Below are 56,065 nucleotides of genomic sequence, written 5' to 3' on the forward strand. Positions count from 1 at the left end.
GAACAGGCCCTCCTGCACCACCGACACCAGCAGACGCCCCTCGGTGTCGTAGATACGGCCGCGGGCCAGACCGCGGCCACCCGTCGCGATCGGCGACTCCTGGTCGTACAGGAACCACTCATCGGCACGGAAAGGACGGTGGAACCACATGGCGTGGTCGAGCGAGGCCATGTCGAAGCCGCGCGGACCCCACAGGGGTTCGACCGGCAGCCGGACCGCGTCGAGCAGCGTCATGTCGCTCGCGTACGTGAGCGCGCAGGTGTGCACCAGCGGATCGTCGCCGAGAGGACCGACGGCGCGCATCCACACGGCGCTGCGCGGCTCGGCCGACCGGACCTCCTCGGGGGTCCAGCGCAGCGGGTCCGCGTACCGGATGTCGAAGGGCTGCCGGCGGGCCATCGTCTCCAACGCCTCCGGAAGAGCGCCGAGATGACCCCGGATCTCGTCGGCGAGCGTCGGCAGCGACTCGGGATCCGGCACCTTGCGGGCCGGCGGCAACTGATGCTCGAAGGCCCCTTCCTCGGGCCGGTGAAAGGAGGCGGTGAGATTGAAGATCGTGCGACCCTGCTGCACGGCCGTGACCCGGCGCGTGGTGAACGAGCGGCCGTCACGGACCCGTTCGACCTGGTACACGATCGGCACGCCCGGACGCCCCGGGCGCAGGAAGTACGCGTGCAGGGAGTGCACGGGCCGGTCGCCCTCCGTGGTCCGGCCCGCGGCCACCAGGGCCTGCCCCGCGACCTGCCCGCCGAAGACCCGCTGGAGGGACTCGTTCGGGCTGCGCCCACGGAAGATGTTGACCTCGATCTGCTCCAGGTCGAGCAGGTCGACGAGCCGTTCCGCAGGATTCGTCATGCGTGGACCCTTCTCGTACGGGCGCCGGGCCGGAGCCGGCGGGTGGAGCGGATGGCGGCGGCCGGGCGGGAGCGCCCGGCCGGTCGGACGGCTACAGCTGGCCCACGTCCGTGACACGGACGACGGCGCGGCCCTCCGTGTCGGAGGCGGCGAGGTCGACCTCGGCGCTGATGCCCCAGTCGTGGTCCCCGTTCGGGTCCGCGAAGGTCTGGCGCACCTTCCACAGGCCGTGCTCCGGATCCTCCTCGATCATCAGCAGCTTCGGACCGCGCGCGTCCGGCCCGGTGCCCAGATCCTCGTACTCGTCCCAGTACGCGTCCATGGCCTCGCCCCACGCGTCCGCGTCCCAGCCCGCGTCGCCGTCCATGGCGCCGAGCTCGTCCACGTTGTCCAGCGCCGCCAGTTCGACACGGCGGAACATCGCGTTGCGGACGAGGACACGGAAGGCGCGCGCGTTCGCCGTGACCGGCTTGACCTGGTCGGCCTTCTCCTGAGCCTCCTCGGCGGTCATCACCTCCGGGTTGGCGAGCTGCTCCCACTCGTCGAGCAGACTGGAGTCGACCTGGCGCACCATCTCGCCGAGCCAGGCGATCAGGTCCTCCAGATCCTCCGACTTCAGGTCGTCCGGCACCGTGTGGTCGAGCGTCTTGTACGCGCTCGCCAGGTAGCGCAGCACGATGCCCTCGGTCCGCGCGAGCTCGTAGAACGAGACGAACTCGGTGAACGACATCGCCCGTTCGTACATGTCGCGGATCACGGACTTCGGCGACAGCGGGTGGTCGCCGACCCACGGGTGGCTCTGGCGGTACGTGTTGTACGCGTGGAAGAGCAGCTCCTCCATCGGCTTCGGGTACGAGACGTCCTGGAGGCGCTCCATGCGCTCCTCGTACTCGACCCCGTCCGCCTTCATCAGCGCGACGGCCTCACCGCGCGCCTTGTTCTGCTGGGCGTGCAGGATCTGCCGCGGGTCGTCCAGCGTGGACTCGACCACGGACACCATGTCCAGCGCGTACGACGGCGACTCCTTGTCGAGCAGGTCGAACGCGGCGAGCGCGAACGTGGACAGCGGCTGGTTCAGCGCGAAGTCCTGCTGCAGGTCGACGGTCAGCCGCACGATCCGGCCCGACGCGTCCGGCTCGTCGAGCTTCTCCACGATGCCGCCGTCCAGCAGCGAGCGGTAGATCGCGATCGCGCGCCGGATGTGCCGCAACTGCGCCTTGCGCGGCTCGTGGTTGTCCTCCAGGAGCTTGCGCATCGCCTCGAACGCGTTGCCCGGGCGGGCGATGACCGAGAGCAGCATCGTGTGCGTGACACGGAAGCGCGAGGTGAGCGGCTCAGGATCGGACGCGATGAGCTTCTCGAAGGTGCTCTCCGTCCACCCGACGAAGCCCTCGGGCGCCTTCTTGCGGACCACCTTGCGGCGCTTCTTCGGATCGTCGCCCGCCTTGGCGAGCGCCTTCTCGTTCTCGATGACGTGCTCGGGCGCCTGCGCCACCACGAAACCGGCGGTGTCGAAGCCGGCCCGGCCGGCCCTTCCTGCGATCTGGTGGAACTCACGGGCGCGCAGCGTACGCACCCGGTTGCCGTCGTACTTGGTGAGAGCGGTGAAGAGCACCGTGCGGATCGGCACGTTGACCCCCACGCCCAGGGTGTCGGTGCCGCAGATGACCTTCAGCAGACCCGCCTGCGCCAGCTTCTCGACCAGACGCCGGTACTTGGGCAGCATGCCCGCGTGGTGCACGCCGATCCCGTGCCGCACGTAACGCGAGAGGTTCTGGCCGAACTTGGTGGTGAAGCGGAAGTTGCCGATCAGCTCGGCGATCTTGTCCTTCTCCTCGCGCGTGCACATGTTGATGCTCATCAGCGCCTGCGCCCGCTCCACGGCCTGCGCCTGCGTGAAGTGCACGATGTAGACCGGAGCCTGCCGCGTGTCGAGGAGCTCCGTGAGCGTCTCCGTGAGCGGCGTCAGCCGGTACTCGTAGGAGAGCGGGACCGGGCGGGTCGCCGAGCGGACCACCGACGTGGGCCGGCCCGTGCGCCGCGTCAGGTCCTTCTCGAACATGGCGACGTCGCCGAGCGTCGCCGACATCAGGATGAACTGAGCCTGCGGCAGCTCGAGCAGCGGGATCTGCCAGGCCCAGCCGCGGTCGCCCTCCGCGTAGAAGTGGAACTCGTCCATGACGACCTGGCCGATGTCGGCCCGCGCCCCGTCGCGCAGCGCGATGGACGCGAGGACCTCGGCGGTGCAGCAGATCACCGGCGCGTCCGCGTTCACGGACGCGTCGCCCGTCAGCATGCCGACGTTCTCCGTACCGAAGAGCTTGCACAGCTCGAAGAACTTCTCGGAGACGAGCGCCTTGATGGGCGCCGTGTAGAAGGTGACCTCGTCGCGGGCGAGCGCGGCGAAGTGCGCACCGGCGGCGATCATGCTCTTGCCGGAACCGGTGGGCGTCGAGACGATCACGTTCGCCCCCGACACCGCCTCGATCAGAGCCTCCTCCTGGTGGGGATAGAGGGTGAGACCACGCTCCTCGGCCCACGACTCGAAGGCGTCGTAGAGGGCGTCCGGGTCGGCGGTCTGCGGGAGCTGATCGATAAGGGTCACGCCCCCATCTTGCCTGCCTTCCCACCCGATCAGGCAATCGGATGTCCGGCCGAAGATCACGAACGCTACGCTGAGTCGCCGACGGGGCCTCGGTACCCCCACGGGGCCGCAGGGACGCCCGCAGGGACGACAGGCCGTCGGCACAAGGGACTTGCCGGTGCCGCACGAGCGGCCGGCGCGACAGGAACAGGGGCGGAACACCACCATGATGGGACCGGCACACTCGCTGTCAGGAGCGGCGGCCTGGCTGGGGGTGGGCGCGGCGACGGCCGCCGCCGGACACCCGATGCCCTGGCCCGTCCTCCTCGTCGGAGCACTCATCTGCGCCGGCGCCGCACTCGCCCCGGACCTGGACCACAAGGCGGCCACCATCTCGCGGGCCTTCGGACCGATCTCCCGAGGACTGTGCGAGATCGTCGACAAGCTCTCCTACGCCGTCTACAAGGGCACCCGCATGAAGGGCGACCCGCGCCGCTCCGGCGGGCACCGCACACTCACCCACACCTGGGTCTGGGCCGTCCTGATCGGCGGCGGCACCTCGGTCGCCGCGATCACCGGTGGCCGCTGGACCGTCCTCGCGATCCTCTTCATCCACATGGTGCTGGCCATCGAGGGCCTGCTCTGGCGGGCCGCCCGCGGCTCCAGCAGCGACGTCCTGGTGTGGCTGCTCGCCGGGACCAGCGCCTGGATACTCGCCGGGATACTCGACCAGCCGGGCAACGGCTCGCACTGGCTGTTCACCGACCCCGGGCAGGAGTACCTCTGGCTGGGACTGCCGATCGTGCTCGGCGCCCTGACGCACTGCATCGGGGACGCGCTGACCGTCTCCGGCTGCCCGGTGCTGTGGCCCATCCCGATCGGCCGCAAGCGCTGGTACCCGATCGGCCCGCCGAAGGCCATGCGCTTCCGGGCCGGCAGCTGGGTCGAGCTGAAGGTGCTCATGCCCGCGTTCATGCTGCTCGGCGGAGTGGGCTGCGCGGCCGCGCTCAACGTGATCTGAGCCCGGCCGCACCACCCCCTCCGGCACGCTCACCCGTGCCAGGACCGCCACAGGGCCGCGTACGCGCCGTCGGCCGCCACCAGCTCGTCGTGGCTGCCGAGCTCCCGGATGCGGCCCTCCTCGACCACGGCGATCACATCCGCGTCGTGCGCGGTGTGCAGCCGGTGGGCGATCGCCACGACCGTGCGCCCGTCGAGGACGCGGCCCAGCGAGCGCTCCAGATCGCGGGCCGCCCGCGGGTCCAGGAGCGAGGTCGCCTCGTCCAGGACCAGCGTGTGCGGATCGGCGAGCACGAGGCGGGCCAGCGCGATCTGCTGGGCCTGCGCCGGGGTCAGCGCCGTGCCGCCCGAGCCGACCTCCGTGTCGAGACCGCCGGCCAGCCCACGGGCCCAGCCGTCCGCGTCGACCGCGCCGAGCGCCGCCCACAGTTCGGCGTCCTCGGCGCCCGTGCGGGCGAGACGGAGGTTGTCGCGCAGGGACCCCACGAAGACGTGGTGCTCCTGATTGACCAGGGCCACGTGCGAGCGGACCCGCTCGGCCTCCATCCGGGACAGCTCGGCCCCGCCCAGTGTGATCCGGCCCGTGCGCGGCGCGTAGATGCCGGCCAGCAGCCGTCCGAGCGTCGACTTGCCCGCACCGGACGGGCCGACCAGGGCCAGCCGCGTGCCCGGCTCGACCTCCAGCGAGACCCGGCGCAGTACGTCGACGCCCTCGCGGTACCCGAAGTGCACCTCGTCCGCCTGTACGTGCCGTCCGTCCGGCCGCACCCCGGGATCGCCCGCGTCCGGCTCGATGTCCCGCACGCCGACCAGCCGCGCCAGCGAGACCTGGGCGACCTGCAGCTCGTCGTACCAGCGCAGGATCAGGCCGAGCGGTTCCACGAGCATCTGCGCGATCAGCGCGCCCGTGGTCAGCTGGCCCACGTCGATCCAGCCCTGGAGGACGAACACGCCGCCGATGAGCAGGACGGAGAGCAGCACGAGCGTGTGCACGGTGTTGATCACGGGGAAGAGCACCGAGCGCAGGTACAGCGTGTAGCGCTCCCACGCCGTCCACTGCCGGATCCGCACGTCGGACTGCTCGACGCGGCGCGCGCCCAGGCGGTGGGCCTCGACGGTGCGTCCCGCGTCCACGGTCTCCGCGAGGGCGGCGGCGACCGCCGCGTACCCGGCGGCCTCCGAGCGGTACGCCGAGGGCGCCCGCTTGAAGTACCAGCGGCAGCCGATCACCAGAAGAGGCACCGCGACCAGGACCGCGGGCGCCAGGGGCGGCGCGGTCACGGTGAGACCGCCGATGAGCAGCACCACCCACACCACACCGATCGACAGCTGCGGCACGGCCTCCCGCATCGCGTTCGCCAGCCGGTCGATGTCCGTCGTGATCCGGGACAGCAGGTCACCCGTGCCGGCCCGCTCCAGAACCCCCGGCGGCAGCCCGACCGACCGCACGAGGAAGTCCTCGCGCAGGTCGGCCAGCATCCGCTCGCCGAGCATCGCCCCGCGCAGCCGCACCTGCCGGACGAACACCGCCTGGATCGCCAGCGCGATCACGAACAGGCCGACGGTGCGCTCCAGGTGCAGCTCGCGCAGCGCGGCGCCCGAACCCTCGGAGACGTCCTGGATCACGCCGCCCAGCAGATAGGGGCCGACCATGGACGCGACGACCGCGACCGCGTTCACCCCGATCAGGAGCAGGAACGCCCGGCGGTGGCGCCGGTACAGCTCGAGCACGTAGGCGCGCACCGTCGAGGGGGCGCCGATCGGCAGGGTGGCCGCCGTGGTGGGGGCCGCCGGGTCGTAGGCCGGACGCGCTACGCCGATCATGCCGTCTCCTCGATGTCGATCTCGATGCCCGACCGGGGATCGGGTCCTTGCTCGGTGCCGGTGCCGGTGCCGGTGCCGGTGCCGGTGCCGATTCCGGAGGCCGTCGCGGCCGCCTCCTCGTCGGTCTCCCGGGTGACGACCGCGCGGTACCGGGGCTCGGTGCGGACCAGTTCGCGGTGCTCGCCCACGGCCACGACCTCGCCCTCGTGGACGAACGCCACGCGGTCGGCGCGGTCCAGGAGCAGCGGCGACGAGGTCAGGACGACCGTGGTCCGGCCGCGCCGCACCGCGCGCAGGCTCTCCGCGACACGGGCCTCGGTGTGCGAGTCGACGGCGGACGTCGGCTCGTCGAGGACCAGCGCCTCCGGGTCGGCGACCAGGGAGCGGGCGAGCGCGAGCCGCTGCCGCTGGCCGCCGGACAGGGAGCGGCCCCGCTCCGTGATCCGGGCGTTCATGGGGTCGTCGTCCAGTGAGGCCTGGGCGAGGGCGTCCAGGACGTCGCCGCACTGTGCGGCGGCGAGCGCAGCTTCGGGGGCGACGGCGCCGGACGACGGCACGTCGAGCAGTTCGGCGAGCGTGCCGGACAGGAGCACCGGGTCCTTGTCCTGGACCAGGACCGCGGTGCGGGCCGCGTCCAGGGGCAGCTCGTCGAGCGGCACACCGCCGAGCAGCACGGACGGCGGCGCGGCGGCCTTGGAGCGGTCCTCGCCGGGCCCGCCGTTCTCAATGGGCCCGCCGTCCTCGAAGGGCCTGCCGACCTCGCGGGGCTCGCTGTCCTCGCGGGGCTCGCTGTCCTCGCGGGGCCTGCCGTCCTCGTCGCCGGCGTCCGGCGGGTGGCCGCCGAGCCGGTCGGCCAGCCGGCCCGCCAGGTCCGGGTCGCCGCACACCACGGCGGTGAGCAGCCCGGCCGGAGCGAGCAGACCGGTCACGGGGTCGTACAGGTCGCCTCCGGGCAGGTCGTCTCCGGACACCGACCGCTCGCGCGGCCCGCCGTTCTCGGGCTCGGTCACCCGGCGCAGAGCCAGTACCTTCGCCGCCCGCTGGGCCGACGGCCGGGAGAAGGAGTACGCCATGGCGATCTCCTCGAAGTGCCGCAGCGGGTAGTTCAGGATCATCACCGCGCTGTACACCGTCACCAGTTCACCGACGGTGATCCGGCCCTCGCGGGCCAGCTGGACGCCGTACCAGACGACCACGATGAGCAGCAGGCCCGGAAGGAGGACCTGGATCGCGGAGATCAGCGACCACATGCGGGCGCTGCGCACGGCGGCGCGGCGGACCTCCTGGGAGGCACGGCGGTAACGGTCGAGGAAGAGCTCCTCGCCGCCGATGCCGCGCAGGACGCGCAGTCCGGCGACGGTGTCCGAGGCGAGTTCGGTGGCCTTGCCCGCCTGTTCGCGCTGGTGGTCCGCGCGCCGGGTGGCGCGGGGCAGCAGCGGCAGGACCGCGAGCGCGAGGACCGGCATGCCGATCGCGACGACACCGCCGAGCGCGGGCTGGTACACGGCGAGGCCGACGCAGACCAGGACGACGGTGAGGGCGGCGGCCGCGAAGCGGGACAGGGCCTCGACGAACCAGCCGATCTTCTCGACGTCACCGGTGGACACCGCGACGACCTCGCCCGCGGCGACCCGTCGGGTGAGGGCGGCGCCGAGCGCGGCGGTGCGGCGGGCGAGCAGCTGCTGCACGCGGGCGGCGGCGGTGATCCAGTTCGTCACGGCGGTCCGGTGGAGCATGGTGTCGCCGACCGCGATGGCGACGCCGAGCACCGCGATCAGGCCCGCGGCGGAGGCGAGCCCGGCGCCCGAGCCGTCCACGACGGCCTGGACGGCCAGTCCGACGCCGAACGGGAGCCCGGCGACGGAGGTGAAGTGGAGCATGCCCCAGGCGAGGGACCTGAGCTGGCCGCCCAGCTGGTTCCGGCCGAGCCAGAGCAGGAACCGGGGGCCTGACCGGGCGTCCGGCACGCCCGGATCGGGATACGGAAGGTCGGAGATCTGCATGATGTCCCAGGGCTCGAGGTCGGCACCGAAAGTCGGGAAGCGGGAAGGGGAGGGAAGGGGCGGGTGGGGAAGGGGGAGGGGGAGAAAAAGAGAACGGGATTCTGTGGAACAAACCGTGAAAGGTTCGCGTCCCGGACCGACCGGAGGCAAACGGTTTTACGGTCGCGGGCAAAGATTCGGCCGGGATCCACGGTGCGGAACGGGCCCGGCCCGGACGCATCTGACGTGTGGTGAGACCATGGACCGCATGCGAAGTGCGGGTGCGGGTGCGAAGAAGGCGATGCGAGCGGGCGTCGTGGCTGCGGCGTGCGGCCTCCTGGCGACGACGCTGGCGGCGTGCGGTGCCGACGACCAGGACGGCGGCCGGGGTTCCGGCACGGCGGCGGACGGCGCGGCCGACACCTCGCGCGGTGACGAGGCCCGTACCACCGACCTCAAGCGCATCCCCGACGTCGGCGACCGCTACCAGAAGCGGATACCGGCGGACGCGCGGCAGGTCGTCGCCGTCTACGGTGCGGGCAAGGACTCGGCGGACTCCACGATCGCGCTGTTCACCAAGACCGGCGACACCTGGAAGCAGGAGCGCAGCTGGTCGGGGCACAACGGCAAGAAGGGCTGGACGACGGACCACCACGAGGGCGACAAGCGCAGCCCCGTCGGGGTGTTCACGCTCAGCGACGCGGGCGGTGTGCTCACCGACCCGGGCGCGAAGCTCCCGTACACGCAGTCCGGCGCCTTCCAGGCCCCGCACTACTGGGCGAAGTCGCACTGGCACGACTTCGACTACGTGGTCGCCATCGACTACAACCGGGTGAAGGGCACCTCGCCGAGCGACCCGACGCGGCCCGAGGGGCAGACCAAGGGCGGCAGCATCTGGCTGCACATGGACCACGGCAGCGGCACCTCGGCCTGCGTCAGCCAGTCCAAGTCCGACATGGAGTACCTGCTCAGGAACCTCGACCCGGCCCGGCACCCGGTGGTCGTCATGGGGGACAAGGCGGAACTGAAGGCCTGATCCGGGCAGGCGGGGGCCCGCCGCTCCGATTCCGCGCGCGACACCCCATTGCGCGGGGCAGCGGCGCCCCGTAGAACTCCGCCCATGAGAAGACGCGTCATGTCCATGCTCGCCGGAGTGATCCTCGGTGCGGGCGCACTCGTGGCCGGGGCACCGGCCCAGGCCGGAGCCGCCCAGCCGGCCGCCCCGACCCCGCCCACGGAGTTCGGCACCGACTGGCACGACCCCGTCACCGCGGCGCCGCCCGTCGAGCGTCCGCGCACCCGGTCCTGCGAAGTCACCGTCGCCGAGACCCAGTTCCGCGACTTCACCCCGTACCGGGGCACCTACACACCGCCCGAGGGCTGCGGCGACCGCTGGAGCAAGGTGGTGCTGCGTCTCGACGGCAAGGTCAAGGGCCGCCAGTTCGACCGGCTCGGCTATCTGCACATCGGCGGCGTCGAGGTGCTGCGGACCTCGACCCCGGAGCCCTCGCCCGACGGCATCGCATGGAGCGTCGAGAAGGACGTCACCCGCTACAGCGACACCCTGCGCGACAGCAGCCCTGTAGAGATGCTCATCGGCAACGTCGTGAACGACACCTACACGGGCGTCATCGACGTCAAGGCGACCCTGACCTTCTACCCGGAGACCGCGAAGCCCCGGGCGCGTGCGGCCACGGACGCCGCCCGCACGCCCGACCGCGTCCTCCCGCTCGCCGCCGACGGCACCCTCACCACGCCCCGCAACAGCGAGCGCCTCGTCGCCGAGGTGTACGCGACCGGCTCCGGCGGCGGCTGCGAGGAATACTGGTACATGACCGTGCCCGACAGCGCTCCGTACTCCTGCAAGGCCGCCGAAGGGCCCTACCGCGAGGTGCAGATCAGCGTCGACGGGCAGCTCGCCGGGATCGCCGCCCCGTTCCCGACCGTGTGGACCGGCGGCTGGTCCAACCCGTTCCTCTGGTACGTGATCCCGGGCCCGCGCGCCTTCGACATCAAGCCGATCGAGTACGACCTCACCCCGTTCGCCGGGCTGCTCAACGACGGCCGCCCGCACCAGGTCGAGGTGTCCGTCGTCGGCGTCCCGAAGGGGCAGACCGGCTGGAGCACCCCGGTCAACGTGCTCGTCTGGCAGGACGCCGGCAGTGACCACGTCACCGGCGCCCTCACCGAGCACAAGGCGGGGCAGCTCACCAACTCCCCGGTCTACACGCCCGGTTCGCCCACCACCGAGTACCGCCTGGACACGGAGGGCGGCCACGCCCTCACCGTCAGCGGCTACCTGAACACCTCGCACGGACGCGTCACCACCACCGTCAGCCGCACCCTCGCCGCCACCTCCGCCCACCGCTGGACCGACGGCGAGAACACCGACGCGCTCACCGCGACCTGGACCGACCGCGAGACCGTGCGCACCGGCGACCACACCGCCCGCGCCCAGCGCACCTACACGATGGACGGCACCACGACCCTGGGCGCCGACGACCGGCTGCGCACCGTCATCACACTGGGGGACCGCTCCCGGACGAACACCGGCAGCGGCTGGGTCGTCGCCGACGACACGTACACCGGCGACGCCTCGTACGCCGCGAACGCGCCGCGCGAGCAGCGGCACGCGGTCGGCGTCACCGGCGAGCGCTACCGCGTCAGCGGACCCGGAAAGCACTGCTACGACCGTGAACTGCGCACCGAGCAGGGCACATTGACGGTCGACCGGCACCGCTGCTGACGACGGGTGAGGGGGTGCGGGCACAACTGCCCGCACCCCCTCACCCCACCCTCACGCCTCGCTCGGCTTCTCCGAGTCGACGCCGCCCCGCTCCTCGCGCCAGCCGCCGCGGGTGAAGTCGGGGATCGCCTGCGGCGCGCCCTTCGCCTTGATCGACAGATGACTCAGCGGCACCGGCGACGTCCACGTCGCGGCGTCGTACACGTCGAAGTCCGGTACGAGTCCCAGGCGCATCGTCTGCATCAGGCGGAACACCATGATGTAGTCCATGCCGCCGTGCCCGCCCGGCGGGTTGGCGTGCTCCTTCCACAGCCAGTGGTCCCAGTCGGCGTACTGGCCGAAGTCGCCCCAGGCGTCGTTCGACTGGTCCGGCTCGAGGTAGATCCGGGCCGGGTAGTCCTCGAACACGCCCTTCGTGCCGCCCAGTTGGTTGATACGGGAGTAGGGGTGCGGGGTGCTGACGTCGTGCTCGAGGCGGATCACGCGGCCCTTCGCCGTCTGGACCAGGCTGATCGTGCGGTCCGACTCGATGTACGTCTCCTTCCAGCTCGGGTCGCTCTTCGGCATGTGGGCCTCGCGGTACTCGGCGAGGCCGAGCGAGGGGGTGCCGAAGCTGGAGATGTGCGTGACCCGGTCGCCGCGGTTGATGTCCATGTAGTTCGCGACCGGCCCGAAGCCGTGGTTCGGGTACAGATCGCCGCGCAGCCGGGTGTGCCACAGCCGGCGCCACGGGCCCTCGTAGTAGTCCGGGTCGAACATGAGGCCGCGCAGGTCGTGGTTGTAGGCACCGGCGCCGTGCAGGAGCTGACCGAACTTGCCCGCGTGCGCCATCCGCAGCACCCGCATCTCGTTGCGCCCGTAGCAGCAGTTCTCCAACTGCATGCAGTGTCTGCGGGTGCGCTCCGACAGGTCCACCAGCTCCCACAACTGGTCCAGCTGGAGCGCGATCGGACACTCGACGCCGACGTGCTTGCCGTTCAGCATCGCCGTCTTCGCCATCTCGAAGTGCCAGTCCCACGGCGTCGCCGCGTACACGAAGTCGATGTCCCCGCGCTTGCACAGGTTCTCGAAGTCGTGATCGCCCTTGGCGTACGTCGCGGGCGCGGGCTGACCCGCCGCCGTCACCTTTGCCGCCGCCTTGGCCGTCTTCTCCTTGACCGGGTCGCACAGGGCGACGACCTGGACGCCGGGCATCGCGAGGAAGAGGTCGATCATGCTGCCGCCGCGGTTGCCGAGGCCGATGATGCCGACCCGGACCGTGCTGCGCCGCTCGAACGGCACCCCGATCATCGACTCGCCCTGCCGCGCCGGGGTCGATGCCGTGCTCGCGGCGGCTGCTGAGCCGTCGGCTCCGGTCGGCTCCGCGGCCTGCGCCGTGCCTCCCGAGCCCAGCGCGAGGAGCCCGAGCCCGGCTCCGGCGACACCCGCGGTGCGCAGTACCTCGCGGCGGGACCGTCCGTCGGGCTCGGGGGCGTCCAGGGGGCTGCTCTCGGCGTCGTGCCTCTGGTCGTCGTGCCTCTCGTTGTCGTGCATCGGACCTCCAACAGGGGTGGGTGCGGTGCCGGGGCAAACGCAAGCCACCCTGCTGGGGGTGAGAGCAGAGGCGCAAGAGGTGGAATTGGACGAGGAGTTGGACTTCCTTTACCGGGTCTTTGGACTCGTGTGACCCGGTCGGGAGGACGCCCCGGTCACCGGCCGGCCGCGCCGGGGCGCGTCGCCCGCTCCAGCTCGATCAGTACCGAGTAGTAGGAGCGGCCCGTCGCGTGGTCCATGCCGACCTCGCACATCCGGTTCGCCGAGAGGTGTGCGTCGTAGGGGCGGGAGAGGACCTCCGCGGCCTCCTTCGCGGTCGCGGACTCGGTCAGTTCCCGGTGCAGCATGCCGCGGTCGCCAGCGAACGCGCAGCACCCCGCGTCGTCCGGGACCACCACCTCGTCCGCGCAGGCCTCGGCGAGCGCCCGCAGGCTGCCGACGTCACCGAGGTGCTCCATCGAGCAGGTCGGATGCAGCACCGCCGAGCCCACGGTCCGTTCGACCGTCAGGCGCGGGAGCAGCTCGTCCGCCGCCCACACGAGCGAGTCGACGATGGTCAGCTCCGCGTGCAACTCCCTGTTGTCGTCGGTGAGATACGGCACGACCTCGTGCGCGATGCCGAGCGTGCAGGACGACGCGTCCACGACCAGCGGCAGCCGGCCGCCCGCCGTCCAGCCCCAGGCCGCGTCCACGATCCGGTTCGCCATCAGCGCGTTGCCCTCGTCGTAGCCCTTCGAGTGCCAGATCGTGGCGCAGCAGGTGCCCGCCACGTCGTCCGGGATCCACACCGGGCGGCCCGCGCGCGCGGACACCGCGACGACGGCCTGAGGGAGCGAGACGTCGCCGGGCGAGCCGAAGATCCTGTTCACACACGCCGGGTAGTAGACGGCCGACGCGCCCACGCGCGCGGTGCGCGGCAGGGCGCGCGCGGCGGCGGCCGGGATCTCCGGCAGCCACTCCGGCACCAGATCGGGGCGGACCGCCCTGCGCGCGGCCGTGGTCACGGAGGTCAGGAGCCGGTCGCCGAGCCGGTCACCGATCTTGTCCGCGGCGGCCACGGCGAGCCGCGCGGACGCCTCCACCGCCTTGAAGTTCTTCGCGGCCCGCGCGGCGACCCGCTCCTCCCGCGGCGAGTGCCGCGCGCTGCGGAACTCCTTCATGAAGGCGCCGGTGTCGATGCCGACCGGACACGCCAGCTTGCACGTGGAGTCACCCGCACAGGTGTCTACCGCGTCGTACCCGTACGCGTCGATCAGCGCGTCCTCGACCGGGGAACCGGCGGGCTGGCGCATCATCTCGCGGCGCAGCACGATCCTTTGGCGGGGCGTCGTCGTCAGGTCCTCGCTCGGGCACGTCGGCTCGCAGAAGCCGCACTCGATGCACGGATCCGCGATCGGCTCGACCTTCGGGATCGTCTTCAGGCCGCGCAGATGCGCCTCGGGGTCGCGGTCGAGCACGATGCGCGGGGCGAGGACCCCGTCCGGGTCGATGACCTGCTTGGTGCGCCACATCAACTCGGTGGCTCGGGGACCCCATTCGAGCTCCAGGAACGGCGCGATGTTCCGTCCCGTCGCGTGCTCCGCCTTGAGCGAGCCGTCGAACCGCTCGACCGTCAGGCGGCAGAAGTCGTCCATGAACGCCGCGTAGCGCGCGACGTCGGCCGGCTCGCCCGCGTCGAAGGCCAGCAGGAAGTGGAGATTGCCGTGCGCGGCGTGACCGGCGACGGCGGCGTCGAACCCGTGCCGCGTCTGCAGGTCGAGCAGCGCTTCGCAGGCCTCCGCGAGCCGGGCCGGCGGCACCGCGAAGTCCTCCGTGATCAGCGTCGTGCCCGAGGGACGTGAACCGCCGACCGCCGTCACGAACGCCTTGCGGGCCTTCCAGTACCCGGCGATCGTCTTCGGGTCACGCGTGAACGCGTTCGTCACCGACTCGACCGGCGCCACCAGATCGAGCCCCTCCAGCGCCCGCGCCGCCGCCTCCTCGTAGGCGGCCTGCCCGGCCTCGTCCGGCGCGCGGAACTCCACCAGGAGCGCCGTCGTGTCCTTCGGCAGCCGCGCCCAGTCCTGTGGGACGCCCTGCACACGGACCGAAGCCCGCAGGGTGTTCCCGTCCATCAGCTCCACGGCCAGGGCGCCCGCCTCGTTGAATACGGGCACGGCCGCCGCGGCGGCGGGCAGGGAGGGGAAGAACAGCAGGGCGGTCGATACCCGGCGGTCCAACGGCAGGGTGTCGAAGACGACTTCGGAGATGAACCCGAACGTGCCCTCCGAGCCCACCATCAGGCCGCGCAGGATCTCGACGGGCGTCGACCCGTCCAGGAACGCGTCGAGCCGGTACCCGTTCGTGTTCTTGATCTCGTACTTGGCCCGGATCCTGCGGGTGAGCTCGTCGTCCTCCTCGATCTGCCGCTTGATCGCCAACAGGCCTTCGCACAGGGCGGGCTCGGCGTGCGCGAGCTCCTCGTCGGCCGCCGGGTCGGCCGTGTCCACGACCGTGCCCGTCGGCAGTACGAAGGTGAGGGAGGCGAGCGTCCGGTACGAGTTCCGCGTCGTGCCCGCGGTCATGCCCGACGCGTTGTTCGCCACCACGCCGCCGATCGTGCAGGCGATCGCGCTGGCGGGGTCGGGGCCGAGCACCCGGCCGTGCCGGGCCAGCGCGGCGTTCGCCCGCACGACCGTGGTGCCGGGGCCGATCCGGGCCCGCGAGCCGTCGCCCAGCACCTGCACGCCCGACCAGAACTTGCGGACGTCGACGAGGATGTCCTCGCCCTGGGCCTGCCCGTTCAGCGACGTGCCCGCCGCGCGGAAGACCACCTCGCGGCCCTTGCCGTGCGCGTACGAAAGGACGGCCGACACGTCGTCGATGTCCTCGGCGACCACCACGACCTGCGGCACGAAGCGGTACGGGCTCGCGTCCGAGGCGTAGCGCACCAGGTCGGAGACCTTCGTGAGGACCTTGTCGGCGCCGAGCAGCCGGGTCAGCTCCGAGCGCAGCGGCTCCGGGGTGCCGCCCGCCAGCCGGTCCGGCACCCGGTCGGGCGCGGGCCCCGACGCGCGGGAGCGTGGACGCAGGGCTTCCGGCTTCGGCTCCAGCAGCGGCATGGCCTCTCCCAGGTCGGCGGTCGGGGGCGGGCCGCCGCGCGGCCGACCCGGTCCTCAGCAGTCCCGCTCGCGCGGGGACTCGAACAGCGCGTTCAGCAACGTCGTCAGCTGGGCGCGCTGCTCGGCGTCCAGTGGGGCCAGGATCTCCTCTGCCGCCGCGCGGCGCGCGCTGCGCAGGTCCCGCAGGGCGGCCCGGCCCTGCTCCGTGAGCTCGATCCGGATCACCCGGCGGTTGGTGGGATCGGGGACGCGGCGCACCAGGCCGCCGGCCTCCAGCCCGTCCACGGTGCTGGTCACCGCGCGCGGGACCACCTCGAGGCGCTCGGCCAGATCGGCCATCCGGGGCGGGGCCTCGTAATGCACCAGGGTGCGCAGCAGCCGGGACTGCGCGGGGGTGATCCCGACCGGTTCCAGCTGGCGCTTCTGTATGCGGTGCAGGCGACGGCTCAGGCGCAGCAGCTGCTCGGCGAGGAAGCCGTCGGCGTCCGGAGTGCTCATGCGGGGAACATTATCAGGACCTCGTGCATTGTGAGTATAGGTAACAATGAGCTATGCTCCTCAAGGTTCGAGTCCGAAGGCTCGGACACCTCTCTCCCTAGGAGGCCCATGCGTCGCGACGACATCGACTGGACGCCGCCCCCCGATGCGAAGACATCGGTCCGCCCGCGCCAGATCCGCCGCATCCTGTCCCTCTTCCGTCCCTACCGAGGCCGGCTGGCCGTCGTCGGCCTCCTGGTCGGCGCCGCGTCCCTGGTCACGGTCGCCACCCCCTTCCTGCTCAAGGAGATCCTCGACGTCGCCATCCCGCAGGGCCGCACCGGGCTGCTCAGCCTGCTCGCCCTCGGCATGATCGCCAGCGCCGTCGTCACCAGCGTCTTCGGCGTGCTGCAGACCCTCATCTCCACCACGGTCGGGCAGCGCGTCATGCACGACCTGCGCACCGCCGTGTACGGGCGGTTGCAGAGCATGTCGCTCGCCTTCTTCACCAAGACCCGCACGGGCGAGGTCCAGTCCCGCATCGCCAACGACATCGGCGGCATGCAGGCGACCGTGACCTCCACCGCGACGTCCCTCGTGTCGAACCTGACGAGTGTGATCGCCACCGTCGTGGCCATGATCGCCCTCGACTGGCGGCTGACCGTCGTCTCCCTGCTCCTGCTGCCGGTCTTCGTGTGGATCAGCCGCCGCGTCGGCCGCGAGCGCAAGAGAATCGCCACCGAGCGCCAGAAGCAGATGGCCGAGATGGCCGCCATCGTCACCGAGTCGCTCTCCGTCAGCGGCATCCTGCTCGGCCGCACCATGGGCCGCGCCGACTCCCTGACCACCTCCTTCGCCGACGAGTCGGACCGCCTGGTGGACCTCGAGGTCCGCTCCAGCATGGCCGGCCGCTGGCGCATGGCCGTCATCACGATCGTCATGGCCGCCATGCCCGCGGTCATCTACTGGGCGGCGGGCATCGCCTTTCAGCTCGGCGGCCCGAGCGTCTCCATCGGCACGCTCGTCGCCTTCGTCTCGCTCCAGCAGGGCCTGTTCCGGCCCACCGTGAGCCTGTTGCAGACCGGCGTGCAGATCCAGACCTCGCTCGCCCTGTTCCAGCGCATCTTCGAGTACCTCGACCTGCCCGTCGACATCACCGAGCGCAAGGACGCGGTCCACCTCGACACCGTCAAGGGCGAGGTCCGCTTCGAGGACGTCGAGTTCCGCTACGCCTCCGAGGACGGCCGGCACGGGGCGATCCTCGACGGCATCGACGTCACCGTCCCCGCCGGAGGCAGCCTCGCCGTCGTCGGCCCCACCGGCTCCGGGAAGTCGACTCTCAGCTATCTCGTGCCGCGCCTGTACGACGTCACGGGAGGCCGGGTCACCCTCGACGGGGTGGACGTGCGCGACCTCGACTTCGACACGCTCGCCCGCGCGATCGGCGTCGTCTCCCAGGAGACGTACCTGTTCCACGCCTCGGTCGCGGAGAACCTGCGCTTCGCCAAGCCGGACGCCACCGACGAGGAGCTGCACGCCGCGGCCCGCGCCGCACAGATCCACGACCACATCGCCTCGCTGCCCGACGGGTACGACACGGTGGTCGGCGAGCGCGGCCACCGGTTCTCCGGCGGCGAGAAGCAGCGCCTGGCCATCGCCCGCACCATCCTGCGCGACCCGCCGGTCCTCATCCTGGACGAGGCGACCAGCGCCCTCGACACCCGTACCGAGCACGCGGTGCAGGAGGCGATCGACGCCCTGTCGGCCGACCGCACCACCCTCACCATCGCGCACCGCCTGTCCACCGTCCGGGGCGCCGACCAGATCGTGGTCCTCGATGCCGGGCGCATAGCGGAGCGCGGCACGCATGAGGAGCTGCTGGAGCGCGACGGGCGCTACGCGGCGCTGGTGAGACGGGACGCGGAGCTGGACACGGCGGCGGAGCCCGACCCCGAGGAGCAGGTCGCCGCCGCGTGAGCCGGCGGTCGCGCGCGGGCGTACCGGCACTGACCCACTCGGGGTCGTTGCGGGCATCCGACATGAAGATATGCCAGGAATGCCCCGATCTGCGGGTTACCGTTCCGGCATGCTGAACGAGATTCCGCGACGGAAGACCGTCCGACTCACGCGCAGGGGCCGTATCGCGCTGCTGGCGTCCGGGGCCGTCGTGGCGGCCACCGCCGTCGCGGTTCCGCTGGTGATGTCCGGCGAGGACCAGGGGCGGCCCGAGGCCCTGATGATTCCGGAGGGCTGGCGCTCCGGGCAGATCTACGACGCCGTGGACAAGGCCCTCGGCGTGCCGGTCGGGACGACGAAGAAGGCCGTGCCGCAGGCGGGCCTCAAGCTGCCGGGCGACGCCCGGGGCAATCCGGAGGGCTACCTCTTCCCGGCGACGTATCCCCTGAACGACAAGTCGACACCGCAGTCCGTACTGGCGTACATGGTCGACACGGCCAACCAGAAGTTCAAGGCGAAGCAGCCCACCGCCGGCGCGGATCCGAACGCGATGAACCTGTACCAGACCGTCACCGTCGCCAGCATCATCGAGGCCGAGGCGGACAACCCGGCGGACATGGCGAAGGTCGCCCGCGTCATCTACAACCGGCTCGACCGCGGTATGCCGCTGCAGATGGACTCCGCCCTCAACTACGGGCTCGGCCGCTCCACCCTGAAGACCAGCGAGCAGGACATGAAGTCCGACAGCCCGTACAACACGTACGCGCGCACCGGGCTGCCGCCGTCGCCGATCGGCAATCCGGGGGAGCAGGCCATGAAGGCGGCGATGAATCCGGCGCAGGGCGACTGGGTCTACTTCGTCACGGTGAAGCCGGGCGACACGCGCTTCACGGCGAACTACGAGGAGCAGCGGAAGAACGTCGAGGAGTTCAACAAGCACCAGGCGGGAGCGGACAAGGGGAAGTCGAAGCAGTCTCCGCAACAGTCCGCTCAGTAGTCGGTCCAGCCCCCGCAGCCGCAGCAATCGCAGCAGCCGCAGCAGCAGGGCTGATCCGGGCGGCCGGATCAGGCTGTCCCGGGCCCCCGGGGCGTCCCGCGCCTCAGTCGACCACCACGGCGTCCCGCGCGAGCAGGCGCTGGATGTCCCGTACGGCGGCCCGCCCCGCGCGGTTCGCGCCGATCGTGCTCGCCGACGGGCCGTACCCCACCAGATGTACCCGGGGGTCGAGGGCGGCGCGGGTGCCCTCCATGCGGATCCCGCCGCCCGGCTCGCGCAGTCGCAGCGGCGCGAGATGGTCGACGGCGGCCCGGAACCCGGTGGCCCACAGGATGACGTCGGCCTCGATCTCGCGCCCGTCGTCCCAGGCCACACCGGTCTCGGTGATGCGGTCGAACATGGGCAGCCGGTCCAGGACGCCGTTCGCGCGGGCCTCGCGGATCGCGTCGTTCACGGGGAGCCCGGTCACGGAGACCACGCTGAGCGGGGCGAGCCCCTGGCGGACCCGCTCCTCGACCAGGGCCACCGCGGCCCGGCCCCGGTTCTCGTCGAAGGGGCCCTCGCGGTAGACGGGCGGCCGGCGGGTCACCCAGGTCGTCGACGCCGCGTACGGGGCGATTTCCATCAGGTGCTGGGTGCCCGAGGCGCCGCCCCCGACCACCACGACCCGCTGCCCGGCGAACTCCTCGGGCCCCGGGTACTGCGCGGTGTGCAACTGGCGCCCCCGGAAGGTCTCCTGGCCCGGGTAGCGCGGCCAGAACGGCCGGTCCCAGGTGCCCGTGGCGTTGATGAGCGCGCGCGTGGACCACGTACCGGCGGAGGTCTCGACGAGCAGCCGCCCGCCGTCGCCCTCGCGCACCCGGTGCACGTCGACCGGGCGGCGCACCCGCAGGTCGAAGGCCTGCTCGTACCGGTCGAAGTACTCGGCGATCACCTCCGACGACGGCCGGTCCGGATCGGCGCCGGTCAGCTCCATGCCGGGCAGCGCGTGCATCCCGTGCACCTTGCCGTACGTGAGGGAGGGCCAGCGGAACTGCCACGCGCCGCCCGGATGCGGCGCGTGGTCCAGGACGATGAAGTCCCGCTCCGGTTCCAGACCCGCCCGGCGCAGGTGGTGGGCGGCGGAGAGCCCGGCCTGGCCGGCGCCGATGACCACCACGTCGACCGGCCGCGGATCCGCCGCCGCGGCGCCTTCTCGTACCCCGATTTCGTTCACGTTTCTACTAACTCCGTCGGAGTGCGAGATCTTCCCGGCTCCGACCCGCGCCTCAGCGCCCGCGCGCGACCAGCAACGGAGCCGCGCCACGAGCACCCGCACCCGCACCCACGTCCGCCCCCGCGGTCAGGCCGCGTGCCGCCAGCTCGGGAATGACCCCCTCGCCGAACCAGTACGCCTCCTCCAGATGCGGATACCCCGACAGCACGAAGTGCTCCACGCCGAGCGCGTGGTACTCCTCGATCCGGTCGGCGACCTCCGCGTGGCTGCCGACCAGCGCGGTCCCCGCGCCGCCGCGCACCAGGCCGACCCCGGCCCACAGGTTCGGCGCGATCTCGAGACCCTCGCGCCGGCCGCCGTGCAGGGCGAGCATCCGCTGCTGCCCGACGGACTCGCTGCGCCCGAGCGCGGCCTGCGCGGCGGCGACGGTGTCCGTGTCGAGATCGTCGAGCAGCCGGTCCGCGGTCGCCCACGCCTCGCGCGAGGAGTCGCGCGAGATCGTGTGCAGCCGGATCCCGAACCGGACGGTCCGCCCCTCCCGCTCCGCCAGCGAGCGGATCCAGTCGATCTTCTCCTTCACCTGCTCCGGCGGCTCGCCCCAGGTCAGATAGACATCCGTGTGCCGCGCCGCCACCGGCCCGGCCGCCGCCGACGAACCCCCGAAGAAGATCTCCGGCAGCGGGTCGGGCGGCAGTGCCGTGAACCCGCCGTCGATCCGATAGTGCTCCCCGGCGAAGTCGAAGGGCTCGCCGCCCCACACGCCCCGCACCACGGACAGGAACTCGTCGGTGCGCGCATAGCGCCGGTCGTGGTCGAGATGATCACCGAAGCGGCGCTGCTCGGCCGAGTCCCCGCCCGTGACGACGTTCAGCAACAGCCGCCCCTGCGTGAGCCGTTGGTAGGTCGACGCCATCTGCGCCGCGAGCGTCGGAGAGATCACGCCCGGCCGGAACGCCACCAGGAACTTCAGCCGTGCGGTGTGCTGGGCGAGCGCGACCGTGGTCAGCCAGGCGTCCTCGCACCACGTCCCGGTCGGCGTGAGCACCGCCTCGAACCCGAGATGCTCGGCGGCCTTGGCGATCTGGATCAGATAGTCGAGATCCGGGGTGCGCACCCCGGCGATCGCCCCGCCCGGCGTACGCGGCAGCGCCCCGCCGCTGAAGGCGTGCCGGTCCACGAGGCTGCGGCCGTCGCCGCCGGTCGGCAGGAACCAGTGCAGGTGAACGGTCATGGCTCAGGACTCCTTGCCGTAGGCGCGCGGGGCGGTGGTGGAGGGCGGAAGGTCGCCGTTGAACCGCCGGTCGACGAACGCGCCGAAGTCGACCTTGCGCGGGATGAGCTTCAGCTGGGTGAACGTGTCGGCGATCTTCTGCTCCGAGTCGATCGCGCCCTGGTCGACGGCGACGGTCACGCGGGTGCCGTTCGTCCGCTTCACCGCGTCGAGCGCCACCTCATACGGCAGCCCGGTGTCCTTCGCCCACACCTTCGCCCACGCCTCGGGGTGCTTGAACACCCAATCCTGGGCACGGTGCAGCCGGTCGAGGTAGTCCTTGATCGCCGCCGACTTCTTCTTGTCGCCGAGCGCGTGGGGGGCGGCGACCTGGAAGCCGAGCCCGTTCGAGAGCCCGTTCCCGTCGCTGAGCACCCGCCCCTGCTTCGCCCGCAGCACCTGCGAGGTGTACGGGTCCCACACCGCCCACGCGTCGACCTTCCCGGCGGTGAACGCGGCCAGGGCGTCGGCCGGCTGAAGGTACTTGACCTTGACGTCCTTCAGATCGAGTCCCGCCTTCCGCAGGGTCGCGACCAGGTTGTAGTGCGCCGAGGAGCCCTGCGCCACGGCGACCGAGCGGCCCTTGAGCTGGGCGGGGTCCTTGAGCGCGGAGTCGTTCGGTACGAGCACGGTGTCGCCGGACGCGGTGCCGTGACTGGCCGCCACGACCTTGATCTTCGAGCCGGCGCCGGCGGCGAAGACCGGTGGGGTGTTGCCGACGCCGCCGATGTCGACGGCCTTGGCGTTCACGGCCTCCAGGAGGGGTGGTCCCGAGGTGAAGGTGGACCAGCGGATCTTGTAGTCCAGATCGTCCAGCTCACCGGCGGCCCGCAGCACCGCCTCCGAACCTCCCTTCTGGTCACCGACGTTGAGGGTCAGTGCCCCCTTCCCGTCCGTGCCGCCGCCGGAGCCGACGGTCGACGTACTGGCGGAGGAGGCGCCGGAGCAGGCGGAGAGGGCGAGCGCGAGGGGAGCGAGCACGGCGGGGAGCAGTAGGGGGCGTTTCATGACGGGTTCCGTTCCGGGGTGACGGTGAGGGGGAGGGGAGGGAGAGGGGAAGGTGTGGGTGCGGGTGCGTCAGGCGGCGGAGGCCTCGGGGTCGCCGCTGCCGGGATCCGCGGGAACGGGGGCGTCGTGGTCGTCCACACCGAGCCGGCGCAGCAGTTCGCCGCGCAGTTCCGCGAAGCGCGGATCCGTGACGTCCCGCGGCCGCGCCAGATCGACCCGGGTCTCGTGCGCGATGACGCCGCCGTCCATCACGAGAACGCGGTCGGCGAGGAGCACGGCCTCCTCCACGTCGTGCGTGACGAGCAGGACGGCGCAGCCCCGCCGCTGCCACAGCTCGCCGACCAGTCGCTGCGCCTTGATCCGGGTCAGCGCGTCGAGCGCTCCGAACGGTTCGTCGAGCAGCAGCAGATCGGGCTCGCGGACCAGGGAGCGGGCCAGCGAGGCGCGCTGGGCCTCGCCGCCGGACAGGGTCTTGGGCCAGGCGTCGACCCGGTGCCCGAGCCCGACCTCCTCCAACGCCCGTTCCGCGTCGGCACGTCGAGGCGCTCCGGGCAGCCCGAGCAGGACGTTGCGCCACACTCGCTTCCAGGGCATGAGCCGGGGCGCCTGGAACGCGACGGCCTTGCGGCGCGGGACGAGGACGGTGCCCTCGATGTCCCGGTCAAGCCCCGCGAGGATGCGCAGCAGTGTCGACTTGCCGCAGCCGCTGCGGCCCAGCAGCGCGACGAACTCGCCGGGCCGGACGTCGAGTCGCAGGTTGTCGATCACGGCCCGCCCGTCGAAGGACCGGGTGAGTCCGGCGACCCGCACCGCGACGCCGGCGGAGTCGGGACGGGCGGAGTCGGAGCGGGTGGATTCGGGTCCGGTCAACGGCCGGTGAACGTCGGTCGCCATTGCAGCAGCAGCCTTTCGAGGGTACGGACGACGAAGTCGGCGAGCAGGCCGAGGAACGCGTAGACGACGAGGCACACGACGATGACGTCGGTGCGCAGGAAGTCCCGCGCCTGCACCATCAGGAAGCCGATGCCGGAGTCCGCGTTGACCTGCTCCGCGAAGACCAGCGCGAGCCAGGAGACACCGAGCGAGAAGCGCAGCCCGGTCATGGCGCCGGGCAGCGCCCCCGGCAGCACGACATGCCGTACGAGGCCCCAGCGGCTGAGGCCCAACGACTCGCCCGCCTCGATGAGTTGGGCGTCGACACCGCGGATTCCGGCGTACACGTTCAGGTACAGCGGGAACGAGACGCCCAGGGTGATGATCGCGACCTTCGGGGCCTCGCCGATCCCGAACCAGATGATGAACAGGGGGATCAGACCGACGAACGGCACCGTCCGCAGCATCTGGACGCTGGCGTCGACGAGATCCTCACCGACGCGGAACAGCCCGGACGTCAGAGCCAGTCCGACGCCGACGACGAGCCCGAAGAGCAGCCCGAGCGCCACGCGCTGAAGCGACACCCCCATGGCGTTCGGCAGCGACCCGTCGGCGATCAGATCACCACCGACCCGCGCGATGGTCCCGGGCGAGGCCAGCACCTCCGGCGTCAACACGCCGGTGGAGCTGAGCAGTTGCCACAGCGCGAGAAGAAGGAGCGGACCCGAGCTGCGGCGCAGCCAGCGGGGCACGCGGGTGCGCCGGGTCGAGGCGGCGAGGAGCGGCACGAGCTCGGGTCCGGGAGCACCTGGGGCGGCACTCCCGGCGTCTCCGCCGTCCGACTTGACGGATATATCGCTCGCGACGGGCGTGGGTGGGGCATGGCTGATGCTCATGGCACTCCATGGCAGGCGGAAGGGCGCCACGGCGCGGCGGCGGGCGCGCGTCGGCGAGCACCGCGCACGGCTGTGGCGGATGAGGAAGACGTGAAGTGGCCCCGTGGCGGACCCACGCGACAGACCCCGGCACGGGCGGCCGGCAGGGATCAGGCGGGAATCAGGGCGACGAGGGGGACCGGGGGTGCGAGAAGGGCGTCAGCGGCCGCGTCGACACGCGGCGGAAGCCACCCGCAGCAGGTCGATGTGACCGCGCGTGGTGAGAAGGGCTGAACGCAACATGCAGCAGAACGTAGCCAGTTCGTCGGCGCACGGTCAACGGCGTCTCAGACCGTGGACCCGTGCGATCGTCCCGTGGACGCGCTGCCGTGCCCGGGCGCCCCGAATCGGCCACAATGACCCCATGCCCGAAGCCTTCTCCACGCACGTCCTGCACGTCACCACCGGCGCCACGGAACGGGTCGTCGACCTCACCCGCGACTGCGAGGCGTTCCTCCGCGTGGTCGCCGACGGCCGCGACGGCCTGCTCAACCTCTTCGTCCCGCACGCCACGGCGGGCATCGCCGTGATCGAGACCGGCGCCGGCAGCGACGACGACCTCCTGGCCGCCCTGCACACCCTGCTCCCGGCCGACGACCGCTGGCAGCACCGCCACGGCACCCCCGGCCACGGCCGCGACCACGTCCTCCCGGCCTTCGTCCCGCCCCACGCGACGCTCCCGGTGATCGGAGGGCAGCTGGAGCTCGGGACGTGGCAGTCGGTGTGCCTGGTCGACACGAACAAGGACAACCCCGACCGCCAGGTCCGGTTGAGTTTTCTGGGGTGAGGCGGGGCGGGCGTGAGCGCGCCCCGCGGGCCCGGCCTGAGCCGGACGAGAGGCTCTAGATGCCGCAGGAGGAGGCCGACCAGTAGCGGGAGCTCTGGGTGCCGAGGTGGGCGTGGTCGCTGTGGCCGGGGTAGCCCGGGCCGAGGATCTCGTTGAAGCCGTGGTACCTGGCCTGCTTGACGATCTCGCAGAACGTCGGGGTGCCGACGAGGTCGATGGCGCGGCCGTAGAGATGGTTGCTGCCGGCGGCGCCGCCGACCGCACTGTTGCAGGAGTAGGAGCGGAAGCCGCTGCTCGTGTTCAGGGAGCGGTCGCCGAGGGCGTGCCGCAGGGCCTCCAGTTTCCACATCTGCTGGAGCGCGTTGGCCTTCGCCGCCGCCGCGGAGACGGCGCCGCCGGACCAGTCGGAGTTGCAGCGGTTCATCTCCGCGTACGTGAAGTGGATGGGGGTGCAGTCGCCGTCCTGGAGCGCGTAGATCTTGCTGAAGGTCTGGGTTCCCGCGACGCCGTCGGCGGACAGGCCGTACGCCTGCTGGAACCGGGTGACCGCGGCCTTCGTGGCGGGGCCGAACTGCCCGTCCACCGTGAGGACTCCGCCGTATCCGGGGTGTCCGGCGACGCGGATCTGCAGCTGGCGGACGTCCTCGCCGCTGCTGCCCTCGCTGAGGGTGCGGTTCCAGGTGTAGCAGGTGTCGGCGTGCGCGGTGCCGGCGGTGACCGCCGTACCGAAGGTGGCCAATGATCCGAGCATGACAAGCGTGAGCAGGGCGCGGAGCGGGCGTCTGAGCACGATGCCTCCAGAGGGAGGGAGCCTGGGGTACCGACAGTGGCGGAACGGCGCTACGCGCGTCAATACCGCCCGGGTGGACTCCCGTTGCCGTACCTCTACGATGTGCGGCACACGGCCGGACGGGCCGCCTGAGGGGGAGGGCACCGTTGACTGCACAGACGCGTACACAGGGGAGCGTGCCGGAAGAGGCGCACCGGTTGGATCCGGCGGGCGGCTGTCCGCACGCCGACAACGCCCGGTTGCTCGCCGCCGGTGCCGTCGCCGCGGTGACCCTGCCCGGCGACGTGCCGGCCATGGCCGTGCTCGGTCACGACGCGCTCAAGGAGTTCCTCGCCCACCCCGACGTCGCGAAGGACGCGGTCCACTTCGCCGCGCTGCGGGAGGGCCGGATCCCTGACGGCTGGCCGCTGCGCACCTTCGCCACCGTGCAGGGGATGACCACGGCCGACGGTGCCGACCACCGCCGGCTGCGCTCCCTGGTCGGCCGGGCCTTCACCGCCCGCCGGGTGGCCGGGCTCCGCCCGCGGGTGGAGGAGCTGACGCGCGAACTGCTCGACGGACTCGAGGCCGCGGCGGACGGGGGCGGAGTGGCGGACCTCCGGCGGCACTTCGCCCTGCCGCTCCCCATGGGCGTCATCTGCGAACTGCTCGGCGTCGACGCCGAGCACCAGGACCGCCTGCACCACCTCTCCAGCCAGATCGTCGCCACCGACATCGGCCCCGAGGCCGTCGTGGCGGCCAACCGCGAGATGGTGGAGGTGCTGGGCCGGGTGGCCGCGGCCCGCGCCGCCGATCCCGGCGACGATCTCACCAGCGCGCTGATCGCGGCCCGCGAGGAGGACGGCGACCGGCTCGGCCCCCACGAACTGCTCGGCACGCTGATGCTGATCATCATCGCCGGGCACGAGACGACACTGAACCTGATCACCAACGCGGTACGCGCCCTGTGCACCCACCGCGAACAGCTCGCCCTCGTACGGGACGGGAGCGCGACGTGGGAGGACGTGGTCGAGGAGACGCTGCGCTGGGACAGCCCCGTCAGCTACTTCCCGTTCCGCTACCCGACCCGTGACCTGGAGCTCGGCGGGACGACGATCCCCCGGGGGACCCCGGTCCTCGCCGGGTACTCGGCGGCGGGCCGCGATCCCTCCGCACACGGACCCGACGCCGACCGCTTCGACCTCACCCGCGGCGCGGCCCGGCACCTGTCCCTCGGCCACGGCCCGCACTTCTGCATGGGAGCGCCGCTCGCCCGCATGGAGGCGACCACGGCACTCCGGCAGCTCTTCACCCGGTACCCGGACCTGGACCTGGCCGTACCCGAGCCCGAACTCCCGCGCCACGCCTCGTTCGTGGGGAACAGCGTGCGCAGGCTCCCGGTGCGGCTGCGCCCCTAGGGCGTGTGGGATCCTGCGGGCGGCCGGGAGGAGAGCGTGATGCCCGAGACGGGGACGACGGCGGTGCTGGCGCTGGTGCCGGAGGCGGACGTGCTGCTGGAGGTCGCGGCGTCGGTGGACGAGCGGGTGGTGCGGGCGGGCGTTCCCGCACACGTCGCGCTGCTCTATCCCTGGCTCCCGGCGGGGCGGATCGGTGACGACGGTCTGGAGCGGTTGAGCGGGGTGCTGTCGCCGACGGGGCCCGTCACGGTGGACCTGACCCGGATCGAGCGGGCCGACGGATTCGTCGGCGTCCCGGTGCCGGAACTGGGCCCGATCGCCGGCGCCCTGCGTGCCGCCTACCCGGGACAGGTCCCGTACGGAGGCCGGTTCGGCCCGGATCCGCGGGCCCATCTGACCGTGGCGCTGGGCCCGGAGCCCGGCGTCGCCGACGAGATCGAGCGGCGCGCGGCCCGGCGGCTGCCGATCACCGCGCGGGTCGCCCGGCTGCACGTGGTGGAGCTGACGTCGATGGGCTGGCGGCCGGTCGCCCACATCCCGCTGACCGGCCGCGCCCCGCACCCGTCCTCGTAGGCCTCCCGGACGCCCTGAGCATCCGGGACGGTGGGCCCGTGGCCCGCCCGGTCAGCCGGCCGCGAGTTCCTTCTCGATCGCGGTCACGACCTCCGGCGCGTCCGGCAGCGTCTGCGGCGAGAACCGCGCGACGACCTCACCGGACCGCCCCACGAGGAACTTCTCGAAGTTCCAGCGGATGTCCCCGCTGTGGCCCTCGGCGTCCGCGGCCTCGGTGAGCCGCGCGTACAGGGCGTGCCGCTCGGGGCCGTTGACGTCGACCTTCTCCGTCATCGGGAACGTCACGCCGTACGTGGCGGAACAGAACTCCGCGATCTCGTCGGCGTTGCCCGGCTCCTGCCCCATGAACTGGTTGCACGGCACGCCGAGCACCGTGAAGCCGCGCTTCGCGTACCGCTCCTGGAGCTGCTCGAGAGCGGTGTACTGCGGGGTGAGGCCGCACTTGGACGCGACGTTCACGATGAGGACGGCCTGTCCCGCGTACTGGGACAGCTCGGCGGGACCGCCCAGGAGGCGGTCGATCTCTACTGCGTCGAAAACGGTCATGCCCGGAGCGTACGCCGCACGGCCACCGGCCCGGCGCTCGCCCCGAGGGGCCCGCTCACAGATCCGGGTGCTTCGTCGCCACGTGGTAGTACCCCGAGTGGAACACCAGAGGGGCGCCGCCGCCGGACTCGTACTGCTCCACCTCGCCGAGGAAGACGATGTGGTCGCCGGCCTCCAGGCGCTGGACGGTGCGGCACTGGAAGCGGGCGACGGCGCCGTCCAGCAGGGGAGTGCCGGCGATGCCCGGGGTGGTGGGGATGCCGAGGAACTTGTCCTCGGCCGGGGTGGCGAACTGGCGGGAGAGATGGTGCTGGTCGGCGGCCAGGACGTGGACGGCGAAGTGCGAGGCGTCGGTGAAGTCCGGGAGGCTCGGGGCGTTCTTGCCGGGGCACCACAGGACGAGGGGCGGGTCCAGGGAGACGGAGGTGAAGGAGTTCGCCGTCATGCCGACGGCCCGGCCGTCGGGCGCGCGGGCTGTCACCACTGTCACCCCGGTCGCGTACTGACCGAGCGCGCGGCGCAGTTCGCGGCCGTCGAAGCGGGTGGCGTGCCGGTCGCGCTTCTCGGCGAGGAAGCGGTGCGCTTCGGCCTCCTCGAACCACCAGCGGTAGAGCGTGCGTGGGTCGTCGAAACCCGCGGCGAGGGCGGCGGCGACCGCGGGGATCTCGGCCGCCGCGGACAGCAGTTCGCGGTGGTGCGGGCGCAGGTCGGTCAGGAGGGAGTTGGTCCAGCCGACCGCCCACTGGGCCCAGCCGCGCCAGAAGTTGTCGAAGGTGCGCTGCATCCACTGCGGGGTGAACTCGGCGGTGCCGTGGCGCAGGATGCTGTCGAGGTAGTGGGACGCGGCCTGGGCCGCGTTGTTCGAACCCTGGCCGGTGATCGGGTCGTTGAGGACGACGGCGTCGGCCATGCCGAGGACGTGCCGGCCGGAGGCGAGGCGGGCGACGGGGTGCCGGACGGTCGGGGTGATCCGGCCGCGCAGCACGCCGCCGCTGTCGGTGAGCCGGGCGTGCCGGCAGCGCTCGTACTCGTCGGGGAAGAACCGGTGGAGGATCTCCAGCGAGCGGGCGAGGTGGGCCTCGGGGGTGACGATGTCGTCCCAGCAGTCCATCGGGCCGCCGGGGACGCCCTCGAAGACCATGATCTCGCAGGGCCCGGTGGTGGTGAGCGCGGGGAAGGAGAAGTACTCGCCGACGCCGGGGACCATGCGGTAGTGGACGGAGGCCTCGCCCTCGGCCTCCTCCCGCGGCGCCGTGCCCGTGACGTACGTCAGGGCCGCCGCGCGGCGCGGCCGGTCGTACGGGGAGAGCTCGGCGTTGCGCGGGAAGAGGTGGCTCAGCTCCGCCTTGCCGGTGGAGACCACGACGAGATCGTGCGTGCGGGCGTACCACTCGAGGTCGCCGACCCCCGCCTCGTGCAGCACGAGCTCGCCGCGGCCGTCCTTCGCGAACTGCTCCAGCCAGGCGGCGCACTTGACCCGCTGGTCGACGGAGTGGGCGGGCCCCTCCAGCGGCGCCCGCCAGGAGACCTCCGGGGCGCCGTGCGGGCCCACGAGAGAGAGCGCGATGCCGGTGATGTCCGGGGCCCGGTCCTCCCAGTGGTGCAGGCCGAGTTCCCGCTCGCTCTGGAGCGCGGTGTCGAACATGCACTGGCTGGACATGACCGGGCCGCGACGTATCTCGTCGGGGCCGCGGTCGGTGACCAGGGTGACGTCGTAGCCGTGCGCCTGGAGTCCCAGGGCGAGTTGGGCGCCCGCCTGCCCGGCGCCGATCACCGCGATCCTTCTCATGGTCCCGCTGTCCTGCTCTCGTGTCTTACCCGTGTGCCGCTGACGTGCTGGTTCTGAGGGGACCTCAGGCGGTGACCGCGGTGAGGTAGCTCTTCGCGGCGGCCGGGTCCATGAACCAGTGGAAGAGGTCGCGCGGGTCGTCGAAGCCGTTCACGAAGCGGGCGGCGATCCGCTGGTTGGCGCTCGCCGCGCCGAAGAGCTCCAGGACGTGCTGCGGCGGGGCGCCCAGCATCGCGTTGGTCCACGCCGTGGCGGACTGCGCGTTGTCCCAGAAGCGGCCGAAGGCCAGCTCGATGAAGTCGGCGTCGTACGGGCGCTCGCCGTGGTCGAGGATGGCGGCGAGGTAGGCGGCGGCGCACTTCGACGCGTTGTTGGAACCCTGGCCGGTGATCGGGTCGTTGAGGACGACGACATCGGCGAGGCCGAGCACCCGGGCGCCCGAGGGCAGCGTGGCGACGGGCTTGCGGACGGTCGGCGCGAAGCGGCCCGCGAGGGTGCCGTTCTGGTCGGTGAGCGCGAGGTCGGTGCAGCGCTCGGCCTCCCACGGGACGTACGTCCGCAGCAGCTCCTGGAACGTCGCCAGCTGCTCGTCGGGGGTGAGTCCGTCGAAGCAGTCGAGCGGGCCGCCCGGGACGCCCTCGAAGAACATGATGTCGCACGGGCCGGTGGTGGTGAGGCTGGGCATGGTGAAGTACTCGCCCAGACCGGGAACGACGTTGAAGCTGACGCCGGTGCGGTGCGGGAGCGGCGTCATGCCGGTGACGTACGCCAGGGCCAGCGCGCGCTGCGGGGCGTCGTACGGGGACCGCTCGGCGTCCCGCTCGAACAGCCCGGCGATGTCGCCCTTGCCGGCCGCGACGACCACGAGGTCGGACTCGTCGGCGTACTGCTCCAGGTCCTCGACGCCGGCCTCGTGGATGACCAGACGCCCGCCGCGGCGCGCGAACTCGCCCATCCAGATGGGCATCTTGACGCGCTGGTCGACCGAGCGGGCGGTGGCGTCGAGGCGGGCGTCGAAGGCGAGCGCGCGACCGCCCTGGCCGTCGGCGATGTTCACGCCGAGCCCGGCGATCGGCGGGCAGGCGTCGCCCCAGAAGTCGAGGCCGAGGCTGCGCTCGTGGGCCAGCGCGGTGCCGAACATGGCCTGGCTGGACATGACCCGGCCCTCGCGGATCTGGTCTCCGGTGCGGTTGGACACGAGGGTGACCTCGTAGCCGTGGGCGAGCAGGCCGATGCCGAGCTGGAGACCGGCCTGGCCGGCTCCGACGATGGTGATCTTGCGCATGGGGAACTCCGGGGATCGGTTCGTGCGTGAGGGACGGTGTGCCGTGCGGTGCCCGGCACTCCCTGCGTCGTCGAATCCCTGGTCGCTTCTCGGGGCCGCGGCGGCCGGGGGTCAATCCTGGTATGCAAAGATCATCTTTGCTATCCGGATCGCGCGGATCACTGTCCTGATCGCGCAGCTCGGCGGTGGAGGTCCGCATGCAAGGTGAAGAGCTACCCCTCGCGAACCGCCAACGGTTCCACACAGCGGACATATGGGAGGCGCGGGCCGAGGTCGGCCGCGCCTTCTGCCCGCACGAACTCCACATCACGCAGCGCTCGGCGACGCTCGACGCCCGCCTGCACGCCGCGCCCCTCGACCGGACGGGCCTGTACTACCTCGACTACGGCACAGAGGTCCGGATCACGCCCGGTGACCTGGAGAGTTTCTTCCTCGTCCAGATCCCGCTCGCCGGGCACGCCAAGATCACTTGCGGTCGCGAAGAGATCGTTTCCTCCCCGGAACTCGCTTCTGTCCCGTCTCCGGCCGGAAAGCTGGACATGCGCTGGGGTGCGGGCAATCCGCAGCTGATCGTGTGGTTCGACCGGGCATCGCTGGAATCGCACCTGGGCAGCCTGCTCGGCCGCGTCGTGCGCCGTCCGATCCGCTTCTCGCTCGGCATGGACCTCACCGCGGCGGACTCCCGCTCCTGGCTCAACATCGTCGACCTCCTGCGGCGCGAGGCGGAGCGGCCCGACGGCATGACGAGCCGGCCCGTCGTGACGCAGCAGCTCGAATCCCTGCTCATGACCCAGCTGTTGATGGCCCAGCCCCACACCTACACGCCCGCGCTGCTCGGCGAGCAGCCGCGTGTCGCCCCGCCCGCGGTCCGCCGCGCGATGGACGTCATCGAGGGGCACGCCGCCGAGCCGCTCACGGTCGCCGAGATCGCGGAATGCGTGGGCGTCGGCGTACGGGCCCTCCAGGAAGGCTTCCGCCGGCACCTCGACACGACCCCGCTCGCGTACCTGCGCATGGTCCGCCTGGACCGCGTCCGCAAGGAGCTCCTGACCGCCGACCCGGGCGCGACGACCGTCACGGCCGTCGCGTCCCGCTGGGGCTTCCTGCACCCGGGCCGCTTCTCGCTCGCGTACCGCACACAGTTCGGGGAGTCTCCGTCCGAGACGCTCCGGGCGTAGCGGGCGGGCGCCTGCCCGTACGAGGCCTCAGGCCGCCCCGGGATCCGGCACCAGCACCAGCCGCCCGCGCAGCCCGCCCTTCGCCACTCGAAGGTGCGCCTCGGCCGCGTGCTCGAGCGGGAGGACGTCGGCGACCCGCAACGTCAGCTTCAGAGCGGCCAGTTCGGCCAGCGCGGCGCCGTCGGCCCGGATCCAGTGCTGGTGGACCCGGATCCCGCGCAGGGGCACGGGCGCCGCACCGCCGACCACCGTGGCATGGGCGCCCCCGGTGCGGACGGCGGCCAGGGCGCGGATGCCGGACCCCGCCGTGTCCAGCGCCGCGTCGACACCACCCGGCACAAGGCGCCGCACCTCGGCCGCGAGGTCCTCGGCGGCGCGGTCGACGGTCCACTCGGCGCCGATCCCGCGGACGAACTCCTCGTCGGCGGCGCCCGCCTGGGCGACGACGCGCAGTCCCCGCCGTGCCGCGATCTCGACGGCGAAGCCACCGACCGCCCCGGCGGCCCCCGTCACCAGCAGGGAATCGCCCGCCGAGAGACCGAGCAGGTCCAGTGACTGGAGCGCCGTGAGGCCGTTCAGCGGCAGGGTCGCCGCGGCCACGGCGTCGACACCGGGCGGAGCGGGCGCGACCGCGACGGCGTCCAGGACCAGATGCCCCGCGTAGGCGCCCAGCGACACGTCGAGCAGATCGCGCAGCCCGATCACCCGCTGCCCGGGCGCGAACGCCGTCACGCCCGCGCCGACCCCGTCGACCACGCCCGCGACGTCCCAACCGATACCGGTGCGCTCCCGGGCCGCCATCAGTCCCGCCTCGACCAGCGCGCCGGAGCGGGTGGCCAGGTCCACCGGGTTGACGGTCGCCGCCTCGACCCGGATCCGCACCTGCCCGGGGCCCGGCTCCGGCAGGGGGACCGTCACCGTCCCGAGCACATCGGTACCGCCGTACCCGTGGGCCACCACGGCCCGCATCTGCTCTTCTGTGTTCATGCAGCACACCGTAGGGACCGCTACTCTCCGACGGGAAGTACGCACTTCGAGGTGCGTACGGCACCGGAAGGAGAGCCATGCCCACGCGCACCGCCGTCGGCCGCCGGGCCGAGGAGAGCGCCGCCTACAACGCCTATCTCGCCGAGTGCCCCGCCCGGCAGCTCCTGGACCGCATCGCCGACAAGTGGGTCAGCCTCGCCGTCAACGCGCTGGCCGACGGGCCCCAGCGGTACAGCGACCTGCAGCGCCGACTGGCGAGCGTCAGCCAGAAGATGCTCACGCAGACCCTGCGCCACCTGGAGCGTGACGGGCTCGTGACCCGCACCGTGACCCCCGCCGTCCCGGTCCGCGTCGAGTACGAACTGACCCCGCTGGGACGCTCGTTGCTGCCGGTCATGTGCGCGATCAAGGGCTGGGCCGAGGAGCACATGGACGAGGTGCGGGCCGCCCGGGACACGTACGACGACGCCGGGGACTGACGGGGGGCCTCGGAAGCGTGCGGCCCGGATCCCACGCCGCCGGCCCGCCGGAGTGGCACAGTGGCGGTATGTGCGGCCGCTACGCATCGACCCGTAATCCGAAGGACCTCGCCGGGCTCTTCGACGTGACCGAATGGCGCCCCGAGGAGGAGCTGGCACCGAGCTGGAACGTCGCCCCGACCGACCCCGTGTACGCCGTCCTGGAACGGCCGGCGCGCGACGACGCCGACCGGGTGCGCCGCGAACTGCGCGCCCTGCGCTGGGGCCTGGTGCCCTCCTGGGCGAAGGACCCCAAGGCGGGGGCGCGGATGATCAACGCGCGGGTGGAGACCGTGCACGAGAAGCCCGCCTACCGGCGTGCGTTCGCCAAGCGCCGCTGCCTGCTGCCCGCCGACGGCTTCTACGAGTGGGACCCCGTCAAGGACGAGGCCACCGGCAAGGTCCGCAAGCAGCCGTACTTCATCCACCCCGCCGACGACCGGATCATGGCGATGGCCGGTCTCTACGAGTACTGGCGCGACCCGGACGTGAAGGACGACGACGATCCCGACGCCTGGCTGATGAGCTGCACGATCCTCACCACCGAGGCCACCGACGCGGCCGGCCGCGTCCACCCCCGCATGCCCCTCGCCCTCACCCCCGAGCACTACGACACCTGGCTCGACCCCCGTCACCAGGACACCGAGGACCTGCGCGCCCTGCTCACGCAGCCAGGGGGCGGCCGGCTCGACGCCCGCCCGGTCTCGATGGCCGTGAACAACGTCCGCAACAACGGGCCCCAACTGCTGGACCAGGTCGGCTGAGCGCCCCCGGCGGCCGGTCAGGCCTGCGCGGGGGCGCGCCGTGACGAGGCCCGCACCCGGAAGCGCCCCGTCGTCAGCACCGGACCCGCGCTCGGCTCGCCCGCGATCCTCGCCTGGAGCAGGTCGAGCAGAGCCAACGTCGTCTGGTCCGCGTGGAGTTCGACCGCCGAGATGGCCGGGCGGCTGTGCCGGGTGTGCTCCGAGTCGGACGCCGCGGCGAGCAGCGTGCGGTCGGGCACGGCGACGCCGCGCGCGGTGAGGCCCGCGAGGACGCCCGCCGCCTGACGGCCCGTGTGGCACAGGATCGCGTCGGGCACCCCGTCGTCCACGATCGTGTGCGCGACGCGCTCGCCGCCCTGCTCGCCCGCGCGCTCGGCCGACATGTAGACGCGGGGCGTGATCCCGGCCCGCCCGCACCAGTCGCGGTACGTCGCCTCGCTGTCGATGTTCCACGCGTTCGGGTCGGTGCCGCGCAGCAGGGCGATCGACCGGGCGCCGGCCGCGGCGAAGTGCTCGTAGATCCGGCGGAAACTCGCGCCGTCGTCCTCGGTGGCCCAGTCGGTGAAGTCCGGGCGGCCCGGGTCGCGGCCCAGGGTCACGTACGGGATCCCGCGCCGCTCCAGCAGCGCCACCACCGGGTCGTCCAGGTGAGGCATCGTCACGATGTAGCCGTCGAGCGACAGGGCCATGGGCGGCGTCGGACGCTTCGTCAGGTCCGGTACGAGCATGACGCTGAGCCCGCGGTCCATCGCCTGCGCCGAGACCGCGCCGATGTAGCGCGTGAACACGTCGACGCCCCGTGGCGCGTACTCGCCCAGCGCGTCCAGCGAGCGCATGACGAGGCCGATCGCCCCGACCGACGAACGGCGCAGACCGCGCGCGAGGGCGTCCGCCTCGTAGTCCATCTCCTCGGCGACGGCCCGCACGCGCAGCCGCGTGGCCGCGCTCAGCGTCCCGGTGCCGTTCAGCGCCATCGAGACGGCGGCGACGGACACCCCCGCGCGCTGGGCCACGTCACGGATGGTGACGCCCTTCGATCGAGCCACGGAGGCCTCCCGGGGTCCGCACTTTCCGACTTCCGAAGTGGCCGGAAAGTGACATGAGCAACACCGTTGTATTAAACGTTTTACCCACTTAGCGTGTCGCCCACTTCTCACTGTGACTGGCCTCACAAGCAAAGGTCGAAGAGCGACACGATGAAGCTGCACACACTCCGCACGACCACCTCCGACCCCCGTGACCGGGGGCGCGAGATCGGCGCGCGACACGGGGACCGGGTCCGGGACGTCAGCGCCCGCTACCTGGCTCATTTCACCCTGCTCGGCATTCCGGAACCGACCGTCCGCGACATCGTGGCGCGCAGCCACGACGCCCTGCGCGCCTGGTGCCCGGCACTGGCCGAGGAGTCCGACGGGATCGCCGAGGCGTCGGGCGTCGAGGCATGGCGGGTGGCCGCGGTCGGCGCGCGGACCGAGGTGCTCGCCGCGGCGCCCCCGGGGAAGGGCGAGTGCACGACCGCCGTGCACGCCCCGCCCGCCGGCGGACCGCCCGAGACGATCCAGACCTGGGACTGGCACGACGCGCTGACCCCGGACGGCCTCCTGCTGTCGCTCGTGACCGGGGCCGGACGCCGGGTGAAGCTGTTCACCGAGTTCGGCGCCGCCGCGAAGATCGGCGTGAACGACGCCGGCCTCGGCCTGCACTTCAACATCCTCAGGCACCGGTCCGACGACGCCGCCGGCGGCGTACCCGTCCACGCCGTGGCCCGGCGCGTCCTCGAAGAGGCGACGACGGTGGGCGAGGCCCACGACATCGCCGCCTCTGCGCGCCTGAGCGCCTCCACCGTGCTGACCGTCGTGAGCCACCGGGACGGGCGGTCCGAAGCGGCGTCCCTCGAGATGTCCCCCGCCGGGACCGCCGTGGTGCGGCCCGGGGCGGACGGCTGGCTCCTGCACACCAACCACTTCCTCGACGCCGGGCTCGCCGACGGCGACGCCAGCATCCCGGAGTCCGTGTCCGTCGAGCGGTACGACCACGCCCGCGCCGTGCGCGCCGCCATGACCGGCCGTCCCGCACCCGCACGCGCGGCCGCCTTCTGCGGCGGCGACGGCGCAGACGCGGTGGTGTGCGTCCGCGCCGACGGCTCCCGGCCCGACCACGAGCAGTGGAGCACCCTCCTCACCGCCTCCCTCGACCTCCCCGGCTTCGCCCTCCACCACCGGGCGGGCAGCCCCGACACCGCGGCCCGCCAGGGTCTCGACCAGTTCTGAGGAACCCGATGCGCAACGACCACGATCACCACCAGGACGCCGCCGACGCGGGGACCGGGCCCGTCCACCTCTATCGCAACGCCCGCGTCTTCACCGCCGACCGGCGCACCTGGGCCGAGTCCCTCGTCGTGGTCGGCGACCGGCTCGCCTACGTCGGCGACGACGCCACCGCGGCCCGCGTGGCCGGACCCGGCGCCCAGGTCCACGACCTCGGCGGCTCGACCGTGCTCCCCGGCTTCGTCGACGGCCACGCGCACGTCGTCGGCACCGGCGAGGCGGCGGCCCAGGTCGACCTGTGGGGCGCGAACTCCGTCGAGGAGATCCAGCGCCGCATCGGGACCTGGGCGAAGGAACACCCCGACGCGCCCCGCGTGCTCGCCACCGGCTGGAAGCACGCCGACATACCCGGCGGCCACCCCGACCGGGGCCTGCTCGACGCCGTCGTCGCCGACCGGCCCGTGTACGCGCAGGCCTACGACTTCCACTCCATCTGGCTGAACACGGCGGCCCTCGCCGAGACCGGCATCGACGCCGGCACGACCGCACCGCCCGGCGGCACCGTCCACCGCGACGAGCACGGCGCGGCCACCGGCCTGGTCGACGAGACCGCGATGCACCACCTCGTGTGGCCCGTGCTCGACGGCTTCACCACCGACGCCGACCGCGACGAGGCCCTGGCGGTCGCCCTCGCGGCCTACGCCGAGACCGGGGTCGTCGGCTCCACCGAGATGGCCCTCGGCGAGGACGACCACGCGGCGATGCGCCGGGCCGACGCGGCGGGCACCCTCACCACCCGCATCGTCGCGTTCTGGCGCGTCCAGCCCACCGGGGACGAGGCCGGGAACCTCGCCCAGGTCGCCCGCGCCGCCGAACTCGCCGACCAGCACGCCACCCCGTTCCTGCGCGTGACCGGCATCAAGGTCATGGTCGACGGCACCGTCGACGGCTGCACCGCCTCCCTCGGCAAGCCCTACGTGGACGGCACGAACGCCGACCCCGTCTGGAGCCTCGCCGAACTCGCCCCCGTCGTGGCCGCCGCCGACGCCGCCGGACTCCAGGTCGCCATGCACGCCATCGGCGACGAGGCGACCCGCGTCGCGATCGGCGCCGTCGAGCACGCCGTCGCCGTCAACGGACCCAAGCAGCGCCGCCACCGCATCGAACACCTCGAGGTCGTCGACGCCGCGGACATCGAGCGCCTCGCCGCCCTCGGCATCACCGCGAGCATGCAGCCCGTGCACGCCGACCCGGCCATCCAGGAGAACTGGCGGCGCGTGCTCGGCGACGCACGTGTCGAACGAGGCTTCCCCTGGCCCGAGATGACCGAGGCCGGCGCCACCCTCGTGCTCGGCACCGACTCCCCGACCTCCCCGCACGCACCGCTGCCCAACATGTTCGTCGCGGCGACCCGGCGCTCGGCCCTCGACCCGTCGCTGCCCGCCAACCTCGCCCACTACGCGCTGCCGCTCGCGCACGCGATCGTGCACGCCACCCGCGACGCCGCCTGGGCCAGCCGCTCCGAGCACCTGCACGGCCGGCTCGCCGAGGGGCTCTACGCCGACTTCATCGTGCTCGACCGGGACATCTTCGCCCGGCCGCTCGAGGAACTCCTCGACACCCGGGTGCTGCGCACGGTCGTCGGCGGCCGCGCCGTCCATCACGTACAGCCGGAGGTGAACCGATGAGTGACGCGATCATGTCGGCCCCCCTGCCCTCGGGGCAGGTGAAGGCGAAGAAGCGGCCCGGCGGGGCGATCGTGCGGTTCGTCGCCCTGCGCGTCGCCGGCCTGCTGGTGACGCTGTTCATCGCGAGCCTGGTCGTCTTCGGCGCCCTCTACGCCGCACCGGGCAGCCCGCTCACCTACCTCACGCACGGCCGCACCATGAGCCCCGAGGCGATCGCGGCGATCAAGGCCGAGTACCACCTCGACGACTCCGTGGCGGAGCAGTACCTGAGGTGGCTCGGCGGAGTGGCGCACGGCGACTTCGGCACCTCGATCATCTACAACCAGCCCGTGTCGTCCCTGGTCGGCGGCCGTGCCTCGGCGACCACCCTGCTCGTCCTGATGGCGGCGGCGATCGTCCTCGTCCTCGGTCTGGCGATCGGCACGCTGGCCGGCCTGAAGCCCGGCTGGGCGTCCCGGTCGGCCATGGCCGCCGCGACGGGCGTCATGGCGGTGCCGACCTTCGTCGGAGCGGTCGTGCTCATCGTCGTGTTCGCCGTCCAGCTGGAGTGGTTCCCGGTGTTCGGGTCGGGTGGCTCGGGCCTTGACGCCGTCCACCACATGGTGCTTCCGTCGTTCGCCCTCGCGCTCGCGTCCGTCGCGTTCGTCGCCCGGCTCGCCCAGACCGCGGTCCGCGCCGAACTCTCCGCCGACCACGTGCAGACGGCGATCAGCCGCGGACTGCCGCGCGGCGCCGTCGTCCGCCGGCACGTGATGCGCAACGCCGCGATGCCCGTGCTCACCGTCGCCGGACTCACCATCGCGGGCCTGATCGCCGGAAGCGTCGTCGTGGAACAGGTCTTCCAGCTCGGCGGGCTCGGCCAGTTCCTCGTCAGCTCGGTCCAGCAGAAGGACTTCCCCGTCGTCCAGGCGATCTGCCTGATGTACGTCGCCGCCTTCATCGTGCTGAACACCCTCATCGACATCGCCTACACACTGCTCGACCCGCGCGTGTCGATCGGGAAGAAGGACTCATGAGCGCAACAGCGGCGGTACGCCGCATCGGAGCCCGGCGGGCCGAACGGCGCCTGGCCCGCCGCACGGGCGGGATCGGAGTGTCCGGCCGGGTCGCGGCCGTCCTCCTCGGCATCGTCGTGTGCGGCGCGCTCCTCGCCCCGCTCGTCTCGCCGCACGCCCCGAACGCCGTCGACCTGTCCGGCGCGTACCAGGACTCGAGCGGCGCGCACCCGCTCGGCACCGACGCGAGCGGCCGCGACATCCTCTCCCGCCTCGTGCACGGCTCCCGGACCGCGCTGATCGGACCGTTCCTCGTCGTGCTGATCTCGACGCTGCTCGGCACGGTCCTCGCCCTGGCGGCCGTGTGGTTCGGCGGCTGGTTCGACCAGATGGTGGTGCGGGTCGTCGACGCCGTGTTCGCCTTCCCCGGACTGCTGCTCGCCATCCTCGCGACCGCCCTGTTCGGCTCCGGCCTGCCGGCCGCCGTCGTCGCCCTGTCCGTCGCCTACGTCCCGTACATCGCACGGATCGTACGGAGCGCGGCGCTGCGCGAACGCAACCTGCCCTACATCGCGGCGCTCCAGGTCCAGGGCGTGCACGGGCTGCGGATCGCGCTCGGGCACATCCTGCCCAACGTGGGCGGCCTGATCGTCGCCAACGCCACCCTCGCCTTCGGGTTCGCCCTCATGGACCTCGCGGGGCTCTCCTTCATCGGCCTCGGGGTGCAGCCGCCGACCTCGGACTGGGGCGCGATGGTCGGCTCCGGCATGTCCGGAGTGCTGCAACAGCACCCGCAGGAAGCGCTGTTCGCCAGCGCGCTCATCGTCGTCACGGTCGGCGCCGTCAACATGCTTGGCGACCGGCTCACGGAGCGCTGGGAGGCACGCTCGTGAACGCACTGCTCGAAGTCGAGGACCTGACGGTCGAGTTGCCGGTCGCGGGCGAACCCCGCACCGTGCTGCGCGACGTGTCGTTCTCCCTCGACCGCGGAAGCACGCTCGGCCTCGTCGGCGAGTCCGGCTCCGGCAAGTCCATGACGGTGCGCACCATCGCGCGCCTGCTCCCCGAAGGCGCCCGGGTCCGGGGCGGCGTCCGCTTCGACGGCGCCGAGGTGTTCGGCCTGCGCTCCGAGGCTCTGCGGTCCTACCGGGCCAAGGACGTCGCGATGATCTTCCAGGACGCGCGGGCCTACACCAACCCGGTCCGCACCATCGGGGACTTCCTCACCGAGGCCATGCGGATCAACGACCGCATGCCGAAGGCCGCCGCCCTCAAGCGCGCACAGGAACTCCTCGCCGAGGTCGGCATCGGGGACCCGGAGCGCCGGCTGCGGCAGTTCCCGCACGAGCTCTCCGGCGGCCTGCTGCAACGCGTCATGATCGCCGCCGCCGTCGCGGCACGCCCCCGGCTCGTCCTCGCCGACGAGCCGACGACCGCGCTCGACGTCACCACCCAGGCCGAGGTCATCTCGATCCTGCGCCGCATGCAGCGCGAGTACGGCATGGCGATGCTCTTCATCACGCACGACCTGGAGCTCGCCGGCGCCGTCTGCGACGAGACGATCGTGCTCTACGCGGGCCAGGTCATGGAGCGCCAGAAGTCCGAGAAGCTGCACGAGGACCCGCTCCACCCCTACACCGCCGCGCTGGTGCAGGCCCGGCCCGAGATCGGCCGCCGTGTCGATCGGCTGCCCGCGATCGCCGGCCACCCCACCACCGCCTACGAGGCCCCGGACGGGTGCGCGTTCGCCCCGCGCTGCCACTTCGCCCAGGACGAGTGCCGGGCAGGGGTGCCGCCCCTGCTGCGGATCGACGCGGCGCAGACCCGCTGCGTCCGGATGCCGGGCCTGCGCGGTCAGTTGGTGCAGGCGGCGCCCGTCGGCGCCGCCACGAACGAGGAGTCCCCGCGATGACCGAACCGCTGCTCGTGGTCGAGCACCTGACCAAGACCTTCGGCCGGGGCAGGGCCGAGGCCACCGCGGTCGCCGACGTCAGCTTCACCCTCGCCGCCGGCGGCTCCCTCGGCATCGTCGGCGAGTCCGGCTCGGGCAAGACGACCACGGCCCGCATGGTCATCGGCCTGGAGCGGCCCTCCGGCGGACGCATCACGTTCCGCGGCGAGGACCGCACCCACCCGCCGCGCTCCGCCCGCAGCCGCCGGGAGCGGGGCCGGGACATCCAGATCGTCTTCCAGGACCCGTACACCTCGCTCGACCGCCGCCAGCGCGTCGGCGACTGTCTCGCCGAGGTCGTCGGCGTGCACGCCCGGCTCGGACGGGACGGGACCAGGAAGCGCGTGAGCGAACTCGCCGAACTCGTCGGACTCGACGACCGGCAGCTCGCCGCGCTGCCGCGCTCGCTCTCCGGCGGCCAGCGCCAGCGCGTCGCCATCGCCCGCGCGCTCGCCGCCGACCCGGACGTCCTCATCCTCGACGAGGCCGTCTCCGCCCTGGACGTCTCGATCCAGGCCCAGATCCTCAACCTCCTCACGGACATCCGACGCAAGCGTGGCGTGAGCTACCTGTTCATCAGCCACGATCTCGCCGTCATCCGCCAGGTCACCGACGACACGATCGTCATGCGACACGGCGCCGTCGTCGAGCAAGGACCCACGGCCGACGTGCTCGACCACCCGCAGGACCCCTACACCCGCCTGCTGCGCGACAGCGTCCCGCACAGCGGCTGGGATCCCGAAGCCCTCACCGCCCGACACTGACCAGGAGTCGTTCCATGTACTCACCCCACTCGCGCAGAGGAGCAGCGGCGCTCGCCGTCGTCGCCGCCACCGGCCTGCTCCTCGCCGGCTGCTCCGGCTCCGGTTCCGACTCCGGAGGCGGTACCTCCGACGGCGGTGCGACCGGTTCCGCCGACGCCCTCACGACGTACACGCCGGCCGGCAAGAGCTCGGTCGACAAGATCACCTGGAACGTCTTCCAGGGCGAGCCGCAGACCGTCGACCCCTTCCAGGCCGCCGACTACACGCCGAACATGATCAACTCGAACATGTGCGAGACCCTGTTCGCCCAGACCCCCGACTTCAAGATCAAGCCCAATCTCGCCACCTCGTTCACCAACCCCGACCCGAAGACCTGGGTCTACAAGCTCCGCGACGGTGTCACCTTCTGGGACGGCACGCCGATGACCGCCGACGACGTCGCGTGGAGCATGAACCACAACATGACGGACAAGGGGAGCTTCTACGGCTACCTGTACCGCAACGTCGCGTCGATCAAGAAGACCGGCGCCGCCGAGGTGACCGTCAAGCTCAAGCAGCCCGACTACCTCTTCAACGACGAACTGGCCAGCTACGCCGGTGTCATCGTCCAGAAGAAGTTCTACGAGCAGCACGGCAAGAAGGCCGGCACCCCGGGCGTCGGCGTCATGTGCACCGGCCCCTACAAGTTCGCCAAGTGGACGCGTGGGCAGTCGATCACCGCGAGCCGCTACGACGGCTACTGGAACAAGAAGCTGCCGCTGAAGGTCAGGACCATCGACTTCACCTTCCTGACGGACGACTCCGCGATCACCTCCGGCCTCCTCTCGGGCCAGATCGACGGCACGTACGGACCGCCGATGGCCGGCCTGTCCCAACTGCGTGCCTCGTCCGCCGGCAAGCTCTACTCCGGCCCCGCGCCGCTGGCCGTCACGCTCGTCGTCGCGAACACCAAGGGCGCGATGGGCAACGCCGACGTGCGCAAGGCGCTCCAGATGGCCATCGACTGGAAGGGCATCGGCAAGCAGGTCTACGGCGGCGAGGGCACCCCGGCCTCGCTGCAGACCGTCGAGGCCGCCTACGGCTTCGCCAAGTCCGAACTCGGCACGTACGGCGACTCGGTGAAGACCGACGGCACCCCGAAGATCGACGAGGCCAAGAAGCTGCTCGCCGGCGTTCCCGCCGACGTGAAGAAGAAGCAGATCAGCCTCGTCGTGCCGCAGCAGGCGGAGACCCAGCAGCTCGGCGTCGGCATCAAGGACGCGGCCGACAAGATCGGCCTCGAGTTCAAGCTCAACGTCGTCCCCGCGACCGGCTACTCGAACTACCTCTACGACCCGGCGACGCGCGGCAGCACCGACCTGCTGTACACGCAGTTCTGGCCGAACATCCCGAACCCGCTCGACTGGCTCGGCATCACCGCGGTGTCCGGCGGCTCCTTCAACCAGTCCGGCTACAGCGGCATCGACGACCTCTACGCGAAGGCGGTCGCCGAGAAGGACGACAGCGCCCGCGCCGGCCTGGTCGTCACGATGGAGAAGAAGCTGCACGACGAGATGGCCCCGATGTTCTCCGGCATCCAGCTGACGAACGACGTCTGGCTCGGCAGCAGGATCACCGGGGCGCCGGCCGCGTTCGACTACGTCTACTACCCGTGGGCGGCCCACCTGGGCGGCACCGGCAAGTAGCTCAGTCGGACGCGCCCTGTCGGCCGCCACCGGAACGCGAGCCCCGCTCCAGCAGCGCCGCGGGGCCCGACTCCCGGAGGCGGCCGACGAGTTCACCGAGCAGCCGCTCGGTGTCCGGGTCCTCGGGCGTGTAGACCCACATCCTGGTGCCGGGGTCGGCGGTCGCCGCGAACCCGGTCGCCCGCAGGCCGAGCCGGTCCCCGTCCACGGTCCAGAAGGACTTGACCCGGGCCACCGGCGAGGCCACCTCGTGCCGGTCCCACATCTCGGCGAAGCGCGGACTCGCCTCCGACAGCCGCCGCACGAATCCCGCCCACTCGGCGTCCCGCAACCGATAGCCGGACTCGGCCCGCAACTGGGCCACCATGAAGGAGACTTCACGCTCCCACTCGACGAGCGGCTGCAGCCTCTCCTGCGACGTGAACAGATGCCACAGCACGTTGCGGTCCCCGGACGGCAGCAGCGTCAGCCCCGGATCGAGCGCCGCGTACGCCTCGTTGTACGCGAGCACGTCGTAGCGGGCGGTCACGAGGGTCGCCGGGAGCGGGGTCAGCGCGTCGAGGATGGCCTGGTGCTCGGGCGGACCGGGCGCCGTCGCGGGCGCGTCGAGCGGCACGCTCGGGACGCCCGCTAGCCGGTACAGGTGGTCCCGCTCGGTCCGGTCGAGCTTCAGCGTCCTGGCGATCGCGTCGAGCACCTGGACGCTCGGGTTGATCCGCCGCCCCTGCTCCAGCCACGTGTACCAGGCCACCCCGATGCCGGCAGCGTCTTCCTCGCCTCGGCCGGCGACCAGAGCGCCCCCGCGTCGGCCCACGCCGTCTTCGTCACCGCGCTGATGGTGGCGGCCGGCGCCCTGGTGAGCGCCCTCGCCGCCCTGACCCTCCCGCGCCCCTCCCGCACGGGCTGATCCCCTCACACGTCCCCGGAGTACCCCCGCGACCGCGTGTCCGGTCCGATGATCTGGGCCATGTGCTTGCGCATGCTGAGGACCACGGAACGGTCGGCGATGCGGGAGTCCGGCAGGGCCGCGCCGAGGGCCATCTCGAAGCGGTTCACGTCGGCGAGGCGGCGCAGCCACACCGCGAGGATCAGGTTGTAGCGGCTCGGCGAGGTGAACGCGAGCCGCACCTCCGGCACCGTCCCGAGCGCGGTGCGCACCGTCTCGATCGTGCGCGCCGACGCCTCGACGAAGTACCACGTGTAGACCGGCCAGCCCGACACCTCGCGCGCCAGGTCGGTGCGGAACAGCAGCTCGCCGCCGCGCCGCAGCGTCGCCAGGGCGTCCGCGACCCGCTGCGGGGAGAACCCGTGCCGCTCCGCGATCGCCGTGACCGCGACCCGCCCGTCGCGCCACACCTCGGCCTCGATCGCCTCCCGCAGGTCGTCGGCCACCAGCCGTGCCGCACGGGCGCGCGGCCCCCGCGGCGGACGCACCCGCGCCGCCTCCTCGGGAGTCAGCGCGCGCAGCCGCCAGTTGGCCGCGTCCACCAGGATCTCGTTCACCGGATGGGTACGCATGCCGCGCAGCCCCTCCTTCTCGCCGAGCCGCCGCAGCGCGTACTCGGAGAGGTCGGACAGGTCGTCGAAGGAGACGATCGCGAGCAGGTCCCGCGCGCCCGAGCAGAAGTCGAGGACCCACACGGCGCGGTCCTGCTCCAGCTCGCGCGCCGTCGCGTCGATCTGGTCGGGCGCGCACTCGATCTCGATCATCGCGAGCTGGCGGCGCGGCCGGAAGCCGGTGACCCAGACGATGCCCTCGTCGCGCAGCCGGTTCCACCGGCGGCCGAGCGTCGCCGCGTCCACGCCCACCACCGGCGCCAGATCCGTCCAGCTCGCGCGCGGTTCGATCTGCAGCGCATGGATGAGGCGCTCGTCCGTCGGGTCGAGCATATTTTCCTGCGCCCTCATGCTCACTTGCGCAGTTTATCGGCACATCGCCCGGTGGACCTCTGCGCAGACCTCACACTGCACGCCAACCGGAAGCCACGCGAGAAGGACCGACCTTGACGAACACCATCTCCCGGACCACCGAAGCGCTCGCGGCGGCCAAGAACACCAAGGACCGCGCCGAGGCCGAGGTGGCCCGCCGCCGCTCCCAGCTCCTCGCCCTGAGCCACGCCCTGCACGCCGACCCCGAGCTCTCCTGGCAGGAGCACCGGGCGGCCGCGCGCGTCGCGGAGGTCCTGCGGGACGCGGGCTTCGCCGTCCACGTCGGCGCGTACGGGGTGGAGACGGCGATCGAGGCCGTCTACGGGACCGGCGATCTCACTTTGGCGATCTGCGCGGAGTACGATGCGCTGCCCGGCATCGGCCACGCCTGCGGGCACAACGTGATCGCCGCGGCGGGCGTCGGCGCCGCGCTCGCGCTCGCCCCGGTGGCCGACGCGGCGGGCCTGCGCGTCAAGCTGCTCGGCACGCCCGCCGAGGAGCACGGCGGCGGCAAGGTCTCCCTGCTCGTCGAGGGCGCCTGGGAGGACGTCGACCTCTCGATGATGGTCCACGGCATGACCGGTGAGGACCGCCCCGCGAACGCGTTCGTCTCCACCGCCGTCGACCGCTTCGAGGTGACCTTCAGCGGCCGCACCGCGCACGCCGCGGCCTCCCCGCAGCAGGGCATCAACGCCGGCGCCGCCGCGACCCTCGCCCTCACCGCGATCGGCCTGCTCCGCCAGCACCTGCCCACCGACACGAACCTCAACGCCTTCGTGTCGCACGGCGGCGAGGCCACCAACATCATTCCCGACCGCGCCACCGTGCAGGTCGAGATCCGCGCCTACGAGCTCGACGTCTGGCGCGACATGAAGAAGCGCGTCCTCGCCTGCTTCGAGGGCGCCGCCGTCGCGACCGGGTGCACATGGGCGTGGGCGCCCACCGAGCACGCGTACGCGCCGATGAACCCCGACGAGACGCTCGCCGCGCTGTGGGACCGCAACCTCACGGACCGGGGCCGCACGGTCGAGGGCGCCCCGTCGCTCGGCGGCGGCTCCACCGACATGGGCAACGTGTCGCAGGTCGTCCCCAGCATCCACCCCATGATCGCGTTCCTCGGTGAAGAGGGCGTACCGCACAACCCGGACTTCACCGTGGCCGCCGTCAGCCCCGCGGCCGACGACGCGGTCGTCGACGGTGCCGTGGCGCTCGCCTGGACCGCGCTCGACGTCGCCCTCGACGACGAGCTGCGGGCCGACTTCCGCCGTCGCACCGCCGAGCGGCCCACCGGGGCGACCCGGGTCACCCTCGAGGCATGAGCCCGGTCCCCTCACCGGAATCACCTGCCTCCCAGCCAGGAGACAATGAATGAGCACCAACTCCACCCTCAAGGAAGCCGCCGCCGTGAGCACAGCACAGGGCGCCGCGGCCGCAGTACGGCTCACTCTGCGCGACGCCCGCCTCTGGGTCCTCATCGGGCTCGCCGTGGTGTTCGCGGCCGCCGCCCAGGCGGTCGGGCCGATCGTCGTCCCGGTCGGCGTCGCGGCGGTCACGCTCCTTCCGATGATCTGGGGTCTGCTGGCCGGTGGCCTCACATCGGGACAGCGGATCAGGCCGCTGCCCGTCGACCTCCAGCAGGCCGCCAACGTGATCATGGGCATCGCGGTGCTCGTCCTCGGCGCCCGGCTGGCGTTCACCATCGGCCCCAGCATCCCCCTCCTGCTCGACGCCGGACCCGCGCTGCTCCTCCAGGAAGTGGGGCACCTGTTCGGCACGATCCTGGTCGCCCTGCCGCTCGCCGTGCTGCTGCGCATGGGCCCCGCGACCATCGGGGCCACCTTCTCCATCGACCGTGAGACGTCCTTCGCGATGGTGAGCGAGCGCTACGGCTCCGATTCGCCGCAGTACCGCGGTGTGCTGTCGATGTACGTGTACGGAACCATCTTCGGCGCGCTCGTCGTCAGCCTCGTCGCCTCGCTCGCCGCGTCCCTCGGCATCTTCGACCCGCGCGCGCTGGCCATGGGCTCCGGCATCGGCTCCTCGTCGATGATGGCCGCGGGCGCCGCGTCGATCGTCGCCGTGCACCCCGAGATGTCGGAGCAGGCGCTCGCCCTCGCCTCCACGTCGAACCTGATCACCAGCGTCCTCGGCCTCTACATCGGCGTCTGGGTCTCCCTGCCGCTCGCCGACCGCTGCTACCGGCTGCTGACCCGCGACAAGGACGCGGTGTTGCCGGGCCGCAAGCCGAAGGCCGAGTCGCAGGCCGAGCCGGAGTCCGCGGAACTGGCCGCCGACGCCGCGCAGATCCTCGCCCGGCCGACCACCCGGGTGCCGCTGTGGACCACCACGAGCATCGTCGTCGGCATCGGTCTCGTCGTCGCGGCCGTCGCCGCGCACGGCTTCACCTGGTCGATGATCGCCTGCTACGCGGTCCTCGCCGCGCTCGTCCTGGCGGGCCTGGGCGTCTCCCGGGTGACCCGGGGCCGGCTCCCCGCGATCGTCGTCGTCATCACGCTCGGCGCGCTGCTCACCTCGCCGGTGTCGCCGGTCGCGGGATGGCTGTCCCGGAACGGCGAGAGCGTCGACATCCTCTCGGTCATCACCATGCTCCTGACCATCGCGGGCCTGAGCCTCGGCAAGGACCTCCCGATGCTGAAGAAGATCGGCTGGAAGATCGTCCCCGTGGGCACGACGGCGATCATCGCGTCGTTCGTCCTGTCGACGGTGGCGGCGGAGTTCGCCCTCGGCCTCTGGGGCTGAGCACGGTGCCGGGATCTCGCCGAAGGGGCGGGACCCGGCACCGCCCGTCGACCACAATGGCCCCGTGATCGCCTCCGCGCCCCGAGAGCCCGTAGAGACCCCACCCGTCGTCACCGAACTCGCGGCGGGCCGGCCCGTGCGCGCGGTCTGGGAGAACGGGGCCGGCGGGCTCACGTTCCAGGTGGGCCTCGGGGACACGCGGCAGTTCGTGAAGTGGACGCCGCACAGCAGTGGCATCGACCTCGCGGCCGAGACGGCACGGCTGCGGTGGGCGTCGGCGTACACCGCCGTGCCGCGTGTCCTCGACGAGGGCGCCGACGACACCGGGACCTGGATCCTCACCCAGGGCCTGCCCGGGCGCTCCGCGGCGGACGACCACTGGACGCGCGACCCGGAGACCGCCGTCCGCGCCGTCGGCTCCGGGCTGCGGGCCCTCCACGACACGCTGCCCGTCGCGGACTGCCCCTTCGACTGGTCCGCCGAGAAGCGCCTGGAGCGGGTGCGGGCCCGTGCCGCGGCCGGCCGGACCGATCCGGCCGACCTGCATCCGGACCTCCGGCACCTCGGCACGGTCGAGCGGGCGCTCGGCGTGCTCGCCGACATCCCGCCCGCCGACCGACTCGTCGTCTGCCACGGCGACGCCTGCGCCCCCAACACCCTGGTCGCCGACGACGGCACCCACAGCGGCCATGTCGACCTCGGCACGCTCGGCGTCGCCGACCCCTGGGCCGATCTCGCCGTCGCCACGTGGAGCACGCGGTGGAACTACGGCCCCGGATGGGAGGAGCCGCTCCTCGAGGCTTACGGGATCGCACCCGACCCGGAGCGGATCACGTACTACCGGCTGCTGTGGGACCTGTCCGACTGAGCAACTCGCCCTGGCCGCCGGGCTATTCTCGGCCCGATCGAACGCGACCTCCCCGACCTGTCAGACCTGCCAGACCGCCCAGATCTCCCAGACCTCCCAGCCGAAGGTGTGAGCCCGATGACCGTGTCCCCGCCCGCTCGTGACGCGATGCTGGACCTCCTCTCGGCGGACGGCCCGGACCCGGAGCACGCCGAGGCGATGATGCTCTACGGCCGGCTGGTCGGGACCTGGGAGATCAGCAACCGTTACCGGTTCCCCGACGGAGAGTGGCGCACCGCCGCGGGGGAGTGGCGCTTCGGGTGGGCGCTCGGCGGCCGGGTGGTGCAGGACGTGCTCCACTGCCCGGACTTCATGGGCCCCTATCCCGGTACCACCGTCCGCATGTACGACGTCAACACGGGCCTGTGGACGATCACTTGGATCTCACCCAAGCTGCCGTCCTACTTCCGGCAGACCGGCCGCTCCGACGGCGCCGGCGGAATGATCCAGGAAGGCACGGACGCCGAAGGCAGGCGCTCCCGCTGGACGTTCACCGACGTCACCCCGACCTCCTTCCACTGGAAGGGCTACAGCGCGGGCCCCGACGGCGGGTTCACGTTCTTCCAGGAGATGCACGCGAAGCGTACGAGCGCCTAGGGACCTCAGGTGTCCTTCCGCCGTGCGGCGAGCCAGTCCGTGAACCCGGCGGGATCGCGGACGCCGTCGTCGAGGACCGCCCCGTAGACGTCGACGCTCCGGACGGTCGTCCCGTACTCGGGCCGTTCGGCCCAGGCCCGCTTGATCGCGATGATCGCCGCACGGGTCTCGTCCGTCAGGCGTGGGCGCAGGGTGGTGAGATGAGCCGTCGACGGCTGCCGTTCGGGCGCGTCGAGGAACCAGAGGTCCAGGTTCCAGGCGGCGCCGGACGAGGGCGCGCGGCACTCCACCCCGAGGTACAGGCCGTCGGGGTAGGCGTCCGGCTCGCGGTTCCAGGTCCCGCAGTCGTTGCGGAAGGTCACGAGGCGGACGCGCGGATGCGCCGCGAGACCGGCTCCGACGGCTGCCACGGCGGCGATCGCCGCGTCGTCGAGGCGCGCGCACGTCACGTCCACGTCGAGGTCCCGGCGGACCATCAGGCCCAGCGCCGCGCTCCCGACGACGGCGGGCGTGCCGACGCGCGGCAGCGAAGCGTCGAGTCCGAGGTCCCGGTACACCTGCTCCGCCTCGGCGCGCAGCGCGGTCTGCCCCGCCCGCAGATCTGAGACGTCCACGCGGACACCCTAGGCGTGAGGCGGCCCGGCCGGGCCCGGTTCGCGCATCCTGGGCCTGTCCAAACCGGCCCGTGTCGTCGTGCACTTCGCCTGCCGCCCACAGGTCCAGGAACGTCTGACCAAACAGGTCGCCGACTGGCTGCAGACCCAGCTGGAGCCCAAGGGCGTCGGCGTCGTCATCGAGGCCGAACACTCCTGCATGACCCTGCGCGGCGTACAGGCGACCGGCTCCAGCACGATGACCTCGACCATGCTGGGCCTCCTGCGCACCGACGCCCGCTCCCGCAGCGAGTTCCTGTCGCTGACCGGCGCCGCGTCGTAGGACGGTCGCAGGGCTAGGGTCGACGTCGTCGGCGAACGCTCACCCGGCCGGACGGAGAGGCATGCGGACACGACGACTCGGGCGCACCGCGGTCGAGGTCACCGAACTCGGCTTCGGGGGAGGGCCGTTGGGCGGCCTGTTCGCCGCGCTGGACGACGACACGGCGGCCGGGGCCCTGGCCGCGGCCTGGGACGGCGGCGTCCGCTCCTTCGACACCTCGCCCCACTACGGCCTCGGCCAGTCCGAACGCCGCACCGGCGCCTTCCTGCGGGGCAAGGAGAGGGCGGCGTTCACGCTGTCCACCAAGGTCGGCCGGCTGCTGGTGCCGCAGGAGGCGGGCGGCCGCACCGACGAGCGGTTCGTGGTGCCGGCCACCCATCGCCGGGTCTGGGACTTCTCCCGCGACGGCGTCCTGCGCAGCGTCGAGGACTCCCTCGCCCGGCTCGGCCTCGACCGCGTCGACGTCCTGTACCTGCACGACGCGGAGGAACACTTCGAGGAGGCGCTGCGCACCGGGTACCCGGCGCTGGCCGAACTGCGCGCCCAGGGCGTCGTCGGGGCGATCGGCGCCGGCATGTACCACCCCGGCAAGCTGGCCCGCCTGGTGCGCGAGACCGACGCGGACGTCGTGATGCTGTCCGGCCGGTACACCCTCCTCGACCACAGCGCCCTGGACGAACTGCTGCCCGCCTGCACCGCGCGCGGCGTCTCCGTCCTGGCCGCGTCCGTCTTCAACTCCGGCCTGCTGGCCACCGACCGCCCAGCCGAGGACGCCCGGTACGACTACGGCCCCGCCACCCCCGTACTCCTCGCCCGGACCCACCGCATCGCCGACGTCTGCGCCGCGCACGGCGTGACGGTCCCGCAGGCCGCCCTCGCCTTCCCGCTGCTCCACCCCGCCGTCGCCGGCGTCGTCGTCGGCATGCGCAGCGCGGACGAGGTGCGACGCGACCTCGCCGCGTTCGGCGCGGACATCCCGGCCGGCCTCTGGTCGGACCTCCGGGCGGCGGGCCTTCTGGACGAACGCACCGCCGGCCCCGGGGTCTGAGGTCAGGCCGGGCGGCCCGCGCTCAGCGCGAGCCGGTGGCCGGGGAACCGTTCGCGGAAGGCGTGGTCGTGCGAGACCACGACGACCGCGCCCGGATACGCGGACAGCGCCGCCTCCAGGTCCTCCACGAGGTCGAGCGCGACGTGGTTCGTCGGCTCGTCGAGGACGAGGACGTCGGCGGGCCGCGTGACCAGGCGGGCGAGCTGGAGCCGCCGCTGCTGCCCGGCGGACAGCTCCGCGACCGGCACGCACAGGTCCTCCTCACGGAACAGACCCAGGGCCAGCAGCCGTTCGGCGTGCTCGTCCGGCGGGCCGGGAGATCCGGCCGCGAACGCGGCGAGCAGCGCAAGACCCGTGGACCGCGCGGGCAACTCCTGCGCCAGATAGCCGATCCGGGCGGCGATGCGCACCGTTCCGGCATCGGGTGCGAGGTCTCCGGCCAGGACCCGCAGCAGGGTCGTCTTCCCGGCCCCGTTCTCTCCCGTGACCAGGAGCCGCTCCCCGGCGCCGACGGTCAGCGGCCCGTCCAGGCGCAGCCGTTCGCCGACCCGCACGCCGTCGAGCGTGACGAGCGGACCGTCCGCCCCGGGCCGGGTGACGGACTCCGTCGTGAGCGCCGCGGTGAACCGGAGCGGGGCCGCGGGCTCGGGCACCGGTGCGCGCCGCAGCTGCGCCAGCCGTTCGCGGGCCGCCCGCACCTGCCCGCCGAGCTTCGCCTCGTGCGAGCGGCGGTGCTTGCCGAAGCCCTGCCCCGGATCCTTCCCGCTCGTCGCGAGCCGCCTCCCCGCGGCCGCGACCAGCTCCTCGGTGCGGGCCGACTCCTCGACCCAGTCCGCGTGTTCCTGCACCGCACGGCGCCGCGCGGACGCCTTCGCGGCGCGGTATCCGGCCCAGCCGTCGCCGTACCGGTGCACTGTGCGGCTGTCCCGGTCGACCTCCAGGATCGTCGTGGCGACACGCTCCAGGAACAGCCGGTCGTGGGTCACCGCGACGACGGTGCCGCGGTGGGCGCGCAGGTGCTCCTGGAGCCAGCGCACGGCCCCCGCGTCGAGATGGTTCGTCGGCTCGTCGAGCAGGAGCAGTTCGGGTGCGGCGGCCAGCACGCAGGCGAGGGCGAGCCGGGACCGCTCACCGCCGGACAGGGAGCCGAGCACACGCTCGCGGGTGACCCCGGCGAGTCCCAGCCCGTGCAGGGCGGCGTCCACCCGGACGTCGGCCTCGTAACCGCCGCGCTCCTCGTAGGCGAGCAGGAGTTCGCCGTACGCGGTCAGCTCGTCCTGGGTCGCCTCGCCGAGCCGCTCCTCCGCGGCGCGCAACTGCCGCTCCATGTCCCGCAGTTCGCGCAGCGCGAGGTCGACGGCGTCCCGCACGGTGCGGTCGGGGGAGAGGGCGAGGGTCTGGGCGAGGTGACCGGTGCCGCCGGGGAAGCGGACGGTGACCTCCCCGTCGTCCGGCGGCTCGGCGGCGGCGAGCAGCCGCAGGAGAGTGGACTTGCCGGCGCCGTTCTCACCGATGACGGCTGCCTTCTCGCCCGGGCGGACGGTGAAGGTGACCTGGTCGAGGACGGTCCGGGTGCCGTAGGACTTCGTGACGTTCCTGACGGACAGCTGTGCCGTGGCGGCGGGCACGGCGGTACGGGCGCGTTCGCGCATGGGACTTCCCTGAGTGTGAGGTGTTCACGGGTGGCGGAGGCGGCGGCGGGGCGCCGTGCCCGGACTCAGAGGAAGAAGTAGAAAGCCATGCCGCTACTGTACAAGACGACCCGTCTCGTCTCAAATGATTGATGGCATGGCGAAGGAACCCCAGGTCAGGAGTTCGGGTCAGGACGGGCCGATGTTCTGGCGCGCAGCGTTCGACGCCGACACGCCCTCGTCGAGGCCCCGCGCCGCCGCGGCACCTTCGCCCGCGCCCCGTTCGCCCGTGCCACCACGGCGGCGCAGCGCGACCAGGCACGCGGCGCCCGCGAGCGCGAGGACGGCCAGGACGACGATTCCGTAGATCATGAGCGAGACCCCCGTAAGTCAGGGGGTGCGCGGCGCGCGGCCCCCGGATGTGCCTGTGCGTCCTAGTGTCGCCCCGGGCTCAGCTGTTCGAAACCCCCGGCGGTTCGTCGAGCGGCAGGCGCATCAGGGTCAGGTCCAGCCAGCGGTCGAACTTGCGGCCCACTTCCCGCACCGTGCCCGCGTGCTCGAAGCCGTGGCGTTCGTGCAGGCGGATCGACGCCGCGTTGCCCGCCTCGATGCCGGCGATCATCACGTGCAGGTCCGCCGCCCGCGCCGAGGCGATCAGCGCCGACAGGAGCGCCGAGCCGATGCCGAGTCCGTGTCGCCCCTCGGCGACGTAGACCGAGTTCTCGACCGTGTGCCGGAAGCCGGAGTACGCCTTCCACGGGCCGTAGACCGCGAAGCCGACGACCGCGCCCGCATGCTCCGCGACGAACGCCGAACCGCGCTCCAGGTGGTCGCCGAGCCAGGCCGCGCCCTCCTCGCGGGTCTGCGGGGTGTCCGTCCACAGCGCCGTGCCGTGCTCGATGGCGTGGTTGCGGATGGCCAGGACGGGGGGCAGGTCCGTGGCCCGGGCCGGGCGGACCGTCACCGCCTGCCGCCCGGACTCCTCGGTCTCGTATATTGGATTCATGTCCAACATCGTAGACCCTCTGGTGGAGCGCATCGGCGCCCGGATCCGCGCCGAGCGGGACCGGCGGCGCTGGACGCTGGCGGAGCTCGCCGAGGAGTCCGGGGTGTCACGGGCGATGATCCACCGGATCGAGCGCGGCGAGAGCAACCCCACGGCCGTCGTCCTCGGCAAGCTCTCGGCCGCCTTCCGGCTGAGCGTCGCCACCCTGCTCGACCCCGACGGGGAGGCGGCGGAGCGGGTGCGGCGGGCGGACACCGCGCCGCTCTGGAACGACCCCGAGACCGGATACACCCGCCGGCAGGTCTCGGGCCCCGGCTTCCCCGCCGAGGTCGCCGAGATCCGGCTGCCCGCCGGCGCCGAAGTCCCGTACCCGGCGGCCGCGTTCGCGTTCCACCGGCAGATCATCTGGGTCCTCGACGGGCATCTCACCTTCCACGAGGGCGACGTGGTGCACGAACTGGACGCGGGCGACACCGTCGAACTGGGGCGGCCCGCACCCTGTGTCTTCGTCAACTCCACGGCGCACGAGTGCCGTTACGCCGTCGTGCTCGTCCGTGGCGACGCACCGTGAGCCTGCGACGCGGCGCGGTCGGGCTGCTGGCCTGCACGGCCGGGGTGGCGCTCGCCAACAACTACGCGATCCAGCCCGCGCTCGGCGACGTCGCCCGCGACACCGGAACCTCCGCCGCCGCGATCGGACTCGTCACGACGGCCGCGCTGGCCGGCTGCATCGCCGGGTTCGCCTTCCTGCTCCCGCTCGCCGACCGGGCCGCGCCCCGGCGCCTGGTCGCCGGGCAGCTCCTGCTGCTCGCGGCCGGGCTCGTCGTCGCCTCGCTCGCCCACCACGTGGCCCTGCTGCTCCTCGCCTACGGCGTGATCGGCGCGGGCGCGAGCGTCAGCGCCATGGCCT

Annotated in this window: 50 protein-coding genes and 1 pseudogene (2 of these 51 running past the window's edge); 26 read left to right on the forward strand and 25 right to left on the reverse strand. The window is 72.4% G+C overall.

Features of this window, described 5'->3' with window-relative positions; translation table 11 throughout:
* Together ACIBTU_RS23150 and ACIBTU_RS23155 are read right to left on the reverse strand one after the other, a co-directional pair.
* A protein-coding gene (locus tag ACIBTU_RS23150; protein ID WP_399128249.1) for an acyl-CoA thioesterase crosses the window boundary here: on the reverse strand, positions 1–855 show its 5' portion. Its footprint begins 18 nt before the window's first position; the window shows 855 of its 873 coding nt (coding positions 1–855); it begins with the start codon at positions 853–855; its stop codon lies beyond the left edge, outside the window.
* A gap of 91 nt (positions 856–946) precedes the next feature.
* On the reverse strand, positions 947–3,460 hold the full coding sequence (locus ACIBTU_RS23155; RefSeq protein ID WP_399128250.1) for a DEAD/DEAH box helicase: 2,514 nt from the start codon (positions 3,458–3,460) through the stop codon (positions 947–949).
* A gap of 205 nt (positions 3,461–3,665) precedes the next feature.
* Between ACIBTU_RS23155 and ACIBTU_RS23160 the strand changes: the two genes are divergently transcribed.
* On the forward strand, positions 3,666–4,460 hold the full coding sequence (locus ACIBTU_RS23160) for a metal-dependent hydrolase (protein ID WP_399128251.1): 795 nt from the start codon (positions 3,666–3,668) through the stop codon (positions 4,458–4,460).
* Between the two features lie 29 nt (positions 4,461–4,489).
* Here the strand turns inward: ACIBTU_RS23160 and ACIBTU_RS23165 are convergent, their stop codons facing one another.
* Positions 4,490–6,283, reverse strand: coding sequence for an ABC transporter ATP-binding protein (locus ACIBTU_RS23165; RefSeq protein ID WP_399128252.1), 1,794 nt, complete (start codon positions 6,281–6,283; stop codon positions 4,490–4,492).
* Entirely contained in the window at positions 6,280–8,286 is a 2,007-nt protein-coding gene (locus ACIBTU_RS23170; RefSeq protein WP_399128253.1) for an ABC transporter transmembrane domain-containing protein, read from the reverse strand. Before ACIBTU_RS23170 ends, ACIBTU_RS23165 begins: the two co-directional genes overlap by 4 nt.
* A 247-nt stretch (positions 8,287–8,533) precedes the next feature.
* On the opposite strand from ACIBTU_RS23170, the gene ACIBTU_RS23175 reads away from it, so the two are divergent.
* Complete coding sequence (locus tag ACIBTU_RS23175) at positions 8,534–9,301, forward strand: L,D-transpeptidase family protein (protein ID WP_399128254.1); 768 nt, start codon at positions 8,534–8,536, stop codon at positions 9,299–9,301.
* A gap of 84 nt (positions 9,302–9,385) precedes the next feature.
* Positions 9,386–11,011: a peptide-N4-asparagine amidase gene (locus ACIBTU_RS23180; protein ID WP_399128255.1), complete on the forward strand. Its 1,626-nt coding sequence runs from the start codon at positions 9,386–9,388 to the stop codon at positions 11,009–11,011.
* Positions 11,012–11,062: 51 nt separating this feature from the next.
* Here the strand turns inward: ACIBTU_RS23180 and ACIBTU_RS23185 are convergent, their stop codons facing one another.
* The 3 genes from ACIBTU_RS23185 to ACIBTU_RS23195 form a co-directional block, all read right to left on the reverse strand.
* Positions 11,063–12,544 (reverse strand): Gfo/Idh/MocA family protein, encoded by a 1,482-nt coding sequence (locus ACIBTU_RS23185; RefSeq protein ID WP_399128256.1) that lies wholly within the window; start codon positions 12,542–12,544, stop codon positions 11,063–11,065.
* Between the two features lie 155 nt (positions 12,545–12,699).
* Entirely contained in the window at positions 12,700–15,645 is a 2,946-nt protein-coding gene (locus ACIBTU_RS23190) for an FAD-binding and (Fe-S)-binding domain-containing protein (RefSeq protein WP_399128257.1), read from the reverse strand.
* A 54-nt stretch (positions 15,646–15,699) separates the two neighbouring features.
* Entirely contained in the window at positions 15,700–16,143 is a 444-nt protein-coding gene (locus ACIBTU_RS23195) for a MarR family winged helix-turn-helix transcriptional regulator (RefSeq protein WP_188340269.1), read from the reverse strand.
* Positions 16,144–16,251: 108 nt separating this feature from the next.
* Here ACIBTU_RS23195 and ACIBTU_RS23200 point away from each other — a divergent pair, with 108 nt between their 5' ends.
* Together ACIBTU_RS23200 and mltG are read left to right on the forward strand one after the other, a co-directional pair.
* The gene (locus tag ACIBTU_RS23200; protein ID WP_399128258.1) at positions 16,252–18,099 is read left to right on the forward strand and encodes an ABC transporter ATP-binding protein; all 1,848 of its coding nucleotides are present in this window, start codon (positions 16,252–16,254) and stop codon (positions 18,097–18,099) included.
* A gap of 109 nt (positions 18,100–18,208) precedes the next feature.
* Entirely contained in the window at positions 18,209–19,075 is an 867-nt protein-coding gene (gene mltG / locus ACIBTU_RS23205) for an endolytic transglycosylase MltG (RefSeq protein WP_399128259.1), read from the forward strand.
* A gap of 103 nt (positions 19,076–19,178) precedes the next feature.
* Here the strand turns inward: mltG and ACIBTU_RS23210 are convergent, their stop codons facing one another.
* The 6 genes from ACIBTU_RS23210 to ACIBTU_RS23235 form a co-directional block, all read right to left on the reverse strand.
* Positions 19,179–20,291, reverse strand: coding sequence for an NAD(P)-binding domain-containing protein (locus ACIBTU_RS23210; protein WP_399128260.1), 1,113 nt, complete (start codon positions 20,289–20,291; stop codon positions 19,179–19,181).
* 52 nt (positions 20,292–20,343) lie between these two features.
* Positions 20,344–21,522 (reverse strand): LLM class flavin-dependent oxidoreductase, encoded by a 1,179-nt coding sequence (locus ACIBTU_RS23215; RefSeq protein ID WP_399128261.1) that lies wholly within the window; start codon positions 21,520–21,522, stop codon positions 20,344–20,346.
* 3 nt (positions 21,523–21,525) lie between these two features.
* Complete coding sequence (locus ACIBTU_RS23220) at positions 21,526–22,569, reverse strand: ABC transporter substrate-binding protein (RefSeq protein WP_399128262.1); 1,044 nt, start codon at positions 22,567–22,569, stop codon at positions 21,526–21,528.
* Between the two features lie 69 nt (positions 22,570–22,638).
* Positions 22,639–23,463, reverse strand: a complete 825-nt coding sequence (locus tag ACIBTU_RS23225) for an ABC transporter ATP-binding protein (protein ID WP_399128263.1) — start codon at positions 23,461–23,463, stop codon at positions 22,639–22,641.
* Positions 23,436–24,338, reverse strand: coding sequence for an ABC transporter permease (locus tag ACIBTU_RS23230; protein ID WP_399128264.1), 903 nt, complete (start codon positions 24,336–24,338; stop codon positions 23,436–23,438). The genes ACIBTU_RS23225 and ACIBTU_RS23230 overlap by 28 nt, the downstream gene beginning before the upstream one ends.
* A gap of 198 nt (positions 24,339–24,536) precedes the next feature.
* Positions 24,537–24,620: a putative leader peptide gene (locus ACIBTU_RS23235; RefSeq protein ID WP_313884353.1), complete on the reverse strand. Its 84-nt coding sequence runs from the start codon at positions 24,618–24,620 to the stop codon at positions 24,537–24,539.
* Positions 24,621–24,741: 121 nt separating this feature from the next.
* Between ACIBTU_RS23235 and ACIBTU_RS23240 the strand changes: the two genes are divergently transcribed.
* Complete coding sequence (locus ACIBTU_RS23240; protein ID WP_399128265.1) at positions 24,742–25,164, forward strand: YjbQ family protein; 423 nt, start codon at positions 24,742–24,744, stop codon at positions 25,162–25,164.
* A gap of 55 nt (positions 25,165–25,219) precedes the next feature.
* On the opposite strand, the gene ACIBTU_RS23245 is transcribed toward ACIBTU_RS23240, so the two are convergent.
* The gene (locus ACIBTU_RS23245) at positions 25,220–25,954 is read right to left on the reverse strand and encodes a D-Ala-D-Ala carboxypeptidase family metallohydrolase (protein ID WP_399128266.1); all 735 of its coding nucleotides are present in this window, start codon (positions 25,952–25,954) and stop codon (positions 25,220–25,222) included.
* Between the two features lie 176 nt (positions 25,955–26,130).
* On the opposite strand from ACIBTU_RS23245, the gene ACIBTU_RS23250 reads away from it, so the two are divergent.
* Positions 26,131–27,351 (forward strand): cytochrome P450, encoded by a 1,221-nt coding sequence (locus ACIBTU_RS23250; RefSeq protein ID WP_399128267.1) that lies wholly within the window; start codon positions 26,131–26,133, stop codon positions 27,349–27,351.
* A 39-nt stretch (positions 27,352–27,390) separates the two neighbouring features.
* A complete protein-coding gene (locus ACIBTU_RS23255) occupies positions 27,391–27,924 on the forward strand; it encodes a 2'-5' RNA ligase family protein (RefSeq protein WP_399128268.1) in 534 nt (177 codons plus the stop codon).
* 51 nt (positions 27,925–27,975) lie between these two features.
* On the opposite strand, the gene ACIBTU_RS23260 is transcribed toward ACIBTU_RS23255, so the two are convergent.
* The 3 genes from ACIBTU_RS23260 to ACIBTU_RS23270 all read right to left on the reverse strand — a co-directional run bounded on the left by ACIBTU_RS23260 (position 27,976) and on the right by ACIBTU_RS23270 (position 31,544).
* Entirely contained in the window at positions 27,976–28,470 is a 495-nt protein-coding gene (locus ACIBTU_RS23260; protein WP_399128269.1) for a glutathione peroxidase, read from the reverse strand.
* A gap of 55 nt (positions 28,471–28,525) precedes the next feature.
* Positions 28,526–30,259, reverse strand: a complete 1,734-nt coding sequence (locus ACIBTU_RS23265) for a flavin reductase (RefSeq protein ID WP_399128271.1) — start codon at positions 30,257–30,259, stop codon at positions 28,526–28,528.
* A gap of 64 nt (positions 30,260–30,323) precedes the next feature.
* On the reverse strand, positions 30,324–31,544 hold the full coding sequence (locus ACIBTU_RS23270; RefSeq protein ID WP_399128272.1) for a styrene monooxygenase/indole monooxygenase family protein: 1,221 nt from the start codon (positions 31,542–31,544) through the stop codon (positions 30,324–30,326).
* Positions 31,545–31,741: 197 nt separating this feature from the next.
* On the opposite strand from ACIBTU_RS23270, the gene ACIBTU_RS23275 reads away from it, so the two are divergent.
* On the forward strand, positions 31,742–32,722 hold the full coding sequence (locus tag ACIBTU_RS23275) for an AraC family transcriptional regulator (RefSeq protein WP_399128273.1): 981 nt from the start codon (positions 31,742–31,744) through the stop codon (positions 32,720–32,722).
* Between the two features lie 27 nt (positions 32,723–32,749).
* On the opposite strand, the gene ACIBTU_RS23280 is transcribed toward ACIBTU_RS23275, so the two are convergent.
* Complete coding sequence (locus ACIBTU_RS23280; RefSeq protein WP_399128274.1) at positions 32,750–33,709, reverse strand: NADP-dependent oxidoreductase; 960 nt, start codon at positions 33,707–33,709, stop codon at positions 32,750–32,752.
* 77 nt (positions 33,710–33,786) lie between these two features.
* Here ACIBTU_RS23280 and ACIBTU_RS23285 point away from each other — a divergent pair, with 77 nt between their 5' ends.
* Positions 33,787–34,188 carry a winged helix-turn-helix transcriptional regulator gene (locus tag ACIBTU_RS23285; protein ID WP_399128275.1) on the forward strand — a complete coding sequence of 134 codons (402 nt, stop codon included), beginning with the start codon at positions 33,787–33,789 and terminating at the stop codon, positions 34,186–34,188.
* A gap of 68 nt (positions 34,189–34,256) precedes the next feature.
* Positions 34,257–34,991: an SOS response-associated peptidase gene (locus tag ACIBTU_RS23290; protein ID WP_399128276.1), complete on the forward strand. Its 735-nt coding sequence runs from the start codon at positions 34,257–34,259 to the stop codon at positions 34,989–34,991.
* A 17-nt stretch (positions 34,992–35,008) separates the two neighbouring features.
* Here ACIBTU_RS23290 and ACIBTU_RS23295 read toward each other — a convergent pair whose 3' ends face one another.
* Complete coding sequence (locus ACIBTU_RS23295) at positions 35,009–36,037, reverse strand: LacI family DNA-binding transcriptional regulator (protein ID WP_399128277.1); 1,029 nt, start codon at positions 36,035–36,037, stop codon at positions 35,009–35,011.
* A gap of 150 nt (positions 36,038–36,187) precedes the next feature.
* Here ACIBTU_RS23295 and ACIBTU_RS23300 point away from each other — a divergent pair, with 150 nt between their 5' ends.
* Genes ACIBTU_RS23300 through ACIBTU_RS23330 form a run of 7 tightly spaced genes read left to right on the forward strand, consistent with a single transcriptional unit; the run spans position 36,188 to position 44,341 of the window.
* The gene (locus ACIBTU_RS23300) at positions 36,188–37,261 is read left to right on the forward strand and encodes a C45 family autoproteolytic acyltransferase/hydolase (protein ID WP_399128278.1); all 1,074 of its coding nucleotides are present in this window, start codon (positions 36,188–36,190) and stop codon (positions 37,259–37,261) included.
* Between the two features lie 8 nt (positions 37,262–37,269).
* Complete coding sequence (locus ACIBTU_RS23305; RefSeq protein WP_399128279.1) at positions 37,270–38,946, forward strand: amidohydrolase; 1,677 nt, start codon at positions 37,270–37,272, stop codon at positions 38,944–38,946.
* Positions 38,943–39,962, forward strand: coding sequence for an ABC transporter permease (locus ACIBTU_RS23310; RefSeq protein WP_399128280.1), 1,020 nt, complete (start codon positions 38,943–38,945; stop codon positions 39,960–39,962). Before ACIBTU_RS23305 ends, ACIBTU_RS23310 begins: the two co-directional genes overlap by 4 nt.
* The gene (locus ACIBTU_RS23315; RefSeq protein ID WP_399128281.1) at positions 39,959–40,834 is read left to right on the forward strand and encodes an ABC transporter permease; all 876 of its coding nucleotides are present in this window, start codon (positions 39,959–39,961) and stop codon (positions 40,832–40,834) included. The genes ACIBTU_RS23310 and ACIBTU_RS23315 overlap by 4 nt, the downstream gene beginning before the upstream one ends.
* Entirely contained in the window at positions 40,831–41,853 is a 1,023-nt protein-coding gene (locus tag ACIBTU_RS23320; RefSeq protein WP_399128282.1) for an ABC transporter ATP-binding protein, read from the forward strand. Before ACIBTU_RS23315 ends, ACIBTU_RS23320 begins: the two co-directional genes overlap by 4 nt.
* A complete protein-coding gene (locus ACIBTU_RS23325) occupies positions 41,850–42,656 on the forward strand; it encodes an ABC transporter ATP-binding protein (RefSeq protein WP_399128283.1) in 807 nt (268 codons plus the stop codon). The genes ACIBTU_RS23320 and ACIBTU_RS23325 overlap by 4 nt, the downstream gene beginning before the upstream one ends.
* 14 nt (positions 42,657–42,670) lie before the next feature.
* A complete protein-coding gene (locus ACIBTU_RS23330; protein ID WP_399128284.1) occupies positions 42,671–44,341 on the forward strand; it encodes an ABC transporter substrate-binding protein in 1,671 nt (556 codons plus the stop codon).
* Between the two features lies 1 nt (position 44,342).
* On the opposite strand, the gene ACIBTU_RS23335 is transcribed toward ACIBTU_RS23330, so the two are convergent.
* Together ACIBTU_RS23335 and ACIBTU_RS23340 are read right to left on the reverse strand one after the other, a co-directional pair.
* Positions 44,343–45,155, reverse strand: coding sequence for a helix-turn-helix transcriptional regulator (locus ACIBTU_RS23335; RefSeq protein ID WP_399128285.1), 813 nt, complete (start codon positions 45,153–45,155; stop codon positions 44,343–44,345).
* 98 nt (positions 45,156–45,253) lie between these two features.
* Positions 45,254–46,231: an Lrp/AsnC family transcriptional regulator gene (locus ACIBTU_RS23340; protein WP_399128286.1), complete on the reverse strand. Its 978-nt coding sequence runs from the start codon at positions 46,229–46,231 to the stop codon at positions 45,254–45,256.
* A gap of 113 nt (positions 46,232–46,344) precedes the next feature.
* Between ACIBTU_RS23340 and ACIBTU_RS23345 the strand changes: the two genes are divergently transcribed.
* The 4 genes from ACIBTU_RS23345 to ACIBTU_RS23360 all read left to right on the forward strand — a co-directional run bounded on the left by ACIBTU_RS23345 (position 46,345) and on the right by ACIBTU_RS23360 (position 50,534).
* Entirely contained in the window at positions 46,345–47,589 is a 1,245-nt protein-coding gene (locus tag ACIBTU_RS23345; protein ID WP_399128287.1) for an amidohydrolase, read from the forward strand.
* Between the two features lie 49 nt (positions 47,590–47,638).
* Positions 47,639–49,030: a DUF3100 domain-containing protein gene (locus tag ACIBTU_RS23350; protein ID WP_399128288.1), complete on the forward strand. Its 1,392-nt coding sequence runs from the start codon at positions 47,639–47,641 to the stop codon at positions 49,028–49,030.
* Between the two features lie 64 nt (positions 49,031–49,094).
* Positions 49,095–49,898, forward strand: coding sequence for an aminoglycoside 3'-phosphotransferase (locus ACIBTU_RS23355; protein ID WP_399128289.1), 804 nt, complete (start codon positions 49,095–49,097; stop codon positions 49,896–49,898).
* A gap of 117 nt (positions 49,899–50,015) precedes the next feature.
* Positions 50,016–50,534, forward strand: coding sequence for a hypothetical protein (locus ACIBTU_RS23360; protein ID WP_399128290.1), 519 nt, complete (start codon positions 50,016–50,018; stop codon positions 50,532–50,534).
* A 5-nt stretch (positions 50,535–50,539) separates the two neighbouring features.
* Here the strand turns inward: ACIBTU_RS23360 and ACIBTU_RS23365 are convergent, their stop codons facing one another.
* Positions 50,540–51,148: a hypothetical protein gene (locus ACIBTU_RS23365; protein ID WP_399128291.1), complete on the reverse strand. Its 609-nt coding sequence runs from the start codon at positions 51,146–51,148 to the stop codon at positions 50,540–50,542.
* Between the two features lie 34 nt (positions 51,149–51,182).
* On the opposite strand from ACIBTU_RS23365, the pseudogene ACIBTU_RS23370 reads away from it, so the two are divergent.
* Together ACIBTU_RS23370 and ACIBTU_RS23375 are read left to right on the forward strand one after the other, a co-directional pair.
* Positions 51,183–51,470, forward strand: a pseudogene (locus tag ACIBTU_RS23370) (GTP cyclohydrolase I); the annotation flags it as partial.
* Between the two features lie 61 nt (positions 51,471–51,531).
* A complete protein-coding gene (locus ACIBTU_RS23375; protein ID WP_399128292.1) occupies positions 51,532–52,518 on the forward strand; it encodes an aldo/keto reductase in 987 nt (328 codons plus the stop codon).
* A 2-nt stretch (positions 52,519–52,520) separates the two neighbouring features.
* Here ACIBTU_RS23375 and abc-f read toward each other — a convergent pair whose 3' ends face one another.
* From abc-f to ACIBTU_RS23390, 3 genes are all read right to left on the reverse strand, one after another.
* Positions 52,521–54,170, reverse strand: coding sequence for a ribosomal protection-like ABC-F family protein (gene abc-f, locus ACIBTU_RS23380; RefSeq protein WP_399128293.1), 1,650 nt, complete (start codon positions 54,168–54,170; stop codon positions 52,521–52,523).
* Positions 54,171–54,338: 168 nt separating this feature from the next.
* Positions 54,339–54,521, reverse strand: coding sequence for a hypothetical protein (locus ACIBTU_RS23385; RefSeq protein ID WP_399128294.1), 183 nt, complete (start codon positions 54,519–54,521; stop codon positions 54,339–54,341).
* A gap of 79 nt (positions 54,522–54,600) precedes the next feature.
* A complete protein-coding gene (locus tag ACIBTU_RS23390) occupies positions 54,601–55,155 on the reverse strand; it encodes a GNAT family N-acetyltransferase (protein WP_399128295.1) in 555 nt (184 codons plus the stop codon).
* Between ACIBTU_RS23390 and ACIBTU_RS23395 the strand changes: the two genes are divergently transcribed.
* Entirely contained in the window at positions 55,154–55,726 is a 573-nt protein-coding gene (locus tag ACIBTU_RS23395) for a helix-turn-helix domain-containing protein (RefSeq protein ID WP_399128296.1), read from the forward strand. The genes ACIBTU_RS23390 and ACIBTU_RS23395 overlap by 2 nt on opposite strands.
* A protein-coding gene (locus tag ACIBTU_RS23400; protein WP_399128297.1) for an MFS transporter crosses the window boundary here: on the forward strand, positions 55,723–56,065 show its start. The gene runs 827 nt beyond the window's last position; only the first 343 of its 1,170 coding nucleotides appear in the window; the start codon lies at positions 55,723–55,725; its stop codon lies beyond the right edge, outside the window. Before ACIBTU_RS23395 ends, ACIBTU_RS23400 begins: the two co-directional genes overlap by 4 nt.

Source organism: Streptomyces sp. NPDC050145 (genome assembly GCF_044460245.1).
Lineage (GTDB): Bacteria > Actinomycetota > Actinomycetes > Streptomycetales > Streptomycetaceae > Streptomyces.

What these genes read in the sequence shown, in the direction of transcription:
- ACIBTU_RS23160 (WP_399128251.1), top strand. Translation starts at nt 3,666, where the DNA reads ATGATGGGACCGGCACACTCGCTGTCAGGAGCGGCGGCCTGGCTGGGG.
- ACIBTU_RS23165 (WP_399128252.1), bottom strand. Translation starts at nt 6,283, where the DNA reads ATGATCGGCGTAGCGCGTCCGGCCTACGACCCGGCGGCCCCCACCACG.
- ACIBTU_RS23170 (WP_399128253.1), bottom strand. Translation starts at nt 8,286, where the DNA reads ATGCAGATCTCCGACCTTCCGTATCCCGATCCGGGCGTGCCGGACGCC.
- ACIBTU_RS23175 (WP_399128254.1), top strand. Translation starts at nt 8,534, where the DNA reads ATGCGAAGTGCGGGTGCGGGTGCGAAGAAGGCGATGCGAGCGGGCGTC.
- ACIBTU_RS23180 (WP_399128255.1), top strand. Translation starts at nt 9,386, where the DNA reads ATGAGAAGACGCGTCATGTCCATGCTCGCCGGAGTGATCCTCGGTGCG.
- ACIBTU_RS23185 (WP_399128256.1), bottom strand. Translation starts at nt 12,544, where the DNA reads ATGCACGACAACGAGAGGCACGACGACCAGAGGCACGACGCCGAGAGC.
- ACIBTU_RS23190 (WP_399128257.1), bottom strand. Translation starts at nt 15,645, where the DNA reads ATGCCGCTGCTGGAGCCGAAGCCGGAAGCCCTGCGTCCACGCTCCCGC.
- ACIBTU_RS23195 (WP_188340269.1), bottom strand. Translation starts at nt 16,143, where the DNA reads ATGAGCACTCCGGACGCCGACGGCTTCCTCGCCGAGCAGCTGCTGCGC.
- ACIBTU_RS23200 (WP_399128258.1), top strand. Translation starts at nt 16,252, where the DNA reads ATGCGTCGCGACGACATCGACTGGACGCCGCCCCCCGATGCGAAGACA.
- mltG (WP_399128259.1), top strand. Translation starts at nt 18,209, where the DNA reads ATGCTGAACGAGATTCCGCGACGGAAGACCGTCCGACTCACGCGCAGG.
- ACIBTU_RS23215 (WP_399128261.1), bottom strand. Translation starts at nt 21,522, where the DNA reads ATGACCGTTCACCTGCACTGGTTCCTGCCGACCGGCGGCGACGGCCGC.
- ACIBTU_RS23220 (WP_399128262.1), bottom strand. Translation starts at nt 22,569, where the DNA reads ATGAAACGCCCCCTACTGCTCCCCGCCGTGCTCGCTCCCCTCGCGCTC.
- ACIBTU_RS23225 (WP_399128263.1), bottom strand. Translation starts at nt 23,463, where the DNA reads ATGGCGACCGACGTTCACCGGCCGTTGACCGGACCCGAATCCACCCGC.
- ACIBTU_RS23230 (WP_399128264.1), bottom strand. Translation starts at nt 24,338, where the DNA reads ATGAGCATCAGCCATGCCCCACCCACGCCCGTCGCGAGCGATATATCC.
- ACIBTU_RS23235 (WP_313884353.1), bottom strand. Translation starts at nt 24,620, where the DNA reads ATGTTGCGTTCAGCCCTTCTCACCACGCGCGGTCACATCGACCTGCTG.
- ACIBTU_RS23240 (WP_399128265.1), top strand. Translation starts at nt 24,742, where the DNA reads ATGCCCGAAGCCTTCTCCACGCACGTCCTGCACGTCACCACCGGCGCC.
- ACIBTU_RS23255 (WP_399128268.1), top strand. Translation starts at nt 27,391, where the DNA reads ATGCCCGAGACGGGGACGACGGCGGTGCTGGCGCTGGTGCCGGAGGCG.
- ACIBTU_RS23260 (WP_399128269.1), bottom strand. Translation starts at nt 28,470, where the DNA reads ATGACCGTTTTCGACGCAGTAGAGATCGACCGCCTCCTGGGCGGTCCC.
- ACIBTU_RS23265 (WP_399128271.1), bottom strand. Translation starts at nt 30,259, where the DNA reads ATGAGAAGGATCGCGGTGATCGGCGCCGGGCAGGCGGGCGCCCAACTC.
- ACIBTU_RS23270 (WP_399128272.1), bottom strand. Translation starts at nt 31,544, where the DNA reads ATGCGCAAGATCACCATCGTCGGAGCCGGCCAGGCCGGTCTCCAGCTC.
- ACIBTU_RS23275 (WP_399128273.1), top strand. Translation starts at nt 31,742, where the DNA reads ATGCAAGGTGAAGAGCTACCCCTCGCGAACCGCCAACGGTTCCACACA.
- ACIBTU_RS23280 (WP_399128274.1), bottom strand. Translation starts at nt 33,709, where the DNA reads ATGAACACAGAAGAGCAGATGCGGGCCGTGGTGGCCCACGGGTACGGC.
- ACIBTU_RS23285 (WP_399128275.1), top strand. Translation starts at nt 33,787, where the DNA reads ATGCCCACGCGCACCGCCGTCGGCCGCCGGGCCGAGGAGAGCGCCGCC.
- ACIBTU_RS23290 (WP_399128276.1), top strand. Translation starts at nt 34,257, where the DNA reads ATGTGCGGCCGCTACGCATCGACCCGTAATCCGAAGGACCTCGCCGGG.
- ACIBTU_RS23300 (WP_399128278.1), top strand. Translation starts at nt 36,188, where the DNA reads ATGAAGCTGCACACACTCCGCACGACCACCTCCGACCCCCGTGACCGG.
- ACIBTU_RS23305 (WP_399128279.1), top strand. Translation starts at nt 37,270, where the DNA reads ATGCGCAACGACCACGATCACCACCAGGACGCCGCCGACGCGGGGACC.
- ACIBTU_RS23310 (WP_399128280.1), top strand. Translation starts at nt 38,943, where the DNA reads ATGAGTGACGCGATCATGTCGGCCCCCCTGCCCTCGGGGCAGGTGAAG.
- ACIBTU_RS23315 (WP_399128281.1), top strand. Translation starts at nt 39,959, where the DNA reads ATGAGCGCAACAGCGGCGGTACGCCGCATCGGAGCCCGGCGGGCCGAA.
- ACIBTU_RS23325 (WP_399128283.1), top strand. Translation starts at nt 41,850, where the DNA reads ATGACCGAACCGCTGCTCGTGGTCGAGCACCTGACCAAGACCTTCGGC.
- ACIBTU_RS23330 (WP_399128284.1), top strand. Translation starts at nt 42,671, where the DNA reads ATGTACTCACCCCACTCGCGCAGAGGAGCAGCGGCGCTCGCCGTCGTC.
- ACIBTU_RS23340 (WP_399128286.1), bottom strand. Translation starts at nt 46,231, where the DNA reads ATGCTCGACCCGACGGACGAGCGCCTCATCCATGCGCTGCAGATCGAA.
- ACIBTU_RS23350 (WP_399128288.1), top strand. Translation starts at nt 47,639, where the DNA reads ATGAGCACCAACTCCACCCTCAAGGAAGCCGCCGCCGTGAGCACAGCA.
- ACIBTU_RS23360 (WP_399128290.1), top strand. Translation starts at nt 50,016, where the DNA reads ATGACCGTGTCCCCGCCCGCTCGTGACGCGATGCTGGACCTCCTCTCG.
- ACIBTU_RS23375 (WP_399128292.1), top strand. Translation starts at nt 51,532, where the DNA reads ATGCGGACACGACGACTCGGGCGCACCGCGGTCGAGGTCACCGAACTC.
- abc-f (WP_399128293.1), bottom strand. Translation starts at nt 54,170, where the DNA reads ATGCGCGAACGCGCCCGTACCGCCGTGCCCGCCGCCACGGCACAGCTG.
- ACIBTU_RS23385 (WP_399128294.1), bottom strand. Translation starts at nt 54,521, where the DNA reads ATGATCTACGGAATCGTCGTCCTGGCCGTCCTCGCGCTCGCGGGCGCC.
- ACIBTU_RS23395 (WP_399128296.1), top strand. Translation starts at nt 55,154, where the DNA reads ATGTCCAACATCGTAGACCCTCTGGTGGAGCGCATCGGCGCCCGGATC.
- ACIBTU_RS23390 (WP_399128295.1), bottom strand. Translation starts at nt 55,155, where the DNA reads ATGAATCCAATATACGAGACCGAGGAGTCCGGGCGGCAGGCGGTGACG.